At 58.6% G+C, this 47,283-nt stretch carries 46 protein-coding genes and 1 tRNA gene; 31 read left to right on the top strand and 16 right to left on the bottom strand.

Annotated features, from left to right (window positions below; genetic code table 11):
* Positions 1-301: 301 nt before the first annotated feature.
* Positions 302-1,579, top strand: a complete 1,278-nt coding sequence (serS, locus tag AC01YT_RS08735) for a serine--tRNA ligase (protein WP_476674610.1) — start codon at positions 302-304, stop codon at positions 1,577-1,579.
* Between the two features lie 3 nt (positions 1,580-1,582).
* Positions 1,583-2,080 carry a DUF456 domain-containing protein gene (locus AC01YT_RS08730; protein WP_476674608.1) on the top strand — a complete coding sequence of 166 codons (498 nt, stop codon included), beginning with the start codon at positions 1,583-1,585 and terminating at the stop codon, positions 2,078-2,080.
* 35 nt (positions 2,081-2,115) lie between these two features.
* On the opposite strand, the gene AC01YT_RS08725 is transcribed toward AC01YT_RS08730, so the two are convergent.
* The gene (locus AC01YT_RS08725) at positions 2,116-2,610 is read right to left on the bottom strand and encodes a ferritin (RefSeq protein WP_476674606.1); all 495 of its coding nucleotides are present in this window, start codon (positions 2,608-2,610) and stop codon (positions 2,116-2,118) included.
* A 232-nt stretch (positions 2,611-2,842) separates the two neighbouring features.
* Between AC01YT_RS08725 and AC01YT_RS08720 the strand changes: the two genes are divergently transcribed.
* Positions 2,843-3,499 carry a CAP domain-containing protein gene (locus AC01YT_RS08720; RefSeq protein ID WP_476674604.1) on the top strand — a complete coding sequence of 219 codons (657 nt, stop codon included), beginning with the start codon at positions 2,843-2,845 and terminating at the stop codon, positions 3,497-3,499.
* Positions 3,500-3,578: 79 nt separating this feature from the next.
* On the opposite strand, the gene AC01YT_RS08715 is transcribed toward AC01YT_RS08720, so the two are convergent.
* Genes AC01YT_RS08715 through AC01YT_RS08705 form a run of 3 tightly spaced genes read right to left on the bottom strand, consistent with a single transcriptional unit; the run spans position 3,579 to position 6,743 of the window.
* A complete protein-coding gene (locus AC01YT_RS08715) occupies positions 3,579-5,009 on the bottom strand; it encodes a PTS fructose transporter subunit IIC (protein WP_476674602.1) in 1,431 nt (476 codons plus the stop codon).
* A 34-nt stretch (positions 5,010-5,043) separates the two neighbouring features.
* Entirely contained in the window at positions 5,044-6,006 is a 963-nt protein-coding gene (gene pfkB / locus AC01YT_RS08710; protein ID WP_476674600.1) for a 1-phosphofructokinase, read from the bottom strand.
* Positions 6,003-6,743, bottom strand: coding sequence for an HPr family phosphocarrier protein (locus AC01YT_RS08705; RefSeq protein WP_476674598.1), 741 nt, complete (start codon positions 6,741-6,743; stop codon positions 6,003-6,005). The genes pfkB and AC01YT_RS08705 overlap by 4 nt, the downstream gene beginning before the upstream one ends.
* A 232-nt stretch (positions 6,744-6,975) precedes the next feature.
* On the opposite strand from AC01YT_RS08705, the gene AC01YT_RS08700 reads away from it, so the two are divergent.
* From AC01YT_RS08700 to AC01YT_RS08690, 3 genes are all read left to right on the top strand, one after another.
* Positions 6,976-7,971, top strand: coding sequence for a LacI family DNA-binding transcriptional regulator (locus AC01YT_RS08700; protein WP_476674596.1), 996 nt, complete (start codon positions 6,976-6,978; stop codon positions 7,969-7,971).
* A 53-nt stretch (positions 7,972-8,024) separates the two neighbouring features.
* A complete protein-coding gene (locus tag AC01YT_RS08695; protein WP_476674594.1) occupies positions 8,025-8,675 on the top strand; it encodes a hypothetical protein in 651 nt (216 codons plus the stop codon).
* A 156-nt stretch (positions 8,676-8,831) separates the two neighbouring features.
* Positions 8,832-12,155: a C25 family cysteine peptidase gene (locus tag AC01YT_RS08690; protein WP_476674592.1), complete on the top strand. Its 3,324-nt coding sequence runs from the start codon at positions 8,832-8,834 to the stop codon at positions 12,153-12,155.
* Here the strand turns inward: AC01YT_RS08690 and AC01YT_RS08685 are convergent.
* From AC01YT_RS08685 to AC01YT_RS08675, 3 genes are read right to left on the bottom strand one after another with little or no spacing between them, the layout of a single operon-like run.
* On the bottom strand, positions 12,152-12,979 hold the full coding sequence (locus AC01YT_RS08685) for an NAD+ synthase (protein ID WP_476674590.1): 828 nt from the start codon (positions 12,977-12,979) through the stop codon (positions 12,152-12,154). The two genes, AC01YT_RS08690 and AC01YT_RS08685, sit on opposite strands and share 4 nt — an antisense overlap.
* Before the next feature lie 13 nt (positions 12,980-12,992).
* Positions 12,993-13,862 (bottom strand): nitrilase-related carbon-nitrogen hydrolase, encoded by an 870-nt coding sequence (locus AC01YT_RS08680; RefSeq protein WP_476674588.1) that lies wholly within the window; start codon positions 13,860-13,862, stop codon positions 12,993-12,995.
* A complete protein-coding gene (locus AC01YT_RS08675; protein ID WP_476674586.1) occupies positions 13,859-14,581 on the bottom strand; it encodes a prolipoprotein diacylglyceryl transferase family protein in 723 nt (240 codons plus the stop codon). The genes AC01YT_RS08680 and AC01YT_RS08675 overlap by 4 nt, the downstream gene beginning before the upstream one ends.
* Before the next feature lie 124 nt (positions 14,582-14,705).
* Here AC01YT_RS08675 and AC01YT_RS08670 point away from each other — a divergent pair, with 124 nt between their 5' ends.
* The 17 genes from AC01YT_RS08670 to ppcA all read left to right on the top strand — a co-directional run bounded on the left by AC01YT_RS08670 (position 14,706) and on the right by ppcA (position 32,725).
* Entirely contained in the window at positions 14,706-16,139 is a 1,434-nt protein-coding gene (locus AC01YT_RS08670) for a PQQ-dependent sugar dehydrogenase (protein ID WP_476674584.1), read from the top strand.
* 11 nt (positions 16,140-16,150) lie between these two features.
* Positions 16,151-16,861 (top strand): DinB family protein, encoded by a 711-nt coding sequence (locus AC01YT_RS08665; protein WP_476674582.1) that lies wholly within the window; start codon positions 16,151-16,153, stop codon positions 16,859-16,861.
* A gap of 133 nt (positions 16,862-16,994) precedes the next feature.
* Positions 16,995-17,240, top strand: coding sequence for a hypothetical protein (locus tag AC01YT_RS08660; protein ID WP_476674580.1), 246 nt, complete (start codon positions 16,995-16,997; stop codon positions 17,238-17,240).
* Positions 17,241-17,273: 33 nt separating this feature from the next.
* Positions 17,274-17,603 (top strand): DUF4352 domain-containing protein, encoded by a 330-nt coding sequence (locus AC01YT_RS08655; RefSeq protein ID WP_476674578.1) that lies wholly within the window; start codon positions 17,274-17,276, stop codon positions 17,601-17,603.
* Positions 17,604-18,035: 432 nt separating this feature from the next.
* Positions 18,036-22,703, top strand: coding sequence for a glutamate synthase-related protein (locus AC01YT_RS08650; protein ID WP_476674576.1), 4,668 nt, complete (start codon positions 18,036-18,038; stop codon positions 22,701-22,703).
* A gap of 161 nt (positions 22,704-22,864) precedes the next feature.
* Positions 22,865-23,317 carry an Hsp20/alpha crystallin family protein gene (locus AC01YT_RS08645; protein ID WP_476674574.1) on the top strand — a complete coding sequence of 151 codons (453 nt, stop codon included), beginning with the start codon at positions 22,865-22,867 and terminating at the stop codon, positions 23,315-23,317.
* Positions 23,318-23,355: 38 nt separating this feature from the next.
* Positions 23,356-23,757 carry an Hsp20/alpha crystallin family protein gene (locus AC01YT_RS08640; protein ID WP_476674572.1) on the top strand — a complete coding sequence of 134 codons (402 nt, stop codon included), beginning with the start codon at positions 23,356-23,358 and terminating at the stop codon, positions 23,755-23,757.
* A 30-nt stretch (positions 23,758-23,787) separates the two neighbouring features.
* Positions 23,788-24,297, top strand: coding sequence for an Hsp20/alpha crystallin family protein (locus AC01YT_RS08635; RefSeq protein WP_476674570.1), 510 nt, complete (start codon positions 23,788-23,790; stop codon positions 24,295-24,297).
* 75 nt (positions 24,298-24,372) lie between these two features.
* Positions 24,373-24,819, top strand: coding sequence for a DUF1931 family protein (locus tag AC01YT_RS08630; RefSeq protein WP_476674568.1), 447 nt, complete (start codon positions 24,373-24,375; stop codon positions 24,817-24,819).
* Between the two features lie 212 nt (positions 24,820-25,031).
* Positions 25,032-26,372, top strand: coding sequence for a hypothetical protein (locus AC01YT_RS08625; protein ID WP_476674566.1), 1,341 nt, complete (start codon positions 25,032-25,034; stop codon positions 26,370-26,372).
* Between the two features lie 90 nt (positions 26,373-26,462).
* Complete coding sequence (locus tag AC01YT_RS08620) at positions 26,463-26,693, top strand: hypothetical protein (protein WP_476674564.1); 231 nt, start codon at positions 26,463-26,465, stop codon at positions 26,691-26,693.
* Between the two features lie 3 nt (positions 26,694-26,696).
* A complete protein-coding gene (locus tag AC01YT_RS08615; protein ID WP_476674612.1) occupies positions 26,697-26,852 on the top strand; it encodes a DUF3592 domain-containing protein in 156 nt (51 codons plus the stop codon).
* Between the two features lie 30 nt (positions 26,853-26,882).
* Positions 26,883-27,575, top strand: coding sequence for an APC family permease (locus tag AC01YT_RS08610; RefSeq protein ID WP_476674562.1), 693 nt, complete (start codon positions 26,883-26,885; stop codon positions 27,573-27,575).
* A 19-nt stretch (positions 27,576-27,594) separates the two neighbouring features.
* Positions 27,595-28,500, top strand: a complete 906-nt coding sequence (locus AC01YT_RS08605) for an acetamidase/formamidase family protein (protein ID WP_476674560.1) — start codon at positions 27,595-27,597, stop codon at positions 28,498-28,500.
* Between the two features lie 136 nt (positions 28,501-28,636).
* Positions 28,637-30,097, top strand: a complete 1,461-nt coding sequence (locus tag AC01YT_RS08600) for a glycoside hydrolase family 13 protein (RefSeq protein WP_476674558.1) — start codon at positions 28,637-28,639, stop codon at positions 30,095-30,097.
* A 93-nt stretch (positions 30,098-30,190) separates the two neighbouring features.
* Positions 30,191-31,084 carry an SDR family oxidoreductase gene (locus AC01YT_RS08595; protein ID WP_476674556.1) on the top strand — a complete coding sequence of 298 codons (894 nt, stop codon included), beginning with the start codon at positions 30,191-30,193 and terminating at the stop codon, positions 31,082-31,084.
* A gap of 180 nt (positions 31,085-31,264) precedes the next feature.
* The gene (ppcA, locus tag AC01YT_RS08590) at positions 31,265-32,725 is read left to right on the top strand and encodes a phosphoenolpyruvate carboxylase (RefSeq protein ID WP_476674554.1); all 1,461 of its coding nucleotides are present in this window, start codon (positions 31,265-31,267) and stop codon (positions 32,723-32,725) included.
* Here the strand turns inward: ppcA and AC01YT_RS08585 are convergent.
* The 4 genes from AC01YT_RS08585 to AC01YT_RS08570 form a co-directional block, all read right to left on the bottom strand.
* Positions 32,722-33,396: a ribonuclease HII gene (locus AC01YT_RS08585; protein ID WP_476674552.1), complete on the bottom strand. Its 675-nt coding sequence runs from the start codon at positions 33,394-33,396 to the stop codon at positions 32,722-32,724. The genes ppcA and AC01YT_RS08585 overlap by 4 nt on opposite strands.
* Positions 33,371-34,114, bottom strand: a complete 744-nt coding sequence (locus AC01YT_RS08580; RefSeq protein ID WP_476674550.1) for a dolichyl-phosphate beta-glucosyltransferase — start codon at positions 34,112-34,114, stop codon at positions 33,371-33,373. Before AC01YT_RS08580 ends, AC01YT_RS08585 begins: the two co-directional genes overlap by 26 nt.
* A gap of 39 nt (positions 34,115-34,153) precedes the next feature.
* A complete protein-coding gene (locus AC01YT_RS08575) occupies positions 34,154-34,528 on the bottom strand; it encodes a hypothetical protein (RefSeq protein ID WP_476674548.1) in 375 nt (124 codons plus the stop codon).
* 92 nt (positions 34,529-34,620) lie between these two features.
* Positions 34,621-34,693: transfer RNA gene (locus AC01YT_RS08570), tRNA-Pro, on the bottom strand.
* 306 nt (positions 34,694-34,999) lie between these two features.
* Between AC01YT_RS08570 and AC01YT_RS08565 the strand changes: the two genes are divergently transcribed.
* Genes AC01YT_RS08565 through AC01YT_RS08555 form a run of 3 tightly spaced genes read left to right on the top strand, consistent with a single transcriptional unit; the run spans position 35,000 to position 37,615 of the window.
* Positions 35,000-35,995: a LacI family DNA-binding transcriptional regulator gene (locus AC01YT_RS08565; protein ID WP_476674546.1), complete on the top strand. Its 996-nt coding sequence runs from the start codon at positions 35,000-35,002 to the stop codon at positions 35,993-35,995.
* A 25-nt stretch (positions 35,996-36,020) separates the two neighbouring features.
* Entirely contained in the window at positions 36,021-37,493 is a 1,473-nt protein-coding gene (gtfA, locus tag AC01YT_RS08560; RefSeq protein WP_476674544.1) for a sucrose phosphorylase, read from the top strand.
* Complete coding sequence (locus tag AC01YT_RS08555) at positions 37,490-37,615, top strand: hypothetical protein (protein WP_476674542.1); 126 nt, start codon at positions 37,490-37,492, stop codon at positions 37,613-37,615. Before gtfA ends, AC01YT_RS08555 begins: the two co-directional genes overlap by 4 nt.
* Here the strand turns inward: AC01YT_RS08555 and AC01YT_RS08550 are convergent.
* The 5 genes from AC01YT_RS08550 to AC01YT_RS08530 form a co-directional block, all read right to left on the bottom strand.
* Positions 37,597-38,247 carry a uridine kinase family protein gene (locus AC01YT_RS08550; RefSeq protein ID WP_476674540.1) on the bottom strand — a complete coding sequence of 217 codons (651 nt, stop codon included), beginning with the start codon at positions 38,245-38,247 and terminating at the stop codon, positions 37,597-37,599. The genes AC01YT_RS08555 and AC01YT_RS08550 overlap by 19 nt on opposite strands.
* 57 nt (positions 38,248-38,304) lie before the next feature.
* Positions 38,305-39,279: an acetylxylan esterase gene (locus AC01YT_RS08545; protein WP_476674538.1), complete on the bottom strand. Its 975-nt coding sequence runs from the start codon at positions 39,277-39,279 to the stop codon at positions 38,305-38,307.
* A 63-nt stretch (positions 39,280-39,342) separates the two neighbouring features.
* Positions 39,343-40,167 carry a carbohydrate ABC transporter permease gene (locus AC01YT_RS08540; RefSeq protein WP_315624840.1) on the bottom strand — a complete coding sequence of 275 codons (825 nt, stop codon included), beginning with the start codon at positions 40,165-40,167 and terminating at the stop codon, positions 39,343-39,345.
* Positions 40,167-40,982 (bottom strand): carbohydrate ABC transporter permease, encoded by an 816-nt coding sequence (locus AC01YT_RS08535; protein WP_476674536.1) that lies wholly within the window; start codon positions 40,980-40,982, stop codon positions 40,167-40,169. The genes AC01YT_RS08540 and AC01YT_RS08535 overlap by 1 nt, the downstream gene beginning before the upstream one ends.
* Positions 40,983-41,146: 164 nt before the next feature.
* Positions 41,147-42,526 carry an ABC transporter substrate-binding protein gene (locus AC01YT_RS08530; protein WP_476674534.1) on the bottom strand — a complete coding sequence of 460 codons (1,380 nt, stop codon included), beginning with the start codon at positions 42,524-42,526 and terminating at the stop codon, positions 41,147-41,149.
* A 366-nt stretch (positions 42,527-42,892) separates the two neighbouring features.
* Here AC01YT_RS08530 and AC01YT_RS08525 point away from each other — a divergent pair, with 366 nt between their 5' ends.
* The 5 genes from AC01YT_RS08525 to cas6 all read left to right on the top strand — a co-directional run.
* Positions 42,893-43,960 carry an ArsR/SmtB family transcription factor gene (locus AC01YT_RS08525; RefSeq protein ID WP_476674532.1) on the top strand — a complete coding sequence of 356 codons (1,068 nt, stop codon included), beginning with the start codon at positions 42,893-42,895 and terminating at the stop codon, positions 43,958-43,960.
* A 5-nt stretch (positions 43,961-43,965) separates the two neighbouring features.
* Positions 43,966-45,273 carry an MFS transporter gene (locus AC01YT_RS08520; RefSeq protein ID WP_476674530.1) on the top strand — a complete coding sequence of 436 codons (1,308 nt, stop codon included), beginning with the start codon at positions 43,966-43,968 and terminating at the stop codon, positions 45,271-45,273.
* A gap of 38 nt (positions 45,274-45,311) precedes the next feature.
* On the top strand, positions 45,312-45,719 hold the full coding sequence (locus AC01YT_RS08515; RefSeq protein WP_476674528.1) for an OsmC family protein: 408 nt from the start codon (positions 45,312-45,314) through the stop codon (positions 45,717-45,719).
* A gap of 129 nt (positions 45,720-45,848) precedes the next feature.
* Positions 45,849-46,352 carry a hypothetical protein gene (locus AC01YT_RS08510; RefSeq protein WP_476674526.1) on the top strand — a complete coding sequence of 168 codons (504 nt, stop codon included), beginning with the start codon at positions 45,849-45,851 and terminating at the stop codon, positions 46,350-46,352.
* 45 nt (positions 46,353-46,397) lie between these two features.
* On the top strand, positions 46,398-47,283 hold an 886-nt coding region (cas6, locus tag AC01YT_RS08505; RefSeq protein ID WP_476674524.1), incomplete at its 3' end, for a CRISPR system precrRNA processing endoribonuclease RAMP protein Cas6.

Genomic DNA, 47,283 nt, shown 5'->3' with positions numbered 1-47,283 from the left:
AGTAAAGACTCACCCGGGACTGCGCGCCGGGCGGTTACCCAGAGAGCCGGCGGATGGTGCGAGCCGACGAACTTAACGGCGCTTTCCACTTCCACCCCGGGGGCCTGCCTTGCGCAGGCCGGTCGCCTCTGCAGGAGCCCGTTTTCAGCGTGGCTGTAAGGAGGACGGTGCGGGGCCGTTATCCCCCAAATGAGGTCGGTGGCTCTGAGCTGCCGGCGAAGGCAGGTGGCACCACGAGATGCTCCCCCTCGTCCTGCGCAGGCGAGGGGCTTTTCATTCTAACCTTGGGAGGGTTATTCCAATGCTGGACTTGAACCTCATTCGCGAGCAACCTGATATCGTGCGCCAGGCTTTGCGGGCGCGCCAGATGGATCCCAGTCCGGTTGATGAGGTGCTGGCGCTGGATGCCCGCCGCCGCGCCCTGCTTACCGAAGTTGAAGCACTCAAAGCCAAGCGCAACGCCGTCTCGCGTGAGATCGGGCGGATGAAAGACCCGGCCGAACGTCAAGTCAAAATTGAAGCCATGCGCCAGGTGGGCGAGCGCATCACCGCACTGGATGAGGCCGTGCGCCAGGTCGAAACCGACCTGCGTAATCTGGTCGCTACTCTGCCCAACCTGCCCGCCCCCGAGGTACCTTACGGCACGGGCGAGCAGGATAACGTGGTGATCAAAACAGTAGGCGAACAACCGCGTTTCGATTTTACCCCCCTGCCACATTGGGAACTTGGCCCGCGCCTGGGCATCTTGGATTTTGAGCGCGGGGTCAAATTGAGCGGCTCGCGGTTCTACATCCTCAGCGGCGCCGGCGCCCGCCTCCAGCGTGCCCTGATCGCCTGGATGCTCGATTTGCACATCCGCCAGGGCTACCGCGAGCAATACCCTCCATTTATGGTCAAAGGGGAGGTGCTGTTTGCCTCGGGGCAGTTACCCAAGTTTGCCGATAATCTTTATCGCGACATTGAAGAAGACCTATGGATGGTACCCACCGCCGAAGTACCACTGACCGGGATGCACATGGACGAAATCCTGGACGAAGCCGTTCTACCCCTGCGCTACACCGCCTATACCCCGTGCTTCCGCCGCGAAAAGATGAGCGCCGGGCGCGACGTGCGCGGGATCAAGCGTGGCCATCAGTTCGATAAGGTGGAGATGTATATCTACTGCAAACCCGAGGATTCCATGCGCGAATTAGAGAAGATGCGCGCCGATGCCGAGCAGACCTGTGCTGAACTGGGTCTGCCCTACCGCGTCGTGCAATTGTGCACTGGCGATCTTGGCTTCGGGGCCGCGATCACCTATGATATCGAGGTGTGGGCGGCAGGTTGTGGTGAATGGCTGGAGGTCTCATCGGTCTCCAATGTGACCGATTTTCAGGCGCGGCGGGCAAACATCAAATACCGCCCGGTAGACGGAGGTAAAGCGCGCCTGGTGCACACTCTCAACGGCTCCGGTTTAGGGCTGCCGCGCACGCTGATCGCGGTGCTGGAAAACTATCAGCAACCGGATGGGTCGGTGGTCGTGCCTCCGGTATTGCGCCCCTGGATGGGCGGCATCGAGATCATCCGCCCTGAGGCGTGAACGATGGACGTCCTGCGCGAGGTGGCCTTTCCGCTCATCTTGCTGGCCTTCATGCTGGTGGGGCTGCTGGGGGTGATCCTCCCCATCCTACCCGGTCTGGTGATGATCTGGGCGGCAGTGTTGGTTTATGGCCTGGTCATGGGCTTTGAGGGGGGCGGCATTGCCCTGTTCGCGCTGATCACAGTGTTGATGCTGATCGGAAGCGTGGTGGATAACGTGCTGATGGGCGGGAGTGCGCGGCGCAGTGGGGCATCGTGGGTTGCGGTGGGAACTGCCTTGCTGGGAGCGCTGGTGGGCAGTCTGCTCTGGCCGCCGTTGGGTGGCTTACTACTGGCGTTGGTCGGTATCTTTGTCGTGGAGTACCTGCGCCTGCGCGATTGGCGCAAAGCCCTCGATTCCACCCGCGGCTTGGCGGTTGGCTGTGGCTGGGCGGTGGTGGTGCGCGCCTTGATCGCCCTGCTGATGATCGGGCTATGGCTGGTGTGGTGGCTGGCCTTGTAGCGAAGGGCGGGTGCCCGAGGGCACCCGCCGCCGCATTATTCTTCCTCTTCCAATTCGGGCAGGTAGAGTTCGAGCAAAGTGATGTTCTGTTCGCCGAGGCGGGTGGCGATGCGCAGCAGGGTGTCCATAGTATTAACCTCTTCCAATTGCTCTTCAACGAACCAATCTAGGAAGTGGCGCGTCTGATAATCCTTCTCGGCCACCGCCAAGTCCACCAGGTGGTTGATTTGGCGCGTCACTTCCTCCTCCCATTGGAGAGCGAGGCGGAAGGTCTCGGCCACGTTCTCAAAGGTGCTCTGGGGGGCACCTACCGCCGGGATTTCCACCGTGCCACCGGCCTCGACCACATACTTGATGAAGCGCAGAGCGTGATCACGCTCTTCCGCGGCCTGCTTATAGAAGAACTGCGCCAGTTTGGGAAAAGCGTGACTATCGCAGTAGGCGGCGATATTGGTATATTGGAGCGAAGCGCCAAACTCGCGCCCGATCTGGGCATTGATGGCGTCGTTTAAGGCTTTGCTCAGCGTCATAGGTCATACCTCCTTGGCATAAATTAGAGCGTCATGCTCTGGTTAGATTATAACATGCTAAGGAAGCGCAGGGGAAGGCGGGAATTGAGATAAGCCATGGGTAATAGCCTCAACGGATATGGAAGTCATGGTTTTTGTAAAGGCTGTACCCTACTTCAATCCACTTTCTTTACACTACTATGTTGGCAATGTCCCCAAAATGGAGTCACTTCGGGTAAAATTGGCCCCAAGCATGCTGCCTTCACATCCGCCTTACATCGTTCCTAAACATCGTAAACGCCATCTACTGAGATGGCTGGCATTTTTGATCCTCGCGCTGGGGTGGGGCTTGCATGCACTGGCCGTCCCCAGCCGGGCCCAAACCCCTACCTACACCCTCTACCTGCCGCTGGTCGCGCGCGAGGCCAAGGCCTGTGAATCACTCTCTCCTGAGGAACAGGCCATCCTGAATCGCCTGCTCAATGATCCCGAGCAACGCCACAAAAGCCTGACCTGCAACAACATTTTGCAACGCGTAGCCCGCGAGCGTGCCCTGGATATGGGCCTGCGGAATTATTTCAGCCACGTGACCCCTGAAGGCTATGGCCCGAACTACCTAGTACGCCAAGCCGGGTATCCTCTGCCGTCCTGGTACAGCCAGAGCGTGGATGCAAATAATATCGAATCCATTGCCTACTATGCTGCCTCCCCCACCCCCGATTGGCACGATGTGGTGGAAAAGGTATGGAACTCGTGGATGCAATCCGATAGCCATCGTAGCCATCTACTAGGGTTGACCGATTTCTACGCCGCACAGACCGAGTTCGGCATCGGCTATGCCAACGTACCCGAAGAGGGGTGGGAGTATCGTTCTTATTGGGTAGTGATCATCACCCAGCGCGGGCCGTGAAGGGGGATAAAAACTGCCGGCTGCGCTCGAGCAAGCAACAGCCGGCAGATGCCCAGGTTAGGACGAGTTTCGGGGGGTGTTATTCGCTCAACGGTTTCTTAAGCAGGTAGAGCATGGCCGTGGTCACCACGGTGCCAACCAGGATCGCCACCACGTAGAGCCCCAGATTTTCTACCGCATTGGGGATGGGGAGCACGAAGATACCACCGTGAGGCACGCGCAGACCGCACCCAAAGATCATCGAAAGCGCCGCGGCAACGGCGGAACCGACCATAATCGAGGGAATAACACGCAGGGGATCACGGGCAGCGAAGGGAATAGCGCCTTCCGTAATGAATGAGATGCCCAACACCGCCGCAGCTTTACCCGCCTCACGCTCATCAGATGTAAAGCGGTTTTTGAACAGCCAAGTAGCCAGCGCCAGCCCCAGCGGCGGGGTCATCCCGGCGGCCATCACCGCAGCCATGGGCTGATAAACCTGCGCCGAGATCAAGCCCACCGAGAAGGTATAAGCGGCTTTGTTCACCGGCCCGCCCATATCAAAGGCCATCATTGCCCCTAAGATCAACCCCAGCACGGCCTTGCTGCCGCTTTGCAGGCTGTTGAGCCAACCCGTCAGGCCATCCAGCGCGGCTTTAACCGGCGTGCCAACCACGTAGAACATGAGGATACCCACGACTAACGAACCAAGCAAGGGTAGGATTAGTACTGGCTTTAGCCCTTGCAGGTTGCGCGGCAGTTTGAGTGCCTGATTCAGCCACTGGGTGAAGTAACCGGCGATAAATCCGGCCACGATGCCGCCCAGAAAGCCCGAGCCGGTCAGGCCCGCGACCACGCCACCGATCATGCCGGGGGCCAGGCCGGGGCGGTCGGCAATCGAAAACGCAATAAAACCGGCCAGGATGGGTACCATCAGCCCAAAGCCGCCCTGCGCACCAACGGCAAAGAGATTCGCCCAAAAGGTGGTCCAGGGCGTAGGGGTGATGGGATTACCTTGGAGGTCTTTGGCTGCATCAAAGGCGTAGATACCGCGAGCGGCAAAGGCAATTGCAATCAGCAAACCACCTGCCACCACAAAAGGAATCATATAGGAAACACCGGTCATCAAGTGCTTATAGACGCCGGTGCGTTCGGCAGCGCGCTTGGCTTTAGCGGCTTCAACCTCGGCCACGTAGGCTTCGGCTTTGTCTGGCGCGGCCAGAACAACCGCCTCGCGTAAGGCACGCTCGACCAGCGATTTACCATCGTTAATCGCAGCGCTGGTCGAAGTCTGATAGACACGTTTACCGGCAAAGCGCGCCAGATCCACTTTGGTATCGGCGGCAATGATGACCACGTCGGCCTGGCGAATGTCCTCAGCGCTGAGCGGGTTCTCGGCACCCACCGAGCCCTGCGTCTCCACTTTGATCGTATGCCCAAGCGCCAGGGCTCCTTGTTCAATTGCCTCGGCAGCCATAAAGGTATGCGCGATGCCGGTCGGACAAGATGTCACTGCTACAATCTTTGCCATCCTCCTGTAACTCCTTTCTAGAAATGGGGTGGGATTAGATAGGGGGTGAGATCTGGGTTCCGTTGAGGACCCGGATAGACACACGATCGGCCAGGGAGTCCAATACCACGCGCTCGGGCAGATTTGGACCAAATGTAGAAAGCGTACCTAGAGCAAAAGCGGTCGCCAGGCGAGCACACGCTACTAGCGGCAACCCCTGACGTTGGGCGGCCAGAATGCCTGCCACCATGGCATCACCGGCACCAACCGTGCTCAGTACGGCTACCGACGGTACCTGAACCTGGAGGGATTGCTCTGCCGTGATAAAAAGCGCACCTTCTTTACCCATGGAAACCGCAACCAGTTCAACTCCATAATCGAGCAGGGTCCGCCCGGCTGCCTCAATGGCAGCGAGGGTGAGTAGGGAATGACCGTGCAGATGCTGTAATTCGTCCAGGTTGGGCTTGAGGATGTGCGGCCCGGCCAGCACCCCCTGACGCAGTGCTTCCTGGCTGGTATCCAGGATCACGCGCTTGCCACGCGCCTTGAGCAATCGGATGATCTCGGCATAAGTTTCGGCGGGCAAGCCCGGCGGCAGATTGCCGGAGAGCACAAACCACTCACAACTTAGCGCCAGGTCTTCCAGGGTGCCCAGCAACTGCTGGTAAGCCAGTGAGCTTGGTGCCAGTCCGGGCATGTTGATTTCGGTGGTTTGGCGCAAGGCTTCGTCCACAATTTTGATATTGGTGCGGGTTGCACCGGGGAGATAAATGAAGCGATTTAGAATGCCTTTGCGTGAAAACCATTGTTCAAAGAGCGTCGCGTTATCCTGTCCCAAAAAACCCGTTGCGGCCACCCGCAAACCGTAATCCGCCAAATAGGAAGCGACGTTAACCCCCTTGCCCCCGGGATCCTGACGCATATGTTGCATGCGGTTAACGGTGTTGAGCGCAAAATGCTCAACATAGATGGTTTGATCAATAGCCGGATTGAGGGTAACGGTGACGACGTCTATCATCCCTGCACCTCATCCTCCAAGCCGGCTTGGATAGCTTCCCATAGGGTCTTCAGGGCAATAGGTGCATCGGCACCTTCGGCAGAGAGATAAAGGGTGGTACCGCAATCGGCACCCAGCTGTAACAACGAGAGCAGACTCTTACCATCGGCTACCCGCTCCCCCAGGCGCACTCGGATGGTAGCCTGGAATTGCTTTGCCAGACGCACAAAGACGGTGGCCGGGCGGGCATGCAAACCATGCTTGTTGCGCAGAATCACAGCCACCTCACCCTCAGAAGGGGAGCGGGGCGTGACAGGAGCTTCGACCGGGGGTTCGCCGGTCAGCGCCAGGATGATCTTGGCAACATCGGACGTGTGCGCCAGCTGCTGCACCTGCTGACCATCTTGGAGCAGCCGCGTCAGCCGTCGCAACACCCCCAGATGCTCATCGGAGCGAGCAGCAATCCCGATGATGAGATGGGCCATGGCATCGGGATGCCAGGGTACGCCTGTGGGTACCTGTAGCACGGCGATACCGGTCTTGAGGATGAGATCGCGATCCTCCGGCAAGCCATGAGGAATAGCAACACCGTGACCAAGATAGGTGTCGGCCACTTCTTCACGCTTGAGCATGCTTTCGGTATAAGCCGGTTGGACATGGCCAGTATCCGCCAATAATTGCGCTACCGCCCGGATGGCAGCTTCTTTATCTGCCGGCTGGGCGCCCAGCATCACTTGGGCTGGGGAAAGGGTGAGCATGTCAACCTCCTGGGGGAAAGGCGGGCAAAATATGTAATCGTTTACAATCCATATTATAGAGATTTGACGCAATTTGTCAATACCCTCCCCAAAATTGCCCGAAATACGGCATTTTACGCCTCAAGTCACCCCAATGGAGGCGATTTAATTAGTAAACGATTACAGCATACGACCGCATCTCAGCCGCTTGTGCTATAATGAACATAATCCTGCAACCAAAAACGGAATGGTTATGCCGAGCATCAAGGATGTGGCACGCGCCGCCGGTGTGTCAACAGCGACTGTCTCGCGGGTTCTGGCCGACAAGCCTTACGTCAGCCCCGAGGTGCGTCGGCGCGTGTTGGAAGCGGTCGAACGCCTGGGTTACCGCCCGAACTTGGTGGCGCGTGGGCTGCGTGCCCAACAGACCAATACCATCGGCCTGCTCGTCTCCGACATTCGCAACCCCTATTTCACCGACGTCAGCCGTGCGGTGGAAGACCTGGCCTATGAGAATGGATTCACCCTTTTCCTGGGCAACACGGATGAGAATCCCAAAAAGGAAGCCCTCTATCTGCAATCCATGCGCGATCACAACGTCGCTGGCCTGATTTTTTCGCCCACCCGTCACGCCTCAGAGCACTTTACCGAACTCAACCTTACCATCCCCACCGTGGTGATTGACCGCGCCGTCCGTGAGGGCGATGTGGATATGGTGCTGATTGATAACGTCGAAGCCGCCTATCGTCTGACCCAGCACTTGTTGGAGCAGGGCTATACACGCGTGGTGGGTCTGTTCGGGGAAATGAGCGTAACCGGGCGGGAGCGCCAGCGCGGGTTTGAGAGGGCACTACGTGAGCATGGCTCAGCGCCGCTCCAGATGCGCTTTCTCCCCCCTTATATTCAGGCCGGCTATGAAGCCACTCGTGCCCTGCTACAAGCCCAACCCCCACCCGATGCCATCCTGGCCACCAACAGTCTGTTACTGGCCGGCGCGCTCAAAGCCATTCGAGAGGCTGGCTTCCCGATCCCGGAGGCTATTGGCTTGGCTGGCTTTGACGAAACCACCTGGACACCGCTGGTTGACCCCCCATTGACCGTCATTGCCCAACCGACCTACGAGATCGGGCGTATGGCCATGCGTATGCTTCTGGAACGTTTGGAAAACCCCGACCTACCCTACCGCCAGGTGATCCTCAAAGGGCAATTGTTGGTGCGGCGCTCTACCCAGCGCCGCCTTGGGGTATAATGAGGGCAGGTTAAGGTCAAGGTTATGTCTTTGAGGTCAACGATTATCACCAATTGGTAGATCTACTGCGCAAGCATCCGGAATGGCGCGAAGAACTGCGCCGTCTGTTGCTCAGTGAGGATTTTCTCGCCCTCCCTCAGGAGGTTCGAGAACTTTCGCGGGTGGTGCGAGAATTGACCGAGGCCCAAAAGCGCACCGAGGAACGTCTGACTCGCGTGGAGATAGCCCAGGCGCGCACTGACGAGCGTCTGACGCGCTTGGAGCAACGGGTAGACCGTTTGACTTACGAAATGGATGGGTTGAAGGCTGCTTTTGGCGCCACGCTCGAGGAAGAGGCGGCCAGTGTGGTGGAGTTCGTCCTGCGTCACAAGGGTTACCGCCTGCTCGGGGACGCAGTCAACCTGCGTCTCAATGGCGAGGTGGATGTTGCGCTGCGGGTTGAGGATGCGCAGGGGCAACAGTATTCGGTCCTGGTCGAATCCAAGGCACGCCTAAGCCGCCGCGATATGCAAGCATGGGCGCAGCGGATGCGTTTCGCCGGGTGGCAGAAGCGCCTGAGCAAGGCTGGCTTTCCACCCCCTTACCTGGTGTATGGGTTTGCCATTCGCGCCGATGTGGGAGCACGCGAAGCAGTCGCCGAACACGGCATTGGATTGCTGCGGGGCGAGGGAGAAATGGTTGCCCCCACGGGCAGCATCGGCTGATGCGCGTTTGCATGAATTCCCCAAATTTCACCCCCAAAACTTCTTGCCACGTACCCGAACAGGTATAAACTGGTAAATAAGGGTTAGGGTTTGGTGCGTCTACGGCGAGGCGCTTCTATCCATACCTCCCCTTCATTTTTCTCCGTGAGTGCGCCTATGGCCGGTCGTGCCTATTATCCCCTCACCTGCTTTCTGACTCTGCTGGCCCTGCTCGCTTTCAGCGTTACCCACTCCGTCCCCCGCAGCGCGAACGCCGCCGATGCCTCCCCGCCCCGTTATGTAATCGTCGCGCCGAGCGAATTCATCGCGGCACTCCAACCCCTGAGTACCCTCAAGGCAGCCCAGGGCTTTGAAACCACCCTGCTAAATATTGAGGCGTGTGGAAACAGCACTGCCGGCATCAAGGCTTGCCTGCGTACCGTTTACGAAGCCAACACCTCAACCCCGCTCTATGTGTTATTAGTCGGGACAACCAATCGCCTGCCGGCCTGGCCTTCGCGGCTTAATCCCAACCGCCAAACCGATCTCTACTACACCACCATGGACGGCAGCCTGGACTACACGCCGAACTTTTTCTTGGGACGGCTGCCGGTCGGCTCAACCGAGGAACTGAGCCACGTGATCGCCGCCTGGCAGGCCTATGCCAGTTTAACCGGAGATGAGCCCTGGCTGCGCCGCGCCGCTTTCCTCGCCACAAACCACCCAGATGAACGCCTAAACGTCGAAGCCACCCTCAACGACCTGATCACCACCTATACCGCCCCCCGTGGCTACCTGGGCCGTTTCCCAGCATCCGATCAGATTGGCGGCGATCGCCTGTATGCCTACACTTACGCCGCCGATCGTGAGGCGGTGCGCGCGGCACTGCAGGAGGGACGTAGCCTGGTGGTTTACCTGGGCGAGGTAGCGTTGACCGCCCTACCCGGTGCGGGCACCCTCAGCGCCTGGAAAGCCCCTGCATTCGATCAAAATGACGTGCACGCCCTCAGCGCTAACCCGACCCCACTGGTGCTTTCCTTTGCTGGCCGCAGTGCCGATTTCACCCTCGGTGAGGCACTGGGCGAAACCTGGGTGCGCAACGCCGACCATGGCGCACTGGTCTTCATCGGCGCCGCTCAGGAAACTCAGTGGGCGTTAGACCGTGCCCTAGCGCGTGCCTTTTTCGCTGCGCTCTTTGCTGAACCCACCCCCAGTCTTGGCCAGGCCCTGCAAACCGCCCTAACCGCCCTCGCTGCCGACTACCCCGATGATGCCCGCCGCTACTGGGAAGCCTATACCCTGCTCGGTGATCCTGCATTACAGCCGCAACTTTTATCGCTTCGCGGTGATTTCAGCCTATCCCTCCAACCCGTTCCCTTGGCCCTGTGCGCCGGGAGTGCGACCACTGCCCAGGTGACCTTACAACCACTTCAGGGCTTCAGCGCACCGGTCAGCCTAAAGTTGAACGCACCCCCTGCCGGGGTTCAAGGTACCTTTCTACCCACCCGCCTTACCCCACCCGGCAGCAGCACGCTTACCCTGAGTGCGGATGCCGGTGTGGCAACCGGCTCGTACCTGCTTACCCTGCAAGCCACGTCAGAGACCCAGACGCATACGCTTATAATCCCCCTTCAGGTTTCAGCATCGCTACCGGCATCCCCAGCGCTCACAGCACCCGCAGTGGGCGCGAACGGCGTGCCTCTGCAACCCACCTTCACTTGGCAGGGCGACTCTACCACCGTGGCCTACACCTTGGAGATCGCCCGCGATAGCACATTTACCACGCCCGTGTTGGTCGTGAGTGCGCTTGCCCAGACCCATTTCATACCCCTTGAGCCCCTGCCGGCCAATACCCTGCTCTACTGGCGGGTACGCGCCCATAACCCCTGTGGTGAGCGCACTTCACCCACCGGCTTTTTCACCACGCGCCCACTTCCCGGCACCTGCCCCATCGGCGCGGCCACGCTCACGGCGTTTGTGACCAACGTTGCTGCATCAGAACCGACCTGGCAATTGGATAACTGGGTGATTACGAGCACATCGGCGCATTCAACACCCTACGCCTTTCATGTCGAACCGCCCTCCACACCGATCACGTACAGCCTGGTTTCGCCACCAATCACCCTACCCGCCGCGGCGGAAACCCTTCCCCAGACCCTCACCTTCTGGCTGCGCGCCGATTTGGAAGGCAACGGTACCACTTGTTATGATGGATTGGTTTTACAGATCTCAACCAATGACGGCGAGTCCTGGGACGACGTACCACTCACCGCCTATCTGGAAGGTGCGCCGACGGGAACACTGGTTGCGTCGCGGGGGAACCCTCTTGGCGGGAAAACGGGTTGGTGTGGTATGCACGATTGGCAACCGGTGCGCGTGGACTTGACCGATGACGCCGGCCACACCTTGCGCCTGCGTTGGGTAGCGGGTAGTGATGACCGCAACGAGAGCCCAGGCGCTTGGGTGGATGACGTGCAAATCACGACCTGCCAAAGCCCGCCCCGCTATGCCCTGACCTTGCTCCCGGCCACCAGTGAACAGGTAGCACATGGGGGTGAAACCGTGATCCACACCCTGACCCTGACCAACAGTGGTAATTCCGCTGCCACGGTTGACCTTTCTTTGACCTCCAGCAACTGGACAACGACTCTACAAACCCCAACGTCGCTTTCATTGGCGGCAGGGGGAAGTGCAGAGATCCAGGCCGCCGTGTCCTTACCCGCAGACGGAACGATCACCGAAGACGTTGCGGTGCTGACCGCAACCGTGCGCGAACAAGCCGACGTCGGTGCCACTGCCACCTTGCACAGTCAGCGGCATTATTATGCCTTTGCACTCACCACCCCCAACCTGAACTTGGATACCCCGCCGGGGATATCCTTTCCCATTCCTTTGACTCTCCATAACACTGGCACCTTACCGCTCACCCTGGATTTGCGCGCCACCTCAACTCAAGGCTGGGGGGTTACACCGCTTGCCCCCCTTGTGCTGAACTTGGGGGAAGCCCGTTCCCTGGCACTGTTCGTCAATGTTCCGGTAGGAGCAACCGCTGGCCTGGTGGAAACTCTCACCCTGGATGCCCAAGCACAAGGCGCCGCTATCCCTTCCCAGCACTTGGAGATCACGCTGACCGTCTTGCCCGAACCTCAACCGCAAATAACCTTCCTCACCCCGCCATCCTACCTACCTCGTGGTGGTCATGCCACGATTGGGATCGGGGTAACTAACCGGGGCAACTTCCTCGACACGTTGGCCGTGAATGCCTCCATTGCCGCCCCACTGAGCACCGCACTCACTGCAGAATGCAAAAACGTTACGCTCGACCCCGGTGCCGACACCACCTGCCCGCTCACCCTTAGCGCACCAGCCAGCGCAGAAAAGGGTTTTTATTCCCTTGAGATCTGTGTAACTTCCGCGTATGAGCCACAAGTGCGCCAGTGCCAATCCGCCGTTCTCCAAGTAACCGACTGGCTGACCTTCCTGCCGTTGGTGGGACGTTAAGTGCCCCAATCGCGCAGGTAAAGGAAATCATAGCCCACAGTACGATAGGATAGTTTAGCAATGATCGGAGGCATACGTTTGAATTGATTGCGGCGAATACGCTCCATGACCTGATGCACGAACTCCGGGGCAAACCCAGCGTCCACACACTCTTCGGGGCTATAGCGTTCATCTACCAGCAGGTAGAGCAGGCGATCCACCTCGGCGTAGGTAAAGCCCAGTTCGCCCTCGTCAGTCTGTCCCTTCCAGAGGTCTGCCGAAGGGGGTTTGTTCAGGATAGATTCGGGTATACCCATTGCCCGCGCCAGTTGGCGCACCTGAGTCTTATAGAGATCACCCAGTGGATTGATAGCGCAGGCCGAGTCGCCGTAAAGAGTGGTGTAGCCGAGCAGGATTTCGGTTTTGTTACCGGTGCCGATCACCAACCCCCCAAACGATGCCGATTGATCATAAAGCACGATCATGCGTGCGCGCGCCATGATGTTGCCGCGCCGCACCGCATCCATATCGGTGAAGCGTTCAAAGAGTGGCTCCACCATCTCAGTGATAGGGATGGTGATAGCCTGAACGCCTAAGGCATCAATGACTTTTTGAGCGTCTTCCAGCGAATCAGGGGATGACGTGCGGTAGGGCATGCGCACGGCCAAGACGTTCTGCGGCCCTAACGCCTCGGCAGCCAGGTAGCATGAGAGCGCTGAATCAATACCACCCGAAAGTCCCACTACAGCGCGCTCAAAGCCCATCCGGGTGATCTCGCTGCGGATGAAACCGATCAGAATTTTACGCACCAGGTCGGTGTTGATGGTTAGATCAATTGTGGTCATTGGGCTTCCTCCCTCAGCGCCCGCTGTTGCCCTGGCGCTGCCCCAAAATGCGGGTCAGTTCACGCTGCACCAGGGCAGTGCGCTCATCCCGCAGCAGGGGCAAGCGGTAACGGGTGCGGTGCAGTTGGTTGAGATCAATCTCGGTGAGCAACAGAGCTTCCTCATGATAAGGGGCGTGGGCGATCACGTTTCCCTCGGGGTCGTAAACCGCCGATCCACCCCAGAAGTTCAAGCCATCTTCATAGCCAACGCGGTTAGTGTGAGCGATAAACGCGGTAAATAGACTGGCATAGCCGCGGTTAATGTGATCCACCCAACGCGCCGAACCCAAGCGCTCATCGCGGCTCAGACCGCGCCCGGGCGAGGCCGAGGCGAACAGGAATAGATCAGCTCCATCCAACCAGAGCAAGTAGGGCGGTGAAGCGTGCCAGAAATCTTCACAGATTAGCATCCCCACGCGGCCAAAGCGGGTATCAAAGGCTTGCACGGCATCACCCCAGGCAAAGAAACGACCTTCGTCGAACAGCCCATATGTGGGCAGATAGACCTTGCGATGCACGTGCACCACCGCGCCTTGGGAGAGATAGGCCGCGGCAATGAAAAAGCGGCTGCGGCGATCTTCTTCAACAAAGCCGACCATGATATCCAGATGTTGGCTGGCAGCCAACAAGGGGGCAAAGAGAGGATCATCGGCGACCGGGCGGTGAGCAACCTGGGGCACCAAGTCTTGCAGCACGTAGCCGGTCAGTGAGAGTTCCGGGAAGAGGATCAGATCAGCCCCTTGTTGGTGCGCCTCGTGGATCAACGTCAGATGTTTCTCCAAATTGGCCTGGGGCATACCCAGGCGGGTGTTGATTTGCGCCAGAGCCAGAGTTAACTTCATGACACCGTCTTCCTCCCAATTGGGAAAGTATTCCGCAGCAAGAGAATCAAGCAGCCTGCGCCTAAAAGGGCCCCGAGGGCGAGGTCGAGGCGAATGGCATTCCAGGTAGGGGGCTCATCGGCACGCGCGAGCGAGAAGAGGACGGTATGGAGTGCAAAGACCAAACCACCCCAGCCTACCCGGTGCGCGGCAGGGGCTTCATGCCAACGCCTCTCCATCGCCCAGAAGAGCCCAAGCAGACTCATTGCTGCCAGAGGCTGAAGGGGCCAACGCAGAGTGGTGCGCCCCCATTCATCCCGGATGGGCAACGCCCACCAGGCGCCGGCAGGGGCAGATGGGCCATAGGCGCACCCGGCGTCCCAACAGCCTAGCCAGGCGGCCGCGGTGACGGTGGGTAAGAGGGGGAGCAGTTCCGCACCTAGAACCAGCCAGGAGCGGCGCAATCCCCACGCCAGCCCGCCCAAGCCCAGCAAGCCCCCTAACAAAGCCCCAACCCCACTCAACCCGCCTTGCCAGACCTGGGGGATAACCAGGGGGTGAGTGCGGAAATAGGCGGGGTGAAGGATGACATACCCCAGGCGGGCACCGATCAACGCAGCCACCAACACCGCCAGCCCCAGGCCAAGGCGGGCAAATCGCGTTGAGGGTGGACCGCTATGCGCCACTTGCCACAAGCCCAGTGTAACCCCTAAAGCCAGCCAGAGTGAGAACGGATTCATCGGGCCACCTGTTGTTTGAATTATACGGCAGAGAACAAGGAGTGATGGTTGTTATATGTAGGCAGAGTTACTTTTTGGTGCAAGTGGGGCACCCCAAAAGGATGGAGGTGCATTTGAGACATAAATGTTGCCCGTGGATGCACTTTCGGGACGAGCACAGGCAGGCGAAGTCTTAAGAACGGCTCAGCCGGGCGGTAACTCCCCTTCTTCGTTCTACATCCTACGCCTCCTCTCCGATTGCTCATGCTATAATCGCTCCAAAGGAGTAATGACCATGCGCACCCGGATGCTGATGCTCGTTCTGGTTGCCCTGCTGGCAGCCTGTGCCACGCCTGCGCCTTCGCCTACCCCCCCGCCTCTGCGCCCAACCTCGGCCCAACCCCAGCGCCCTACGGCTGCTTCGCCTACCCCACCCCCACTGCAACCCACGACCACCCTTACCCCCACCCTCACCGCTTCTCTATCCCCCACCTCTGCCGCCCCTGCCCCTGACCCGGCCCGCCTGAGCTGGCGACCCTATGTCAGCGGTCTGGAGCGGCCAGTGGACATGGCCGACCTGGGCGATGGTCGCATCCTGGTGCTGGAACAGGCCGGCATCATCCGTCAGGTGACCAACGGGCAGGTGGAAATTGCGCCGTTCATGGACCTGCGCGATCGTGTTGGCAGCCAGGGCTCCGAACAGGGTCTGCTCGGCATTGCCCTGGACCCTGAATTTGACCGCAACGGCCTTTTTTACCTTAACTACACCGACCGGCAAGGCAACACGGTTGTTGCGCGCTATACCCTTACCCCCAATGGCCGCTTTGGTGACCCCCAATCCGAGGCACGCCTCCTCTACGTTGAACAGCCCTACGCCAATCACAACGGCGGTGGGTTGGCCTTTGGCCCCGATGGTTACCTCTATATTGGCCTGGGCGACGGCGGCTCCGCAGGTGACCCACAAGGGCGGGCCCAGAATCCCGCCACCCTGTTGGGTAAAATGCTCCGGATTGACGTGCACAGCGCTCAGCCCTATGCTATCCCAGCCGATAACCCCTTTGCCAGCGGCGAGGGCGGGCGGCAGGAAATCTGGGCCTTGGGTCTGCGCAACCCCTGGCGCTATGCCTTTGACCCGGCCACGGGCGATCTTTACATCGCTGATGTGGGGCAAAACCGCTGGGAGGAGGTGGATTATCTCCCGGCCGGGGCGCCGCCCGGCGCCAACTTCGGCTGGAACTACCGCGAGGGCGCCCATCCCTTCAAAGGCGAGCCGCCCGCTGGTCTGACCCTGATTGACCCGGTCTGGGAATACGGGCACGATCAGGGCGGGTGTTCGATCATCGGCGGCTTTGTCTATCGTGGACAGGCCCTGCCGGAACTGCAAGGGGTCTATATCTTCGGGGATTACTGCAGCGGGCAGGTTTGGGGTCTCTGGCGTACTCCGGCCAGCAGCACCTGGGAGGCGCTGGAATTGATGCGCACCCCGGCCAACATCAGCGCCTTTGGGCAGGATCGTCAAGGTGAACTCTACCTGCTCGATCACCGCAGCGGGACACTATATCGCTTGGAACGGCCCTAAATGGAGCAACCATGATCTTGTATGTGGGTATAGAAAATGGGATGGAAGGACGTTCCCTGGCCTGGGCGCTGGAGCACCCGGGTTGTTTTGCTTACGGACGTGACGCCACCGAAGCCCTGATTGCCATCGTCCCGGCCTACGTTGCCTATGCCGCCTGGGTCAATCGCCACACTCAGCCCTCATGGCTGCCCGAGGGTGGGGACGTGGACGTGCGTTTGGTCGAAGTGTGGGAGGTCTATCACCTTAATGATCACTATGAGCGCACGACCAGCGGCGGCTATGAGATCAACGCCTGGTTTCAACACGACTGGAAGCCGCTCACCCGCCTGGAGGTGCGGCGGGGTACGCAGATGTTAGCCTGGAGCCGTGCCGACCTGCTTGCCCTGGTACAGGGGTTGGACGCAGCCACGCTCGACCGCACCTACCCGGGTGAACGCTGGAGCATTCGCGGCATTCTGGAACACATGGCTGGCGCCGAGCAGTGGTACCTGGACCGCCTGGGCTTGGCTGGAATACCACGCGCTGCGCTGCCTGCCGACGTATTCGAGCGCTTGGCGATGGTGCGCCAGCGCCTGGAGGCGGTATTGCCGCAACTAGAAGGGGAAGAGCGCGTCATCGGCAGGCAGGGGGAGTTGTGGAGCCCGCGCAAGCTTCTGCGCCGTGCCCTCTGGCACGAACGTGATCATTACGACCACATTCGCCGCCTGCTCGGCTCAATATAAACCCCGGTCAGGACCAAGATTACGGGAAAACCCGCATGACACGGCGGGTTTTCGACGTTAAAGTGGGGAGGCTTAAGCCTTTTTTCAATCCGGAGGATGCCATGCGTCCATCATCTTGTGGGGGAGTCTCATCATGTTTATGAGCAGTCTGCTGAGCGCCTGCGCGCTTTCCCCCCAACGCGTGCAAGTGGCGGTCTTTCAAATCCAAACCACTTGGGACACCCATACCCACACAGACGCCTACCCCACTTACACCCGTTACTCTACTGCCACGCGTTATCCCACCCATTACCCTACCTGCACCAAGGTCTTGCCCACATTCACACCTGCTCCCAGCCCAACTCCGCCATTTACTCCCCAAACCATCGGTCCGGTTTAGGATTCTCTGCACAACACGTCGTATTCGGTAGAAGTGTCCCTCACCAACGTCCGTCGGCTCGAACGCGGCCTCTACCGTGAGCCCAAAACCGGGAACACTTTCGTCATCGTGGATCTGGTGGTGAAGAACCTTGGCCTCGGCCCGATTAACAACTTCAGTCCGGGATTCATTAAGGTGCTGAATGCAAACGGTGTGCTCAAAGATGATGATAGCAGCGATGTTGAAGACTGCCGCGTGGACAATGTGGATCTGATGCCCAACGGTGTCCTCAGCACGCCTCGGCTGGTGTGTTCAGGGTTCTGGGCTTCTTGGCCTGGGGTGGCGGTTTCTGTAGGCCTGTTCTGCCGCTGCGCAGGCCTCTGAGTATTGGGACAACCCGGTGATGCCTTTCCTGCTTGTGATTGGGATTTCATTCACCTGATTGGGATTTCATCCACCGTCGGCTTGGTCAGCCTGCTCACCGCTAACTTAAATTCAACTGGCTCTGGATGCCAAAGCCGATTTGGAGTAGTTAGTGATCACGATCAGCGCCCTGGCGCCAAACCCCGGTCCTGCGGAGGCTGCCCCTGCGACAGACGACGCCGCGCTGCCTCTCTCACCGCAAGCGTAGCCCGCTCGCCCCGATCTTGTGCCGGGGCGTTTTATCCCAATGAGGGTCAAAAAATACCCCTTTCGGGTCATCGTTGGCCCGACCAAGAAGTATTATCATCGATTCCACCTTTTGAGTCGGTGAGCCGTCTACATGATTGTGGTTTCACAACAACACACCGATTCCTACCACAACAGGAGGAGACCATGGCCTTCAATCCCACGCCCAACCTCCATCTCACGCCTTGGGATACGATAGAACATGATGCGTGTGCTCTATATATGAGCGTGCGTAAGCATGGTCAGAGCACCTTTGGCACCCTCAAGCGTGCCTTAGGAGCATTGATCAGCATGGGGCACCGCACCGGTTTTGTCAACGGCGAGGGCGACGGTGCCGGCGTGCAAACTGATATTCCGCGCCGGCTGTGGGCACGCAAGTTTGCCCAGGCCGGTTTGCCCTCGTATCTAGCCACCCAACCCGGTTTCTGGGTCGGTCACCTCTTTGTGACCCCCGACTTCCCCGCTACCGAGTTGCGTGCCCTGGTGGCAGCGCACTTTGATCAGGCTGGGCTTAACCTACTTTACCTAGAGCCCGGGCGGGTGCGCCCGGAAGCCCTTGGCGCACAGGCACGCCAAAATCCCCCACAGTTCTGGCAAATTGCCGGGCACATGAGTGAAAGTGAGAGCCTCGAGAAACGCTTACTCGAAGTCCAGGCAGAATTAGAGCACGCGCACGGCTTCCATTTTGCCTCTCTCAGCCCTTATACGGTGGTGTATAAAGTGCGTGGCTCGGTGGAAGTGCTGACCCAATACTACCCTGACCTACGTGATCGCTACTTCGATACCTCTGCCGTGATGTGCCATGCGCGTTACTCAACCAACACCGTCTCTACCTCCGAGCGTGCCCAACCTTTTGCGCTCTTGGGGCACAATGGGGAGATCAATACCATCCAGCGCCTGCGTCAGGAAGCAGTTCAGCTGGGTGTTCCATTGGTGAACGGCGCTTCGGACTCTCAGGATGTGGATCGTCTGTTGCATGCGTTGTGCACCTGCTATCACCTTGATTTGGTCGAGGCAATGGAAATGGTTTTTCCACCCTCCCCGCACGAGATCAGCCCGTTGCCCATTGAATATCGGAAGACCTATCAGAACCTGCGGCAAGCGCTAGGGCCATATGCCCAGGGGCCAGCGGCCGTTGTCGCCCGCTGGGGAGCGTGGATTGTAGCCAGTGTAGATGCGCTCGGCTTACGCCCACTGTGGTGGGTGGAAACCGAAAAGGAATATATCTTCACCTCGGAACGGGGGACGATCCCTATGGAAACCTGGGTGAGTGAGCCGCGCGCCCTGGCGCCGGGGGAAAAGGTAGCGGTTTTATTGCGCCGAGGTGAGGATGCGCTGGTGCTGGACCACGCGCAGATACGTCGCCATGTGATCAACCGCGCGGCTCAGCGCCGCATCGCGGTAGCGATTGGCGGCGCGGGGGAACACTGGGAGCTCTGGCCCGAATCTCCGCCGTCTTTGGCGTCTTTGAATCGCACAGGCGATCACACCGAGGTGCTGGTGCGCCCGGCTGCATTTTCACTGGCTCTTTCACACCCGCATGCAGTGCCGTTTAAACCGGCCTGGCAAGAACAACCGGCCCCTCTGCCGACCACCGCTCCATCCCTACCGCTCAACTCGCGCCTGCTATCTGCTAACGGTTGGCTGCGCGATCACCTGAACGAGGTGGCCGCCCTGGCCAGCGAGCAGAAGGACGATTTGATCAGTTCGCTGGGGTATGATGGGCCGTTGGCAGTGCTGAGCCGGGCGCGGGTTAACCTGGCAGATTTCTTCAAAGAAGCGGTAGCCGTAGTTACCAATCCTTCGATTGACCACGCCCGCGAGGGGGAAGTGTTCTCAACCAGCGCCTTGGTTGGTGCCCGGCCACCGATTGGCAAAGCCGCGCCGGAAGAGGATGTGCTGATTGAGTTGGAACTTCCCATCCTCACTGGCGGATATCCGGGGTTGTATTCCGAGGACGTCGCCGAGCGGGTTGCGCATCGCTTTGGCACGCTCACTTTTGAGACCCTGGTGTCTGCTTTTGGCGCTCGTGCGACCTGGCTTCCGCTGGGGGTGCGGGCGGATGAAACGATTGCGGCGGCTTTGGAACGGCTCAGCCGAGTCGCGGTGGCCGCCGTGCAAGCCGGTCAGCAGTGTCTGATTCTGGACGACCTCGTCGCTCAAGCGGACAGATTGAACTGGTTGGATCCGCATTTGGCGGTCAGCGCGGCGGATCGCGCCCTGCGCAGTGCGCTACCCGGGCCGGAAGGAAATTTTCGCCGCCGGGCTGGAATTGTGGTGCGCAGCGCCGCCTTGCGCAACCTGCACGATTTGGCCCTCGCCTGCGGTTTAGGCGCTGATGCACTCGTGCCCTACGCTCTCTTTGCTGTCGCCTTGAAAAGCGAAGGCACCCCGGTAGAAGATGCAGTAGCCGAGCCGCTGTTAACGCGTGTTGTGGAGAATTTGAAAGAAGGATTAGAAAAAGTGACCTCAACCATGGGCTGCCATGAACTGCGCGGCTATGGGCGGGTCTTTGGGGCGATTGGCCTGGCACCCAGCCTGGCCGAGGTATTTGACGTGCCCAATTATCTGGGTAGTGAGGAAACCGGCATGACCTGGGAGCGCTTGGATGCCGAATCCCGCCAGCGCGGCGCCGAACTCCGCGGCGAGGTCGAAGAGCCCCGCATGCCTTTTCAGAGCCGTTTTTACCCCAAGTTCTGGAAGGTGGTATTCAATTTTGCCCGCGGTGAGGTGGAGTACGCCGAAATACGGCGTTTGTTTCAAAGTCTAGTGGCCGAAACGCCGGTTGCCTTGCGCCACCTGCTAGATTTCAAACTTGTTGCCCCACAGCCGCCGGAGGTGGTGGATCTTTCGATCCAGGATTATGACCTACCCCTGGTCATTGACGCCATGTCCTACGGCTCACAAGGTGAGAATTCGTTCAAATCCTACATCCACGCGGCAGCAGCGCTCAACATGCTGTGTATTAACGGCGAGGGAGGCGAGTTACCCGAAATTATGGGCCGCTACAAACATAACCGGGGTCAGCAAGTGGCCAGTGGACGCTTTGGGGTCAATGCTGAGTTTCTTAACTCAGCGGCGGTGTTAGAAATCAAGATCGGACAAGGGGCCAAGCCCGGTGAGGGCGGTATGCTCCCGGCATATAAAGTAACGCCGAAGGTCGCGCGCGCCCGGCGCACCCCGCCTTATGTCACCTTGCTCTCGCCATCCAATAATCACGATCTATATTCCATTGAAGACCTGGCCCAGTTAATCGAAGAGCTGAAACTGGTCAATCCCCAGGCCAAAATATCGGTCAAGGTACCGGTGGTGCCGGGGATCGGCATCATTGCGGTAGGAATTGCCAAAGCTGGGGCGGATATCATCAATATCTCAGGTTATGATGGCGGTACCGGTGCCGCGCGCAAACACGCGCTTCAGTATGCCGGTTTGCCGACGGAGATTGGGGTGTGGTTGGCACACCATGCCCTGGTGGAGGCAGGGATTCGACACAAGATCGAATTGTGGGCTAATGGGGGAATGAAGAGCGGCGCCGATGCCGTGAAAATGATTCTGCTGGGCGCTAACCGGGTGGGGTTTGCAACGCTGGCGATGGTCGCCCTGGGTTGCACCATTTGCCGTCAATGCAACCTGGGCACCTGTCATGTCGGTATTGCAACCCAAATCCAGAGCATCGAGGAAGCCCGTGAGAAAGGGTTGAAACATTTTGTCCCATTGGTTTTTGAACGAGATCATGAGCGCATCGTGCGCCTCTTCCGCGCTCTGGCCGAGGAAATGCGGCAGATCACGGCGCAACTCGGTGCCACCCGGTTGCAAGATTTGGTCGGGCGGGCCGACCTGATGGAACAAGTACGCGGTCAGGATGCCATTGACCTCTCCCCGTTGTTGCAGGCACTGCCAGTACAGCCGCGTCCTGCACCCGAGCCGGGGGTAGGGGTACTGCTCATCCGCCCGCGCAATAGCCTAAGCACAATCCTGACCGACCTGATCATGCGGGCCGTGGGCGAAGGCGAGCGTGAGGTCACCTACCAAGATTCGGTTTCAGCCATTGATCGGGCACTGGGGTCGCGTTTGGCAGGTGAACTGATGCGCCACCCCGACCTTTATCACCGTGTAGATGCCCTACACTTGCGTTTTGGGCCTTCGACGCTGGCCGGGAACGGCTTTGCGGCCTGGAATACCGAGAAAATCGATGTGCTTATTGAGGGAGGAGCCCAGGATGGCGTCGCCAAAGGAGCCAATGGTGGTCGTGTGGCGATTATGAAGGGATTAAATCATGAAGGAACCCGTCTGGATGGCAGTGTGGGTAAATCTTTCGCATACGGCGCCCAGGATGGCATCTTGATCGTCCAAGGAAATGCCGATGCCCGCGCCTGTGTTCGCCTTTCCGGGGCTCGGGTGGTCATTGGCGGCGAGATCACACGGCCGGTAGATGATAGCCAAGGCAGTTTGGGTACACATGCGAATATCAAAGGGTTTGCCTGTGAATATATGACGGCAGGTACTGTGATCATCTTAGGCGATCCGGGACCGTATGCTTTCTCCGGCATGACAGGGGGTGTGGTCTATCAAAAACTCACCCCTGAGTATGGGTTTGACGAACGGGCGCTTCTGCGCCGCCTGGCACGCGGGGCACGAGTGCGCATCCTGCCGATTGACGGTGATGACATCATAACCATTCGCGATTTGATGCAGCATTACATCCACGCCCTTGAACAAACCTATCAGTTTGAGACGGCGGAGCGCGTTCGGGCGCTAATGGCGGAAGAGGCACGGTTGAGGGGAAGTTTTGTGAAGATTGTACCCGAGGTATGATCCGGCTGCTGGTGCACGTTAAAAGCGGGTTGGGAAAGCCTTTGATCTTTCTCTTGCAAAATTCTAATATTTTTCATATGCGGGCAGGCTATTCATATAAATGCACCGCGTAAATAACGCCATGCGGTGCCATCAACCCACGAGAAAGGAGGGATGTGGCGATGATCGAGCCCTTCGTGCCCTGGCGTGAAATCCGACGCATGGAACGCGAGATGGAACGCATGGAGCGCGAGATGGATCGCCTGTTCGAAACGTTCTTCCCGCGCCGCCGCCGCTTCTTTGAGGTTGAATTCCCACCCATGAACGTGTGGACCAACACCGAGGGCGCGGTGGTGACAGTAGAACTGCCCGGGGTTAATCCGGAGCAAATCGAGGTCTCTGTGGTCGGCGATACGCTAACTCTGCGTGGCAAACGCGTCGCCGAGGATTTGCCCGAAGGTGCGCGTTACCAACGCCGCGAGCGCTTCCAAGGCGAGTTTGCCCGTTCGTTGCAATTGCCTTTCACCATTGACGCCGATCACGTCGAAGCCCAATACGAGAACGGCATCTTGACCATCACCTTACCGCGCGCCGAAGCCGATAAACCTAAACGCATCACCGTCCAGGCGGCCTGAGGTGTGCACTGATCCCATCCGGAAAGGAGGGCTGACCTATGGCTGAGGAAACCCGAGCCTTGCAAGTGCGCGAAGAAACCCGTCCGGCTCGCGTTGAGCGGCCACGTCGCGTCTTCGCCCCGGCGGTGGATATCCTTGAAACCCCGGAGGATATCCTGATCCTGGCCGATATGCCGGGGGTCAACCAGGATAACATTGAAGTAACCGTGGAGAAAAACATCCTCACCCTGCGCGGCACCGTCCAGAGCCATGCACCGCAAGGGTATGACTTGGACTATGCCGAGTATGAGGGTGGGGATTACGAACGCACCTTCACCCTGACCGAAGACATCGAGCGCGATAAGATCGAAGCCTCGATCAAAGATGGCGTTTTGCAGGTTCGCCTGCCAAAGGCTGGTCCGGCACGCATCCGCCGCATCCCGGTCAAGGCGGCATCATGAAAAACCCAAGCCGGGAAAGGAGGTGAGACTATGCCCATCACCGATCTGATTCCCTGGCGACCCAAGAACCGCGCGCTGGCCGTGCGCCGCGAGGCGGAACGCTCGCCCTTCGCTCTGATGCGCGATCTCGACCGTTGGATGGAGTCGTTCTTTGACCGCGCCTGGTCGCTCTCGCCGTGGGAGTGGTTTGAAGAGACCTGGGAGACTTTCACGCCGCGTGTAGATGTCAAAGAAACCGCCAAGAAGGTGGTTGTGACCGCCGAACTGCCCGGCCTGGATGAAAAGGATATTGACATCTCCGTGGTCGGGGATACGCTGATCCTCAGCGGCGAGAAGCGCCAGGAGGAAGAGGAGCAGGGTGAGGATTACTACCGCATGGAGCGCCGCTACGGTGCATTCCGCCGCGTCATCCCGCTACCCTGCGAGGTGGAAGTGGATAAAGCCGAAGCCACCTTCAAGAAGGGCGTGCTGACCATCACCCTGCCCAAGACGCCCGAGGCGCAGAGCGCGCGCAAGGCCATCCCGATCAAGACGGCCTAAACGGGTCTGCGTCAACGGTGGGGGCGGGGATCCCCGCCCCCATTTCTAACTCAAACACCGAGAAGAGGAGAGGCTATGATCATCGGTGCGACTCGGATGCAACATTTATTCCGCCGCATTGCCGGCATCACCGTGGATAAGAACGACCTCAAACGCATCTCGGATTTAATTAGCGATAAACTCCATGACCTACTGATCATGGCCGAGCGGACTGCGGCAGCCAACGGGCGCGACGTGATCACCGAGGCAGACCTGCCCCTCACAGCAGGCTTTCAACGTAGTTTACAAGCCTTCCGCAATCTGGAGGAAGAGATCGAATTGCGCCCGGTATTGGAACGCATGGCGACCTACCCGCCGTTGGACCGCACACTTGCGGCAGAGGTGGAGGCCATGTTGCCCGATTTGGCTGGCGCACTGCTGCTGATCATGGCCAACAGCCTCAAGATTCTCGATCCCGAGGTGGAGAACCCACTGCCCGAGCATTGGGATCGGTTGGAACTTCTGCTGGAATTGACTTTATGAGCATTCTCGCAACCCGCCCGGTTCAGTCATTACCGGCGGGTTGTGGTATCTCATCCCCATCCTCCAAGACTTTGATCCCGGTCCGATCGGGCAGTTTGGCTTCCCCTATGAGCCGCACAGAATCCGGCTTGGTAATCGAATCGATGGTTCCCGGTCCTTGGGGGTAAAATTGAGATACCCCTTTCGACTTCCCGCCCGCTGGAAGGCTCCGCTTGTCTCGTTCGCCACTCTCTAGTTTGCTTCCCTTTCTGTTAACTTTGGTCATAGCACTTGGGGTGCGCGTATGGCTGTGGCATACCTACCCTGTGCGCGCCTTCAGCGATACCGGGGCCTACCGCCGTGCTGCACAGAGCATCCGCAACGGCTGGGAAAACTACGACGGCGTGCGCACCCCAGGCTACCCGGCCTTTCTGGCGTTGTGGGAGGATGATGCACATGTCTGCCTAGCGCAGTTAGGCCTGGGGGTAGCGACAACCCTCCTTTTTTTCTACCTGGGCTGGCGGATATGGCGCTCACCGTTCCTCGGACTGGTCACTGCGCTAGCACATACACTCAACCTGGGCCAACTCTTCTTCGAAGCCCACCTGCTGAGCGAGACCCTGGCCACCTTCTGGGTCGTACTGACGTTAGCCCTGGCCTGGACCTGGTGGGAAGCCCCGCTCCGTTGGCGTCCTGTGGTGGCAGTGGGGATCGGCCTGGGCGGGGCACTGGCCGGGCTGACCCGCCCCTTGTTTGTGTTTTTGCCCTTCTGGCTGGGGGTAGCGCTGGCAGCACTGCCGGTCATCGGCGGCCCAGGCGGGATCGGGCAACGTCTTCGTCGCCTGGAATGGCGCACCCTGCTGGCAACTTGGTTTACCGCCGGTGCGCTGGTGGGGGCCTGGATGGCGTTTATCCACGCCCGTTTCGGGATGTGGAACGTCACCACCATGACTGGTTACAACCTGATCCAGCATACCGGGTATTATTTTGAATATGTGCCTGATGATTACGCTGCCCTACGCGAGGTATACTTACGCTATCGCGATGCCCGCATTGCGCAGTACGGCACGCAAAGCAACACCATCTGGCAGGCTATCCCGGAGATGATGCAAGCGTCCGGACTGGGGTTTTACGACCTCTCGCGCACCCTGGCGCGCCTCTCCCTGCAACTTATTCGCGAGCACCCTGATCTTTACCTGCGTTACGCCGTAAAAGGGTGGTGGCTCTTTTGGCGCGCGCCGATCATCTGGGTGCCGTCGAATCTGACCGATCCGGCTTGGCAATCGTGGTTGAGCGGGCTGGCCTGGGCCGAACGCGCCGGGCTTATTGGCCTCAACCTGCTCTTTATCCTGCTCTCACCGCTGATGCTGGTGCGGCGCTGGCGCGAGCAGCTGTCTTTGCCCCCTTATTTAGGCTTGTTAGCCGCCACCTTGTGGCTCACCTCGATTCTACAAACACTGCCCGACCACGGCGATAACCCGCGCTTCCTGGTGCCAATGCAATCGCTGGTGGTGCTTTGGGGGATTGGGGTGTATGTGTCTCTGCGCAAGAGGCTAACCATCACCCGAGGTTAAAGAGCATTTTCCGCCCCATTTGAGCTTAGGGCCAGGCTCCACCAGGACGATACTGGTAATCCGTTAATCCTTCTGGGCGGGGGTGGTGCGATGTTAGGAGGCCTGGAATTTCTCTGTCTGGGCGCTTTTCTGGTCGTGTGCATGGGGGCGGGGATTTATGCGCTGACGGTCTATGCGCAGGAACGGAAACAAGCTGCCGCGGCTCAAACCCAGCCCTCGGTCACGGGACGCGTGATTGAAGCCACGCTGGCCGAGGATATAACGGCGGATTCGGAAGGGGATAGACACCGCGTCTTTGCCCCACGGGTGGTCTATGAATAGGATATCAACGACATTACCTACCGCGGAGAGCGCCTGAAAGCGGGTGCGCCGTCGTTCATCAGCAGCCAGCGTAAGGTGGAACAGGAACTGGCTCGCTACCCCGTGGGCGGCGCGGTGCAGGTGTGGTACAACCCCACTGACCCGGCGGAGGCGGTATGACAAGCGGGCGTCTCCAGCCAGGCGGCGCTGGTGATTGGGATCATCTTTCTGGTCATCGCCAGGATGACTGCACGTTTGGTGGGGGTGGCCGCGCTGGGCTTGTTGGCGTTCTTCTTCATGACCCAAACCTGGTTGGCAGCCTTGGTTTGGCCGGATTACACCACCTTTCCGAACACCGATGTGGCGTTCTTCTACATTGCCCAGGAGGCTGGGGGCACGGTAGTGCGCCTGCTGGCATTGATCGGCACCGTGCTGGCCTGGGGCATCGGCGACGGCATTGCCGCGCAGGCAGCAGTCTCACGCGTGCTCTTCGGCATGGCGCGGGACGAACAACTGCCCAAGTTCCTGGCCTGGGTGCATCCCAAGTACAAGACCCCCTGGACCGCCATCTTCGTGATCGCGCTGATCACTCTGCCCATCGCCACCTTGCTTGATCTGGAAGTCCTTTCATCACTGGTCAACTTCGGCGCGCTGACCGCCTTCACGGTGCTTCACATCGCGGTGATCGCCTATTACTTCTTCTATAATAAAGAACGCTCACCTCAAGGGATTTTGAATTACCTTCTCCTTCCTCTGATAGACCTGGTGATCATCGGTTTTGTCTGGGCCAACCTCAACGTCCACACCAAGACCTTGGGCTTCATCTGGCTGGAGATCGGTTTCGTGGTGTTGCTGATCGTCTCGCGTGGCTTTCGCAAGGTACCACCAGCCTTGCAGGTATAATCACGGTGGGAGGTGTAGGATGAAACGACTAACGCGTGAACATGTATTCTTTGCCTTTGCCCCTGATTTACAACCTGCGCTAGAGGTGCAGCCGGGCGAGGAAGTTTGGCTGGAGACGCACGACTGCTTTGAGGGACAGTTGAAGAGCGAACAGGATTTGATTGACAACCTGGACTGGAATCACGTCAACCCGGCCACTGGCCCGCTGTATGTCCAGGGCGTCAAACCCGGGGATGTGGTGCGTGTGGATATCCTCGAACTGCGCGTGGGCGAGCGTTCCACCATGGTCACCGTGCCCGGCGAGGGTGCATTGGGCAAACACTTAACCCAGGTGGAAACGGTGATCCTGCCGCGGGTGGGCGATGTGGTGGTATTTCGCGACCGCGTCCGCGTGCCCGCCCGCCCGATGATCGGCGTGATTGGGGTGGCACCGCGCGAGGGCAAAATCCCCTGCGGCACACCCGGCGCACACGGCGGCAACATGGACTGCTCCCTCATTGGCGAGGGCGCCAGCGTCTACTTTACCGCCGCGGTGGAGGGCGCGCTCTTCGGCTGTGGCGATTTCCACGCCGCCATGGGAGATGGCGAAATCATCATCTGCGGCGCCGAGACGCCCGGTGAAGTGCGCCTGAAGATCACACCCGTGCCGGCTTTGGCGGGTTTACCCACTCCCTTTGTCGAGACAACCGACCGCGTGGCTACCATCTACTCCGCCCCGACCATGGATGAAGCCAGCCAGGGTGCCATCGAAGCCATGGCTAAATTCCTGACCGATCAGGTCGGCCTTTCGATCAACGACGCCGGGCTGCTGATGAGCCTGGTAGGTGAACTCAAGGTTTGCCAGGTGGTGGATCCGCTGAAGACGATGCGTTTCGAATTCCCCAAGGCCGTCCTGGCCGATTACGGCTATCGCTTGCCGCGCTAAACGCCCACTCCACGAGCACCCCAATCGCTGAGGAAGGCCAGATGCTGGCCTTCCTCAGGTTCTTAACTCCGGGAACCGGACATAAAAACGAGTACAATTGAGCCGCTTGAACCATCTTTTCAACCGGGAGAATGCCATGACCATAGCCGATTTCCACACCCCCGCCTGGGTGCACGATGCCGTCTTCTACCAGATCTTCCCCGATCGCTTCGCTCGCAGTGCCGCGGTGGAAAAGCCGGGCAACTTAGAGCCGTGGGATGCATCCCCCACCCCCAATGGTTTCAAGGGCGGTGATTTACTCGGTATTGTGGAACACCTGGATTACTTGCAAGACCTGGGCATCACAGCCCTTTACCTCAACCCCATCTTTCAGTCAGCTTCGAACCATCGTTACCACACCCACGACTACTACCGCGTGGATCCACTGCTCGGAGGCGATGCCGCTTTCCGCCGCCTGGTGGATGAAGCTCACCGCCGCGGTATCCGCATCATCCTGGATGGCGTCTTCAACCACGCCAGCCGTGGTTTCTTCCAATTCAACCACATCCTGGAAGTAGGCGCGCAGTCTCCCTACCTGGATTGGTTTGTGGTGAAAGGCTTCCCCTTGAATGCATACGAGGGCACGCCCAACTACAAGTGCTGGTGGAACTTACCTGCCCTGCCCGAATTCAACCACGCCAACCCGCAGGTACAGCGCTTTATCTTTGATGTAGCACGCTACTGGCTGGAGCAAGGCGCGGACGGCTGGCGGCTGGATGTGCCCTTCTGCGTCACCGAGCCGGGTTTCTGGGCACGCTTCCGCGAGGTGGTCAAAGCCACCAACCCCGAGGCCTACATCACCGGCGAGATTCCCATGGCCGCCGATCCATGGCTGCAGGGCGATCAATTCGACGGGGTGATGAACTACCTGCTCACCTATGCCTGCTGGGGTTTCTTCGGCGGGGAACGCCTCCAACGCGACCTCGTCGGCCACTGGTACGATCATGGTCCGGAGTTCTTCATCCAAGATGGTGGGAACTTTGCCCAGAAGATCACCCATTTACTGGAACGCTACCCGCGCCCGGCAGTGCTGGCCCAACTCAATCTGCTGGATAGCCATGACACCGCGCGTTTCCTCTCGCTGGTTAGCGGGGAACGCGCTCTGCTGCGCTTGGCCGTGCTCTTCCTGCTGACCTACCCCGGCGCACCCTGCGTGTACTACGGGGATGAAATCGGCCTGGAAGGTGGTCAGGATCCTGACTGCCGCCGTGCCTTCCCCTGGGATGAACGGCGCTGGGATCACGACTTGCGCGCCTGGTATCGTACCTGCATTGCCTTGCGCCACGCCCACCCCGCCCTGCGTAGCGGTGAGTTTAAGGTGCTCCAGGCCCAGGGCAGCGAAGTGGTTTACCTGCGGCAACTAGGACAGGATGTCGCCGTGGTGGTGCTCAACCGCGCCTCCCAAACGTTGCACCTGGATGTGCCGGTGGAGAACACCCTACCCGAAGGCTCGGTCTGGCGCAATGCACTGGGGGCAGGCACCGCCCAGGTCACCCACGGTCACCTGCACGGGCTGACCCTGAGCCCGCTGAGTGGGGCGGTGCTGCTGCCGGCGTAAACCTTCTTTGTATAGGCTTTGTTGCCCGGAAATCATTCTCTAACCCTGCCCCGGGGTAAAATTGGGCTAAATTTACTTGGGAGAGGTTTGAGGATGGTGAGCTGGATTAACGGTAAAATGGCGCTGATCACCGGCGCCACCGATGGCATTGGCAAGGTAACGGCGCGCGAACTGGCCAAGCAGGGCGCGCAGGTGGTCATCGTCGGACGCAACCCCGAAAAGACGGCCAAGGTCGCCGAGGAATTGCGTCAGGTCAGCAATCATGCCATGGTGGATTACTTGGTCGCGGATTTAGCCTCTCAGGCCAGCATCCGCCAGATGGTTTCCGCCTTCCGTCAGCGCTATGACCGGTTGCATGTGCTGATCAACAACGCTGGCGCCTATTTCACCCGCCGCCAGATCAGCCCAGATGGTCTGGAGATGACTTTTGCCCTCAATCACCTGGGCTATTTCCTGACCACCTTGCTGCTCCTCGATGTCATCAAAGCCAGTGCCCCAGCGCGCATCATCAACGTGTCCTCAATGGCACACAACGGTGCCCGCCTGAATTTTGACGATTTGCAGAACGAACGTGGTTACAACGGCTGGCGGGCTTATGCGCAATCCAAACTGGCCAATTTGTATTTTACCTATGAACTGGCGCGGCGGCTGGAGGGTACGGGCGTGACGGTCAATGCCCTACACCCTGGGTTCGTGGCTTCGCGCTTTGCCCATAACAACCACGATCCGATTGCTTGGGGTTTTCGGCTGGTTCAACGTCTTTTCGCCATCTCGCCGGAAGAAGGGGCGCAGACCTCCATTTACCTGGCCACGGCGGACGAGGTGGCCGGGATGAGTGGGCACTATTTTGTCAATAAGCGGCCGGTGCCTTCCTCGGCAGCCTCGTATGATCGCGCCGCGGCCCAGCGCCTATGGGAGATCAGCCTACGCCTGTGCGGCCTAGCCGAGGTCACCCCAGCGCGGTTTGTGGTGCTGTCGGAAGGGTAGACGCGGCCCTTCCGGCGGTACGGCGGGTGGAGCAAGGAGCGCCGTGGGCAACTCCCATTCCTACCGATGATGGGAGGCAAGGAACGTCTTAACCCCCTGGCAGACCTCGGCGGAACCGCTTTCCAGAAGTCCGCCGGCTGTGGTATCATTGCGCGCTAATAGATAAAGGAGGAGACGGGCATGGTCAAGATTCCCCGTTGTATGAGCACCCAGCACCCGGATAATGTTCAGGTTCCCTTCTTTTCGGACAATTCCGAGTTACAAGGGGAAGATGAGGTCCAGGAAGCCTACTACGTGTTTTCCCACCTGGGCTGTGATGAACAGATGTGGGATTACGAAGGCAAAGAAGTGGATAACTTCGTCATCAAAAAACTGCTGAGCACTTACGCGTCCTACTTCAAAACGCAGCAAATTGGCCGTGACGTGTTCATCACCCCACGCGTGCCCAATCCGGCCGTGGAACGCAGTGAAGCCAAGATTTTACTGGAGACGCTGGGCAGTATTCCGCGTTCCTATGATGCGGCGGAGATCTTTCAGCCCGGCTATCCAGCGCCGATTTTCGAGGTGATCCTCCCCATGACCACTTCTGCTGCGGACCTCAACCGCATTTACGTCTACTACGAACATTTTGTCGCCGGGCGAAATAACACCCGGCTACCCGGCATGGATATCACGATTGGGGAATGGTTAGGGCCATTTCGGCCAGAGCGCATCTTTGTCATCCCGCTGTTTGAAGCCGTCGAGCACATGCTGGCGGCGGCTGAGGTCATGGAGATGTATCTGCAAGATAAACCAGTGGCGTACCACCGCGTTTTCCTGGCACGTTCCGATCCGGCGATGAACTCGGGGTTGATTACCACCGTCCTGGCCAATAAAATCGCTCTGGCCCGGTTGGAACGCCTGGAAAAGCGCCTGGGTAAACCCCTCTATCCGATTCTGGGGGTGGGCTCACCACCCTTCCGCGGGCACCTCAAGCCCACCACGGTTGAGCAAGTGGTCAGAGAGTACCCTTCGGTGCAGACCTTCACCATTCAATCCGCCTTCAAATACGATTACCCTGCTCTGGAGGTCAGCCAGGCCATCCGCCGTTTGCACGAGTTGCCGCGTCAATCAGCCCAGGCAATTGAGGAGCCCCGCTGTTTTGAGATCATGGAGAAATACACACGCGCCTATCGAGAAGGTGTGCTGGAGTTGGCTGGAGTGATCAACAATGTGGCTGCCTACGTGCCGCGGCGGCGCAAACGCAAGTTGCACGTGGGGCTGTTTGGGTATTCCCGCAACGTCAACGGCGTTTCGTTGCCGCGCGCCATCTCCTTTACAGCCGCCTTATATTCCATCGGGTTGCCGCCCGAACTATTGGGCTTATCCGCCCTGAATCACGACGATATCCGTTTTCTGCGTCAGGTTTACCTCAATTTCGATGCCGATCTCGCGGCGGCGCTGCGCTATACGGACCTGGAGAACCCGTACCTGTCGGCCGAGTTACGCCGTGCCATCGAACGCCTCGGCATCGCTTATGAGGTTGATACCGCACACCTGGACATAAGCCGCCGTATTGTGAACGCCGTACGCCACCAGCGTTTTCAGCATCTGGATGAGTGGATCTTACAGGCGGCTAATTTGCGCCAGTTTTTAGGCTAAGCCTCATCCCCCGGCGTGGTTTGGAGCAGGGCATGCACGGGGGCGAAACTACAGCGGTGCAAGGGGCATGGCCCCAGGCGCGCCAGCGCCACGCGGTGAGCCGGCACTCCATAACCTTTATGGTGGGCAAAGCCGTAGCCGGGGTAGCGGACATCACACTCGCGCATCAGGGCATCGCGCGCGGTCTTGGCCAGCACCGCCGCGGCGGCAATGCTCAGAGCGCGCCGGTCGCCGTGGATGAGGGCGTGCTGCGGCAAGGGCACATCCGGTAGGGCCAAGGCATCAATCAGCAAATGCTCGGCGGGCAGGGTAGCAGCTTCCAGGGCACGTTGCATCGCCAGGCGCGTCGCCGCCAGAATGCCCATCCGATCAATCTCTTCTACAGATGCCATGCCCACCCCCCAGGCCAGGGCAATGCGGCGGATGCGCTCGGCCCAACGCTCGCGCTGCGCTGGGGTAAGTTGCTTGGAATCACGCAGGCCGGAAAGGCATGCCACCACCTCATCCACCGGAGGCAGAATCACACAACCTGCTGCCACCGGACCCGCCCAGGCCCCGCGCCCGGCCTCATCCAGCCCTGCCACATAGCGCAGGCCCTGCGCCCATAGGCGCCGTTCGAACACCAGGGTGGGGGTTGCCTTGGGATCAAGCAGAGGGTAGCGGCGCGTCATAAACCCCTCGTCGGGCATTACGGCGGATCGTCAGCAGATCCAGAAACATCTGTCGCGCATCGCGCCACAAGCGCACTTTGCTCTCAGGATTAAAGTACCACGGGATAGGAATCTCGACAATCTTATAACCGCGCCGGCGGGCGATGAACAGCACTTCCACATCGAACGTCCAGCCGGTAATGGTCTGGTAGCGGAAGAGGTCTTCGGCCACGGGAGCGCGAAACATCTTGAAGCCGCATTGGGTATCCTGCAGGCCGGGCAGGGCAAGCAGGCGCACCATGGCGTTGAAGACGCGCCCGGCCAGGTGGCGGTATTCGGGTTCGCCGTAACGGTGGGCACCGGGGGCTTCGCGCGAGGCAATGGCGATATCCACCTCAGGGGGAAGTTGCGGCGGCAGGAAGCGGTTTACCTCAGTGATGGGCATGGAAAGGTCCGCATCGCAGATAAAGCGGTAAGCCCCAACCGCGGCCAACATCCCCCGCCGCACGGCCCAACCCTTGCCGCGTATCTCTTCATGGAACACGCGCAGGTAGGGTAGGTGCGCTGTGTAAGCTTGCGCCACGGCCAGGGTGGCATCGGTGGAGCCGTTTTCCACGACCAGCACCTCGGCGGCATAGGATTGCCCAGCGAGGAAATCATGAATCGCCTGCAGGGTGCCCGGCAGGCGATGTTCTTCGTTATAGGCAGGGATAATAATGGAAAGCAGTGGGGTGCTCAAGAAACACCTGCCCGCGCGAGGACGGCGGCATCGAAGGGTTTAGAACAGCGGCACGTTGAGACGGTCATGCTCACTACCGTTAGCCGAACCACCTGCAGGACGTTCGGTTGAGCCGCTGACCACCACTTCCTGCCCTGGCGTGCCAGCCAGGCGCACGACGTCAAAGACTTCGAAGGCATTGCCCATGCGGGGCACCCGCCGCCCGGTGACGAAGACTTGCCCGGCCTTGAGCCGGCGGATGAGTTCCTCGCGGGTGAGCAGGATGTGGTCAGAGAACACCATACCACGCCGCTCGTGCACCCGTGCCAGGGCAATGCGTCCGGATGGATCGTAGCGCACAGCTTCAATCACTCCATCATAACGCTTGGGCAGTCGGTTATCCTGGGATTTGGACTTAAAAAAGGGTAGCGCCATCGGTTGTCTTCACTCTTTGATAATATTTGCGCGTGTCTGCGCTTTGCGCTTGCAGGAACAACCGCCGAGCATCCTCGGCGGCCATCACCCAGTCGGGGTGGGCGGACTTGAACCGCCGACCCCCGCGTCCCAAACGCGGTGCGCTTCCATCTGCGCCACACCCCGCTGTTTCAGAGTATAGCGGAAGTGAGTTTCTTCGTCAAGGAATCGCGATCTGATGTTGGGGCAAAGTCACCAAGTCCCCTGTAGGGCTCTTCACCTATCTGCCAGGCTCGTCCTCCTGTCCTGGGTCGGTCTATCCTCGATGGCCTTTTAGCCCGTTACCCGAGACATCGCTACCCTACCAAACGAAGGACAGGTCTATTTGGCATTGACAGCGTGAACGCAAAGCAAAAAGGAAAAGGTTGACATCTTATTTATGGAATGATAAACTGAAAGTGCTTTCATAATCAGGGTTGGGATGACACATCAATGAAAAAGAAAAGGTGCACCATTTACGATGTGGCAAAACATGCCGGCGTGAGCATTACGACCGTCTCCCGTGTGCTGAACGACCCGCGCAAAGTCAACCCGGCCACGAGGAAACGGGTCTTAAGTTCCATTGACGCCCTCGGGTTTGTGCCGGCAGCCGAAGCCCGGGCCCGAACAAAGAAGGGCCGGATCGGGGTTATCACGCCCTTCTTCACCGCCCCCTCTTTCATTCAACGCATCCGCGGCATTGCCAGCGCCCTGCCGCCCAACAAATTTGAACTCATTATTTATACCGTTGACTCCGCCGAGACGCTCCAACAGTATCTCTCGACGTTACCGTTAACCGGTAACCTGGATGGATTAATTATCATCTCTCTCCCCATTCAGGACGCCGAAGTCCGCTGGTTGATCAAACACGATTTGCCCACCGTGTTGATCGAATATCCTCATCCTGAACTGAGTTGCGTGGAGATTGACGATGTGGAAGGTGGACGCATGGCCGCCGAGTATTTGATTAAGAAAGGCCATCGTCGAATTGCATTCTTAGGGGATACTGATCTGCCGGAATACGCCATCCATCCGGTCAGTTTAAGACTCACTGGGTTTCGCCAGGCTTTGAAGGAACATCACATTGAATTACCCGATGAATTCGTGCGTCTTGCGCCCTATACCCAGGAACAAACCCGTCAGGTGGCCATAGAACTGCTCAGCCTGCCCCATCCTCCCACTGCCATCTTTGCCGCCACTGATTTTCAAGCCCTAGGGGTATTGAAGGTTGCACGTCAATTGAATGTCGCCGTCCCGGAACAACTGGCCATCCTCGGATTTGATGATCTGGATATGGCCGATTATGCCGATTTGACCACGATTAGCCAACATCTGGACGAATCGGGGCGGCTGGCCGTGGAGATCCTCATTGCCCAAATCGAATCCCCCTCCCAAATTCCCAGGCATGTGAAGCTTCCTCTCAATCTCATCGAGCGCAAAACCGCGTAAACGCGTCAACCTCCAAGGAGCAACCATGACAGTGCACAACAAAGTCCAACTCATCACCTACCCCGACTCGTTAGGGGGGAATCTAAACCTCTTAAGCCACGTCCTTGACCACTATTTTCCGCATCTCTTTGAAGGGGGGATTCATATCTTGCCCCCTTACCCCTCATCTGGTGATCGCGGCTTTGCGCCCATCAATCAAATGGAAATTGACCCTAGATTCGGCACGTGGGATGACATCCGACGCCTTGGCACTAAACATCCGATCCTCTTAGATTTGATCGTCAATCATATATCTGCGCAATCACCCCAATTTCGCGATTTCTTGCGCAACGGTGCCAATTCCCCTTATGCCGATATGTTCCTCCCCATTGAAAAGCTCTGGCCCGATAAAAACCCGCCCCGGGAGGATATTGAAAAAATTTTCTTGCGCCGACCCACACCCTTCTCTGACTACGTGATCGAGGGAACGCAGGAGGTAAGAACCCTTTGGACCACCTTTGGCAAAACCACCCCTTCAGAGCAAGTGGACATTGATATTCATTCACCGGTGGCGCGGAATTACTTAAAGGAGTGTTTCATCAACTTCAGCCGAAACAACGTCAAAATCGTACGCCTTGATGCCATTGGGTATGTGGTCAAAAAAATCGGCACATCGTGTTTCTTTGTTGAACCGGACATCTACGAGTTCCTGGAATGGCTCAAAAGCATCGCCGAGCCCCTGGATATTGATCTCTTACCCGAACTCCACGCGGATTTTTCCACTCAGTTGAAATTATCCCAGCGGGGTTACTGGATTTACGATTTCATCCTGCCCTATATGGTGCTGGAAGCCTTGCTCTTTAAGAACAGCCAGAGGCTCAAGGAATATCTAGCGGTTCGCCCACCCCGGCAGTTCACCATGCTCGACTGCCACGATGGCATCCCCGTCAAGCCCGACCTGGACGGCCTGTTGGATCTCGATAAGGCCCAACGTGTCGTTGAGATTTGTCTGGAACGGGGGGCGAATCTGAGCCGGATCTTCTCGCCGAAATATAAAGACCGCGGCGGGTTTGATGTCCATCAAATTCGGGGAACTTATTACTCCATGTTGGGTGGCGATGATCGAGCGTATCTGATCGCTCGAGCAATCCAACTCTTTGTTCCAGGCGTCCCCCAGGTCTATTATGTAGGTTTGCTAGCGGGTGAAAACGATCGGCTCGAAGGTGATGATGTGGATGGTCGCGAGATCAACCGCCATAACTATTCTCTTGTGGAAATTGAGCGAGCCCTCGAACGTCCCATTGTGAAAAACATTGTAACGTTGATCCGCTTCCGGAATTCGCACCCGGCCTTTGATGGACGTTTTTCATTAATCCCTTGCGCCGATCACGAAGTGGCTCTGCGTTGGGACAACGAGGGGATCGTTGCCCGCCTTTATGCTGACCTGAGCACAAACACCCTGGCGATTGACTACACCGATCCAATCACCGGAAAAGAAAAAACACTGGAGTTTGAATGATCCATGATCCTGAAAACCAGCAAGGGGATGGTAAAAGGACCATCCCCTTGCTGGTCACCCGAGATGTTGGCCGTCGGGCGATCTTATATCTGACCGCTTTTCCTCAGACAAAGACCACCTGATAATCCTTGGTGATTACGATATCCGCTAATTGTTTGTGGCCGGCGATGATTTTATGCTCCAGGCGGAGCACCTGCTCAATGAACGGATCACCGGCTTCGTTTCCACGATTTCGTTTCTGCCGATGTTCAAGGGTATCCAGCCAGTTGCGGGCGATAAAGACGCGCGTATCCACGTGTTTCAGCAAAGAGGTATAAGTGCCTTCCACAAGGATGACCTTGACCCCCATGAGGCTAACGGTCTCCTCTTCGATGGTATTCGCATCGTAATCCACCAGTGGTTTCGTAATTTCGTCTTTTCCCTGAAGTGCATCCACGAGATTTTGTTCCAGAACGTCTAACTTGACCTCGACGTGAGGCCCCAACCAATCCGGGTCCGCGCGCCGCTTCTGATCGTTGGATTTCGGAGGGAGGACAAAATAATCATCCTGTCCCAAGATCACCGCCTTAATGCCAAATTTTTCCAATTCATCGGCCACCGCTCTGGCCGTTTCGGATTTGCCGCTCCCCGATTCACCGGCAATGGTGATCACATATCTATTGTCCTTGCTTTCAATCTTTGGCAGTAGATGAGCCACAATTTCCTTTGCCGCTTGCCGATGATAATCCAGGATAACCAACTTATCGCCTTTCATAATAAAACCTCAGGGGGTAAGTATGTTGAAGGAGGCATAGGTTCGAGATCCCACCTTTCACAGCCCCAGCATGAATTGGAAGATCTGATCATGCAAACCGGGTAAAGGCTCATGGGCAAAATCGGGATATATGACCATCCTTTTCGGGGCCACAATTTTGTTATATACAGCGAACTGGGTTGAGGGCGGACAAATTGTATCCATCAGTCCAATCCCCCAAAGCACGTCAGCCCGAATCCGTGGCGCTAGAAACTGGATATCAATATAGCCCAATTTTTCGAACACAGCCTCTTCAAGCCTGTGCGTGGGATCTGAATGCCGAAAGAAGTCCTGAATCTCTTTATAGGCATCCCTGGCTAAATCCAGTTCCCAAACCCGTTTGTAATCGCTAAGGAAGGGATAGACCGGCGCAATCCGCTTGATCCGGGGTTCCAAGGCGGCACAGGCTACGGTTAAAGCCCCGCCCTGGCTCCAGCCGGTTGCACCCACCCGGTTCGGATCCACATCCGGCATGTCCATCACGATCCGCGCCAATTCCACCGTATCCAGGAAGATGTTTCGGAAAAGCAGTTTTTCGGGTGAGCCCTTCAATGCATCCGCCAGGCCGCGAATGATATGGCCATATAATGTATTGCCCGTGACGCCCCCGGTGTCTTCGGATAACCCGGCCTGGCCGCGGCAATCCAGGGCGGCTACGGTGAATCCGGCGGCAACATACCCGAGTTTATCGAACCAATCACCGGAATCACCCGTGTAGCCATGGAACATTAAGAGCGCGGGGTGAGGGGAATGCCCCTGCGTAGGACGTAACAGCTTGGCATGGACGCGTGCACCCCCAGCGCCGGTGAAGTATAGATGAAAGCACTGAGCAAATGGGGCCTGAAATTCCGCCGGCACCAACGCGACCTGCGGATCTATCGAAGATAGTTCAGCCAGGCTCTTTTCCCAGAACGCATCAAAATCGGCGGGGCGAGGGTTTATCCCCTGATACGTCTTCAATTGTTCCAGCGGTAAATCAAACGTCAAAGGCATCCTACAACTCCCATGCGAAAGGGTGTGTGAACGCAAGCCGTTCCGGGATTAGAGGTGCTCTCCTTATCCCTTTACGGCCCCTTGGATCAACGCCTCAATAATGTGGCGTTGGAAGATCACGAAGACAATGAGCGTGGGCAACAAGATGAGGATCGTGCCCGCGCATAGCAGGGGGATATCAGTTGCATAATGACCCTGGAAATAGCCCAGTGCCCCGGCCATCGTGCGTTGGGTCGGATCCTCCACCAATACCAGGGCCAGTAAAAATTGATTCCACGTCCAGACCGACAGGAGTGTCCCGAGCGAGGTTATCGGCGCCCGTGCGAGAGGGAGGTGAATATGCCAAAACAGATCCCAGGTAGAGGCGCCATCAACCAACGCAGCCTCTGAAATCTCAGTGGGCATGTTCACAAAGTGAGCGCGCATCCAATACACCGAGAACGGCATGTATAAGCCAATGAGAGGAAGCACAATGGCCAGGCGAGTGTTGTAAATCCCCAAAGCGCGCTCGAGATGGTAAATGGGGACGATAATACCTCCCAGAGGAAGGGTCAGACCCAAGACAAACAAAAACAGCAAAAAACGCGACCCCGGGATCTTAAGTAGCCCAATTGCAAACCCTGCCATGGTTGAGATGACCAGCGAGATGGGTACCACGGCCAGCACAATATAGGTGCTTGAGACCAGAAGTTTGGTCATGTTGGCGACTTTAAAGGCTTCGATGAAGTTCCCCCATTGGGGTTCCTTGGGCCATTCGAGTCCGTTCGGCAAGGTGTGGGATGGGTGAAGCGCGGTGGTGAAAATACTGATGAAAGGAAGGATGGTGAACGCCACCAACGCGATCAGGAACAAACGGCCAGTCCAAAGTTCAAGGCGCCCAACTCTCATCAATAAGTCTCCCGAGTCAGTCGTTGAATGGGCAAGATAACCACGAACACCAGGATCATCAGCATGACCGCAAGAGCCGATGCCAGACCAATCTGTTGTTCGGTAAATGCCAGGATATAAATCTGGATGCCAGGGACGGCGGTCGAGTTTCCGGGCCCGCCACCTGTGGCTACGTAAACGATATCAAAAGCGGCCAGGGCATTGATCACGGTGACGGTGAGGCACACCCCAATTTCCTGCCTGAGGAGTGGCACCGTGACGTGGATAAACTCATCAAACCAACTGGCGCCATCAATTCTGGCAGCTTCATAGAGGGCTGGGTCAATTTTGGAGATACCGGTCAAAAGCAAGACGGTGCAAAAACCCAGCAACACCCAGACCCCGATGATGCCAACCGCGGGAAGCGCCCAATCGAAATCACCTAGCCAGGCGCGGGTGATAGCCCCTAAGCCGATCGAGCGCAGAATTTGATTGACCAGTCCCGGCAAGGATAATAACCATCCCCAAATAATGCCCGCGGCGACCAGCGGGATGACCTGGGGCAAGAACACCACCGTACGCACCAGGTCTCCGAACCGTCCTGGTGCAATACGGTGAATAAGGCTCGCAATCACCAGGCCAAGCCCCACCGGAAACAGGCTAAACCAGAGGACAAGTCGAAAGGCGTTGAAAATCGTGCCTATAAGATCCGGAACCTTAAACACGGTAATATAGTTTCTCATCCCCACCCAGGTCATGGGGCCAATGCCATCCCATTTGAAAAACGAGTAGTAGACACTCAGAATGAGGGGGATGAGCACAAAGGCTGCGTACATGATCAACGCAGGCAGGGTGAACAACCAGCCAATTATGGAGGCTCGGCGGGGCCTCCGCCGTGGGAGGCTCCGCCGAGAGATTGCTGTTGCTATCGAGATGGTGCTGTTGCTTATGGTCATTGTTGGGTCAACAGTGTGAGGGTTGAACGATTTCAGCCCGTAGATTACTGCTCCGCCAGTTCGCGCTCATACTCCGCCTGAACGGCCTTCAAGAGACCAGCGGCATCCTGCTTGCCGGCCACCATCTTCTGAAGTTCGGGCGTCCAGCCCTGCGCAAAGATGGAACTGGTGGCGTTGGCAATAAAGTCCATGGCAGTGCCAGCCTTGCCGATGATCGCCCCCGCGGCTAGAGTTTGATTCGTGATAGAGCCCTCAGGCACAGGAGGCAGCGGGAGATCAGCCGGACCGCCGGGGTTCGAGCCACCGTACTGGACGTTGATCGCGCGGGCTTTCTCATTGGTAGCGACCCAGTTGAGGAAGAAGGCAGCGCAATCAGGATTCTTGGCCTTGGCCGCAATGCCATAGGTGAGCGGCGCCGACATCGCAGCGGGAGGTTTGCCCTCTTCCGCCGGCGGCATCAGGAAGAAACCGACATTACCGGGCATGTCTTTGTCATAGCGCCAGTTCTCCCAGTCGCCGTTGAAGAGGAAGACGCCCTCGCCCTTGGTGAAGCGCACATTGGCATCGGTGTACTCGATGGCATTGATGTCGGGCGGGAAGTAACCATTCTTGATCCATTGTTCAAGGTGCTGGGCTGCAATCAAATTGGAGGGTGTATCAATTGTAGCACCAGGTTTCTGGAAGATCCAATCGTTAATGGGCTCAACCGGCCCCACCGAAGCCATCAGAGCCTGCAATGGGAAGGCCAACCCCATGCCGCTCTTCGCGCTACCCCAGGCCATAATGGGGAGAAGCCCCGCCGCCTTGGCCTTGGCCAGGTAATCTTCGAACTCCGCCAAGGTCTTGGGAGGCTCGGTCATGCCAATCTGGGCAGCCAGAGTCTTATTGTAGAAAATGCCGGTGAGGCTGTAGTTGAGTCCCATGGCGTATAGCGTACCGGAGCCACGCGTCCCATCGGGGGCAACCCGGTTTTGGTTGAGTTGAGGTACCGGCCACTTATCCCACCCAAACGCGGCGGCGTAACCATCCAGGTCCTTGAGCAAGCCCTGCTTCGCGAAGGAGACCATGGTTGGCAAGCGGATCAAATCGGGAGGATTATCGCCCGAGAGCAGGCGCGGTGTGGAGTTGATGAGATTGGTGAATTGATCCTGCTTGATATCCCAGGTGACATTGGGGTACTGCTTAGAAAATTCCTCGGCAAGTTTGAAGGGGAGATCAAAGCCTGTTTCAAAGTAAGCGTTGAGCGTGACGGGCTCCGTCCCACAGTTCGGAACCGAGGGCGCTGGGGGCTCCGTGGGAGCCGTGGTGGGTGCTGCCTCGCTTGTCTCCGCTACCGGCGCTTGGGTTTCTGCCGGCGGCTGGGTCGCAGTGGGGGCAGCGGTTGTGGCAGGTGCACCACACGCGGCCAGCAGCAGGGAGAACAAAACCAGCAGCCCTAAAAGGGAAAATCAACGACGCTTCGTACTCATTGTTTCTTCTCCTTCCTTTTGTAGGATTAAGGGTTGGGGGATAGGGAAATTCGGCTAGACGTCAGTGAGGTCCTCCTAGAATTGATTGTGGTATTGAAATTCATATCATGAAAGCAGTTTCAGTACCATTATACGGCGTTTTATGCGAATGTCAATATGAAACCATTTGGAAACTGAGTTAAGAACTTATCGCACCTCTTCTCACCCGACATCGTCCCGTTTTCTGCGCATCCTTTTGCCAGGTCTCAAATTGGACTTGACGCAACGTCATGATTCGATTATCCTCTAATCCATTAGACCATGATCTAATAATGAGGTTCGATGACCACCCTACTCTGGGAAAGCGGTAGCGCTTACGATTTCTTCATCGCCTTGTATGTGTTGCACCACCCCGGCGATTTTGGCCTGCGCCCCACCTGGGCCGCCGGGATGCGCTCGCGTCTGCCCGCCGCCCAGCGCGCCGACCTGGAACGCGCTCAGGTTTTCCTTGGCGTGCCCCTACCCTGGCTGCACGCTCTGCCGCCGGAAGCCAAAGAGGCCCCCGGCGCCCTCGATGCCCTGGCTGCCCTGCCCCCAGCCACCCGCTTGCCCGCCTTGCTCACCCACCCCCAGTGGCCGCCCGAAGCGCGCCAGGTACTGGATGACCTGGCCCAGCGCGGCCAGACCACCCCGACGGGATGGGAGATCCTGCGCCAGGCCTACGAAGACGTGTGGCATCCGCGCCACCCCCAGGTTTTTACCCTGCTGGCCGAAGCCCTCAGCGCCGGCGAGGCGTTTGGCACCGCTCTGCTGGATGCCCTGCGTGCCTTCTACCAAGCCTTCTTCCACGAAGAGGAAACTCATCTGCGCCCCTGGGTGGCCCGCGGACTGTCCAACGCGCAGGCCCTGGCCACTCGCACCGACCTGCCCACCCTGCTTGAAACCCTCTCCGGCGGCGTGCGCTTTGAGGTGCTCGAGGAAGCCCCCGAGATTGTCCTGGTGCCCTCGTATTGGAGCACCCCGCTGGTCTTCTACGGCCAGGTCACCCCAACGCGCTGGCTGATGGTCTTCGGTTGTCGTCCACCCTCGCAGGCACTGGCCAGCGGCGAGAACCTGCCTCCAGCCCTGCTCCACCGCCTCAAAGCCCTCGCCGATCCCACCCGCCTACGCATCCTGCACTACTTGGCACAAGGGCCGCAAACCCCCAGCTCTCTGGCACGTCAGTTACGCCTACGCCCACCGACCGTGGTGCATCACCTGCAAGCCCTACGCCTAGCCGGCCTGGTGCACATCACCATCACTCGTGCGGGTGAACGGCGCTACGCCCTGCGCCGCGAAGCCATCACCGCCGCTTTCGCCGACCTCGAATCCTTCCTGCATCCCGATTCTCATCCCTCATCCTCGGAGTAACCCTGATGCCTACGTTTTTCTCCCGTTTTTCGACCGTATTACGCTTGTACGCCGATCGCCTGAAAGTGTTCTCCCTGAACGCCCGCCTCTACCTGCTCAGCGTGGTGATCAGCGGCGCGGCGATGGGCGTCTTTCGCTTACTCTTCAACTTCTACGTCCTCGCGCTGGGCTACGATGAAGCCCTGCTGGGCACGCTGATCGCCCTCAGCAGTCTGAGCGCTCTGCTCTCCGCCCTACCCATGGGTTACCTGGTAGACCGACTGGGGCATAAACCGGCGCTTCTACTGGGGAGCGGCTTGAGCGGGCTGGCGGTGGTGGCAATGGTGCTCTTCCCCTCGGTGGGCGTTTTTGTCAGCATGAACCTGCTCTTGGGGCTGGCACAGAGTTTGAGCGGCGTAACCATGGGACCCTTCCTGATGGAAAACAGCGGCGAAAAGGAACGCACCTACCTCTTTTCCTTCACCTCGGGTTTGCAGACGGTCTCCGGGTTTATCGGCAATTGGGTCGGTGGTTACCTGCCCACCTGGCTAGGCGCGTGGCGCGGTTTTGCCCCCACCAGTGCTACTGCCTATGCCCTGGCCCTCGGCGCCATCGTCGCCGCGGCAGCGTTGGGCTTACTACCCCTGCTCTTCCTGCGCCCCCTGCACCTGGCCCGCGCCGAACGTTCCCTGTTTGCCCCCTTGACCTACCTAGGACAGCAATTCAACACCATCGGCAAGTTAATTTTGCCCACCTTCCTCACCTCAATCGGCGCCGGGCTGATCATGCCCTTCATGAACGTCTTCTACCGCCAGGTGCACCATCAACCTGACCCGGTGATCGGTACGCTCTTCGCCTGGGGATCGCTGGCCATGGGGGTGGGTTTGCTCATCGCCCCACCCCTGGCCGACCGCTGGGGCAAGGTGCAACTGGTCGTGATCACCCAGGCGCTCTCGATCCCCTTCCTCGCCATGATGGGCTTTGCTCCCTGGTTCCCGCTTAGCGCTGCTGCCTACTACATTCGCCTGACCTTGATGAACATGGGCCTGCCGGTGTATCAGGCGTTTGTGATGGAGCGGGTAGAGCCCGGCGCCCGCGGCACAGTGGCCAGCCTGGTTAGCATGGCCAATAACTTCGGCTGGGCCTTCAGCCCTACCGTGAGCGGCTGGCTCCAAGTGCGCTACGGTTTTGGGCCAGCCTTCCTCGGCACGCTAGTGCTCTACGCGCTGGCCGTGTTCTGCTACTGGTATTACTTCTGGCGGCCTCAGCCCAGTTTGGTGGCACTGCCCGCCACCTCTGCAACTTTTCAACGTCCGGCGCATCTGAATAAGTGATATCAATCACAAATTGAACATGGAGGATGATACGACGCATGGAAATGATCATTGATTTTCCGGGTGGGGCGCGGGTGGACGCCCACTTTGGCCCCTACACCGTCAAGACCGACCAGCCCCCCATGGGCGGCGGCGAGGGTTCTGCCCCAACCCCGTTTGCCGTTTTTCTGGCTTCGATCGGCACCTGCGCCGGGATTTACGTCCTGGGCTTCTGCCGCCAGCGCGGCCTGCCGACCGATGGCATTCGCATCATCCAGCGCATGCGCAGCAACCCGCAGACCGGCATGGTGGACGAGATTGACCTGGAGATCCAGGTACCGCCAACGTTCCCGCAGAAATATTATGACGCCCTGGTGCGTTCCGCCGAGCAGTGCGCGGTGAAAAAGCACCTGGAACGCCCGCCGCGCTTCAACGTACACACCGAGGTGGTCGGTCAGCCCGCCTGATCCTCAGCGGTCCGTCTTACCCCAGTGCCCGGCGCCCCCGCCGTGATTTTCCCCTCCCACGGCGCGTTTTGGGTTAGAATCGTCCCCGTCGGACGAGATCTCCTAATTAGCGTCAAGTGAGGTGTGAAGATGCGTAAAACACTCGTGGTTTTGTTGCTGATCATGATGATGGGGGCGCTGGGAGGATGCAAAGCCAAAGTAGAAGAAGGTCGTCTGATCGTTCCGGTCCGGCTGGATGAAGCCGCCCTGCGCCAATTGGTGGATCTGGCGGTCAAGGCCTATACCGCCCAGCAGGGCAGCAACCCCCTGACCGTGACGGTGGACACGCTTACGTTTCTGCCACCGGATGGACTGGCGGTGACCATGCATGCTCAAGCTGAGAACCTTCCCACCGTGAGTGGCCAGGCCGAGATGCGCTTTGCCGTGCAAGACGGCCTGCCCCAGGTCACCCTTACCCGCCTGGAGATCCCCGGCGTGACGGTGAGCGAAGATCAGTTGCAAACCCTGAACCGCCTGCTGAGCACCCAGTTGCAGGAACAGATGCGCCGTGTCGGTGACCGCGTGAGCCTGCGCGAAATCGCCGTGGAATCGGACGCCCTGGTGCTCCAGGTCGAGGTGCAATTGACGCGCTAATTCGTTCCGCTACCCCGCCAGCGCATTATGATAAAATCAGGGGTGATGAGCGTTCTCGCCCCTGATTTGCTTTCCCTCGTCCTCACCCTGCGCCCAACTCCGCAAGCCATCCAGTCTCAGAGCCCCCTACCGCGCTGGTGGGGGCGCGCTGCACATGCCTTCTTCTTGCGGGTTATCGGCGCCGCCGACCCCGACCTGGCCCAGCGCCTCCACGATGAGGAAGGTGTGCGCCCCTTCACCGCCTCAAGCCTGCTGGGCAGTTTTCCCCATGGGCGCCTTGATCCCGAACACCGCTATACCTTGCGTTTTACCGCGCTCACCGCCGAGGTCGCGACAGTCCTGCTCCGGGCAACGCGTGAGGGCATGTTGAGGCCGGGGGAAATTGTCTCCTTGGACAGCATGTCCTTTGAGGTGGTTGCGGTGGCCACAGATGAAAGCGAGCATCCCTGGGCGGCGGCAACGTCCTTCGCCGAATTGGGCGCCCAGCACCTCTTGCCCCACCACCGCCCACCGCGCCGCCTGACCCTGCAACTCACCAGCCCGACCGCTTTCCATTCCGGTGAACGTACACAACCCTTGCCCCTGCCCGATTTAGTCTTCGGCAACCTGCTGGAGCGCTGGAACCGTTTTGCCCCGGTCGCCTTACCCGAGGCGGCACGCCAGTATGCCGCGGAGTGCCTGGCCATTTCGCGCTTCAACCTGCGCAGTCAGGCCGTGCCGCTTAAGGAAGGGGGAATGCGCATTGGTACGGTGGGCGACATCACCTACACCACCCTTAATTACGACCGTTACTGGATGGGCGTGATGAGCGCCTTAGCCGCGCTGGCGCAATTCTCGGGCCTGGGTGTAGCCGTCTCAATGGGGATGGGGCAGTGTCGCCTGCGCGCCGCCGAGGCCACAGCAAACCCGGACGAGAATGATACCCCGCCGT

This window comes from Thermanaerothrix sp., from assembly GCF_056331585.1.
The sequence above is the reverse complement of the archived record's forward strand: the minus strand, read 5'-3'. Positions and strand labels throughout refer to the sequence as shown.

Bases quoted from the DNA above. Each gene is read 5' to 3' on its own strand.
- serS (WP_476674610.1), top strand. From the start codon at position 302: ATGCTGGACTTGAACCTCATTCGCGAGCAACCTGATATCGTGCGCCAG.
- AC01YT_RS08730 (WP_476674608.1), top strand. From the start codon at position 1,583: ATGGACGTCCTGCGCGAGGTGGCCTTTCCGCTCATCTTGCTGGCCTTC.
- AC01YT_RS08725 (WP_476674606.1), bottom strand. From the start codon at position 2,610: ATGACGCTGAGCAAAGCCTTAAACGACGCCATCAATGCCCAGATCGGG.
- AC01YT_RS08720 (WP_476674604.1), top strand. From the start codon at position 2,843: ATGCTGCCTTCACATCCGCCTTACATCGTTCCTAAACATCGTAAACGC.
- AC01YT_RS08715 (WP_476674602.1), bottom strand. From the start codon at position 5,009: ATGGCAAAGATTGTAGCAGTGACATCTTGTCCGACCGGCATCGCGCAT.
- pfkB (WP_476674600.1), bottom strand. From the start codon at position 6,006: ATGATAGACGTCGTCACCGTTACCCTCAATCCGGCTATTGATCAAACC.
- AC01YT_RS08705 (WP_476674598.1), bottom strand. From the start codon at position 6,743: ATGCTCACCCTTTCCCCAGCCCAAGTGATGCTGGGCGCCCAGCCGGCA.
- AC01YT_RS08700 (WP_476674596.1), top strand. From the start codon at position 6,976: ATGCCGAGCATCAAGGATGTGGCACGCGCCGCCGGTGTGTCAACAGCG.
- AC01YT_RS08690 (WP_476674592.1), top strand. From the start codon at position 8,832: ATGGCCGGTCGTGCCTATTATCCCCTCACCTGCTTTCTGACTCTGCTG.
- AC01YT_RS08685 (WP_476674590.1), bottom strand. From the start codon at position 12,979: ATGACCACAATTGATCTAACCATCAACACCGACCTGGTGCGTAAAATT.
- AC01YT_RS08680 (WP_476674588.1), bottom strand. From the start codon at position 13,862: ATGAAGTTAACTCTGGCTCTGGCGCAAATCAACACCCGCCTGGGTATG.
- AC01YT_RS08675 (WP_476674586.1), bottom strand. From the start codon at position 14,581: ATGAATCCGTTCTCACTCTGGCTGGCTTTAGGGGTTACACTGGGCTTG.
- AC01YT_RS08670 (WP_476674584.1), top strand. From the start codon at position 14,706: ATGTTGCCCGTGGATGCACTTTCGGGACGAGCACAGGCAGGCGAAGTC.
- AC01YT_RS08665 (WP_476674582.1), top strand. From the start codon at position 16,151: ATGATCTTGTATGTGGGTATAGAAAATGGGATGGAAGGACGTTCCCTG.
- AC01YT_RS08660 (WP_476674580.1), top strand. From the start codon at position 16,995: ATGTTTATGAGCAGTCTGCTGAGCGCCTGCGCGCTTTCCCCCCAACGC.
- AC01YT_RS08650 (WP_476674576.1), top strand. From the start codon at position 18,036: ATGGCCTTCAATCCCACGCCCAACCTCCATCTCACGCCTTGGGATACG.
- AC01YT_RS08645 (WP_476674574.1), top strand. From the start codon at position 22,865: ATGATCGAGCCCTTCGTGCCCTGGCGTGAAATCCGACGCATGGAACGC.
- AC01YT_RS08640 (WP_476674572.1), top strand. From the start codon at position 23,356: ATGGCTGAGGAAACCCGAGCCTTGCAAGTGCGCGAAGAAACCCGTCCG.
- AC01YT_RS08635 (WP_476674570.1), top strand. From the start codon at position 23,788: ATGCCCATCACCGATCTGATTCCCTGGCGACCCAAGAACCGCGCGCTG.
- AC01YT_RS08630 (WP_476674568.1), top strand. From the start codon at position 24,373: ATGATCATCGGTGCGACTCGGATGCAACATTTATTCCGCCGCATTGCC.
- AC01YT_RS08620 (WP_476674564.1), top strand. From the start codon at position 26,463: ATGTTAGGAGGCCTGGAATTTCTCTGTCTGGGCGCTTTTCTGGTCGTG.
- AC01YT_RS08605 (WP_476674560.1), top strand. From the start codon at position 27,595: ATGAAACGACTAACGCGTGAACATGTATTCTTTGCCTTTGCCCCTGAT.
- AC01YT_RS08600 (WP_476674558.1), top strand. From the start codon at position 28,637: ATGACCATAGCCGATTTCCACACCCCCGCCTGGGTGCACGATGCCGTC.
- AC01YT_RS08595 (WP_476674556.1), top strand. From the start codon at position 30,191: ATGGTGAGCTGGATTAACGGTAAAATGGCGCTGATCACCGGCGCCACC.
- ppcA (WP_476674554.1), top strand. From the start codon at position 31,265: ATGGTCAAGATTCCCCGTTGTATGAGCACCCAGCACCCGGATAATGTT.
- AC01YT_RS08585 (WP_476674552.1), bottom strand. From the start codon at position 33,396: ATGACGCGCCGCTACCCTCTGCTTGATCCCAAGGCAACCCCCACCCTG.
- AC01YT_RS08575 (WP_476674548.1), bottom strand. From the start codon at position 34,528: ATGGCGCTACCCTTTTTTAAGTCCAAATCCCAGGATAACCGACTGCCC.
- AC01YT_RS08565 (WP_476674546.1), top strand. From the start codon at position 35,000: ATGAAAAAGAAAAGGTGCACCATTTACGATGTGGCAAAACATGCCGGC.
- gtfA (WP_476674544.1), top strand. From the start codon at position 36,021: ATGACAGTGCACAACAAAGTCCAACTCATCACCTACCCCGACTCGTTA.
- AC01YT_RS08555 (WP_476674542.1), top strand. From the start codon at position 37,490: ATGATCCATGATCCTGAAAACCAGCAAGGGGATGGTAAAAGGACCATC.
- AC01YT_RS08550 (WP_476674540.1), bottom strand. From the start codon at position 38,247: ATGAAAGGCGATAAGTTGGTTATCCTGGATTATCATCGGCAAGCGGCA.
- AC01YT_RS08545 (WP_476674538.1), bottom strand. From the start codon at position 39,279: ATGCCTTTGACGTTTGATTTACCGCTGGAACAATTGAAGACGTATCAG.
- AC01YT_RS08540 (WP_315624840.1), bottom strand. From the start codon at position 40,167: ATGAGAGTTGGGCGCCTTGAACTTTGGACTGGCCGTTTGTTCCTGATC.
- AC01YT_RS08535 (WP_476674536.1), bottom strand. From the start codon at position 40,982: ATGTACGCAGCCTTTGTGCTCATCCCCCTCATTCTGAGTGTCTACTAC.
- AC01YT_RS08525 (WP_476674532.1), top strand. From the start codon at position 42,893: ATGACCACCCTACTCTGGGAAAGCGGTAGCGCTTACGATTTCTTCATC.
- AC01YT_RS08520 (WP_476674530.1), top strand. From the start codon at position 43,966: ATGCCTACGTTTTTCTCCCGTTTTTCGACCGTATTACGCTTGTACGCC.
- AC01YT_RS08515 (WP_476674528.1), top strand. From the start codon at position 45,312: ATGGAAATGATCATTGATTTTCCGGGTGGGGCGCGGGTGGACGCCCAC.
- AC01YT_RS08510 (WP_476674526.1), top strand. From the start codon at position 45,849: ATGCGTAAAACACTCGTGGTTTTGTTGCTGATCATGATGATGGGGGCG.